The following is a 56959-nucleotide window of genomic DNA, read 5'->3' as shown; positions in this document are numbered from 1 at the left end:
AGCTCAAGGTGGTCCTGCAGGTTTTCACCCACGCCCGGCAGGTCGTGGACCACCGGAATGTCCAGCGTGTTCAGCAGTTCGGCAGGGCCGACACCGGAACGTTGCAGAATCTGCGGCGAAGCGATGGCGCCGGAGCACAGCAGCACTTCTTTGCGCGCCTTCACTTCAACGCGTTCTTCCGCGGCGCCGACCAGGTAACGCACGCCAACCGCGCGCTTGCCTTCGAACAGGATCTTGTCGGTCAGGGCGTGAGTGACAATGGTCAGGGTCGAACGCTTCTTGGCCACGTCGAGGTAACCACGGGCGGTGGAAGCACGACGGCCTTTAGGCGTCACGGTGCGGTCCATTGGGCCGAAGCCTTCCTGCTGGTAACCGTTGAGGTCTTCGGTGCGCGGGTAACCGGCCTGTACGCCGGCTTCAACCATGGCGTGGAACAGTGGGTTATTACCGGCTTTTGGCGTGGTCACGCTGACCGGGCCTTCGCCGCCGTGGTAGTCGTTGGGGCCGATGTCACGGGTTTCCGCCTTGCGGAAATAAGGCAGGCAATCGAGGTAGGACCAGTCTTCCAGGCCTGGCAACTTGGCCCAGCCGTCGTAGTCCATGGCGTTGCCGCGGATGTAGCACATGCCGTTGATCAGCGAGGAACCGCCCAGGCCCTTGCCGCGACCGCATTCCATCCGGCGACCGTCCATGTGCGGCTCCGGATCGGTTTCGTAGGCCCAGTTGTAGCGACGGCCTTGCAGCGGGAACGCCAGGGCGGCCGGCATTTGCGTGCGGAAGTCGAAACGGTAGTCCGGGCCGCCGGCTTCGAGCAGCAGGACGGTGACGCCCGCGTCTTCGGTCAGGCGGGTCGCCAGGGTGTTACCGGCCGAGCCGGCACCGATGATGATGTAATCGAATTCTTGGGACATGGAATGCACCCTCTTTGAAGTTGGTTCAGGTCAGGCCATGGCGAGTGCTGCGCACTCGATTCGCGAGCAATACAAGGCTCGGGTCGTTAGAACACCGAGGCGTAATCGCCCAGCTCGACCTGTACCGATTTGATGCGGGTGAAGTTGTTCAGCGAGCTGATCCCGTTCTCACGGCCAACACCCGACTGCTTGTAGCCGCCGACCGGCATCTTGGCGTCGGATTCGCCCCAGGCGTTGATCCAGCAGATACCGGCTTCGAGTTGATGAATCACGCGGTGGGCGCGGTTCAGGTCCTTGGTGACGATACCGGCCGCCAGGCCGAAGTCGGTGTCGTTGGCGCGGCGGATCACTTCTTCTTCGGTTTCGTAGGTGAGGATCGCCATCACCGGGCCAAAGATTTCTTCACGCACGATGGTCATGTCGTCAGTGCAGTCGGTGAACACGGTCGGTGCCACGAACGCGCCCTTGGCGAATTCGCCCTCGGTCAGGCGTTCGCCGCCGCACAGGACGCGTGCGCCTTCTTCCTTGCCCTTGGCGATGTAGCCCAACACGTTTTCCATGTGGGCGAAGCTGACCAGCGGGCCGAAGTTGGTGTTTTCGTCTTCCGGGTTGCCGATGCGGATGCGTGCGACACGCTCGACGATCTTGGCTTCGAAAGCGGCTTTCAGGTGCGCCGGTACGAACACGCGAGTGCCGTTGGTGCAGACCTGGCCGGAGCTGTAGAAGTTGGCCATCATCGCGGTGTCGGCAGCGCGATCCAGGTCGGCGTCGTCGCAGATGATCAGCGGGGACTTGCCGCCCAGTTCCATGGTCACGTCTTTCAGCGAGGACGCCGAGGCGCTGGCCATGACTTTCTTGCCGGTGTCGGTGCCGCCGGTGAACGAGATTTTCTCGATGCGCGGGTGCTCGGTCAGCCAGGTGCCGACTTCGCGGCCGCTGCCGGTCAGGACGTTGAACACGCCGTTTGGCAGGCCGGCTTCGGTGTAGATTTCGGCCAGTTTCAGGGTGGTCAGCGAGGTGACTTCGCTTGGCTTGAAGATCATCGCGTTACCGGCCGCCAGGGCCGGCGCGGATTTCCACAGGGCGATCTGGATCGGGTAGTTCCATGCGCCGATACCGGCCACGACGCCCAGCGGCTCGCGACGGGTGTAGACGAACGAGGTGGTGCGCAGCGGAATCTGCTCGCCTTCGATGGCCGGCACCAGGCCTGCGTAGTACTCCAGCACGTCGGCGCCGGTGACGATGTCGACGTAGCGGGTTTCGGAGTACGACTTGCCGGTGTCCAGGGTTTCCAGGGCGGCCAGTTCGTCGTTGCGCTCACGCAGGATGTCCACGGCGCGACGCAGGATGCGCGAACGCTCCATGGCGGTCATGGCGGCCCAGATTTTCTGGCCCTTTTCGGCGCTGACCACAGCGCGCTCGACGTCTTCCTTGGTCGCACGTTGTACTTTTGCGAGGACTTCACCGTTAGCCGGGTTGATGGCTTCGAAGGTGGCATCGCTGCCAGCGTCGGAGTAAGCGCCATCGATGTAGAGTTTTTGCAATTCGAAACGGGCCATAAAGTCCTCGCAAGTGCATCAGTGATTGGCGCGATCCGGGGGTTGAGCGTTCTAGGCGTGCTCTAACTCACCCGCTTGGCCAGTTGGATATCCATGTATTCGTAAGCGATCTGTTGCGCCTGCCCGGTGTCGAAAGCGTCTCCCGACAGCGCGCCGCGCAACCACAAACCGTCAATGAGCGCTGCCAGGCCACGGGCCGCGCTGCGCGCATCATCGAGCGGCAATACGCGGCGGAACTGGCAGCACAGGTTGGAATACAGGCGGTGATCGTTGATCCGCTGCAACCTGTGCAAAGACGGCTGGTGCATGCTGGTGGCCCAGAAGGCCAGCCAGGTTTTCATTGCCGGGCCATTGACCTGGCTGGCGTCGAAGTTGCCTTCGATAATCACCTGCAGATGAGCCCGTGGGCTGTCATCTTCCAGCGCCAGCCGGCGTGTGGTGACGTTCTCGCTGAGGACGCTCATCAGATACCGCATCGTGGCGGCGATCAGGCCATTCTTGTCCTGAAAATAGTGACTGATGATGCCATTCGAGACACCGGCCAGACGGGCGATCAGCGCAATGCTGGCGTCCCCCATTCCGACCTGATCAACCGCCAGAAGCGTGGCTTCGATCAATTGCTGGCGACGGATGGGTTGCATACCGACCTTGGGCATCTTGCACATCTCCTTAGGCCTTCCGGCAGACGCAAAACGTCCATCGGCTTGAGGGCCAGTCTATTTTGTTTTGATTGAACGTTCAATCAACAAAGAATAAGATCTGCGACAAATCGTCGCTGCTTACAGTTTTTTCCTACGTGTAAATGGCGGCAAACCGACATCCGAATCAGCTCGAAACCTGTACGCCACGGCGTCTGCAGGGCTTCGGGCTTTTTTCGGGGTGTCTTTATATCACCCACTGGTCGGCTGCCCACTAACCGATTAGTCGGGTAACCCATTGCCTTGCGTTCTTCTCCCGCACTGCCCGGAGCATCTGTGCCATGAGTTCTGCCTCGCTAATAAAGACCCCACCCGAGAAGGTGACGGTCAACGGTTGGGTGTTCTACACCTCTACCGCGTTGATTCTGTTGTTGACCGCCATTCTGATCATCGCCCCGCAAGAGGCCGGCAGACTGCTCGGAACGGCTCAGGCCTGGTTGTCCCGCAGTTTCGGCTGGTACTACATGGTGGTGATTGCCGCCTATCTGATCTTTGTCGTGGGCCTGGCGTTTTCGTCCTACGGCAAACTGAAACTGGGCAGCAAGGACGACACCCCGGACTTCAGCTACGGCGCCTGGGCGGGGATGCTGTTCTCGTCGGGTATCGGCATCTCGCTGCTGTACTTCGGTGCCTCCGAGCCCCTGGATCACTACTTCAATCCGCCCGAAGGCGTGGCCGGCAGCAACCTGGCCGCCCGTCAGGCAGTACAGCTGACGTTCCTGCACTGGGGCCTGCATGGCTGGGCGATCTACGCCCTGGTCGGCCTGGCCGTTGCTTACTTTGCCTACCGTCATAATCAGCCGCTGGCGTTGCGTTCGGCGCTGTACCCGCTGGTGGGCGAGCGTTGGGTCAAGGGCGCGGCCGGTCATGCGGTGGACGGCTTCGGCATGTTCGTGACCTTGCTGGGCCTGGTGACCAACCTGGGGATTGGTTCGCTGCAAGTGTCGTCGGGCCTGGAAAACCTGTTCGGCATGGAGCACAGCAACACCAACCTGCTGATCGTGATCATCGTGATGAGCACCGTGGCGACCATCGCGGCCGTGTCGGGCGTGGAGAACGGCATCCGTCGTCTGTCCAACCTCAACATCATCCTGTTCAGCGGCCTGCTGATTTTCGTGCTGCTGTTCGGCCCGACCCTGCACCTGCTCAACGGCTTCGTGCAGAACATCGGTGACTACCTCAACGGCGTGGTGCTCAAGACCTTCGACCTGTACGTGTACGAAGGCGACAGCGAGAAGTCTGACCGCTGGCTGGGCCTGTGGACTCTGTTCTACTGGGCCTGGTGGATTTCCTGGGCCCCATTTGTCGGCATGTTCATCGCGCGTATTTCCCGTGGTCGCACGGTGCGTGAGCTGGTGGCTGGCGTGCTGCTGATCCCGCTGGGTTTCACCCTGGCGTGGCTGTCGATCTTCGGTAACTCGGCCCTGGACCTGGTGATGAACCACGGTGCGGTGGAGCTTGGGAAGACTGCGCTGGAACAGCCGTCCATGGCGATCTACCAGTTGCTTGAGCATTACCCGGCGTCGAAGGTTGTCATCGGCGTGTCGATTTTTGTCGGTTTCGTGTTGTTCCTGACCCCGGCGGATTCCGGCGCGGTGATGATGGCGAACCTGTCGTGCAAGGGCGGTAACGTCGACGAAGACGCGCCGCACTGGCTGCGGATCTTCTGGTCGGCGGTGATCACCCTGGTGACCATCGGCCTGCTGTTCGCCGGTAACTTCGAAGCCATGCAAACCATGGTGGTGCTGGCCGGCCTGCCGTTCTCGGTGGTGCTGGTGTTCTTCATGTTCGGCCTGCACAAGGCCATGCGCCAGGACGTGCAGATCGAGCAGGAACAAGCGGAGCTGGCCGCACGCGGTCGCCGTGGTTTTACCGAGCGCCTGACTCAGCTGGACCTGCAACCGAGTCAGTCGGTGGTGCAGCGTTTCATGGACAAACACGTGACTCCGGCGCTGGAAGATGCGACGGCGCACATGCGTGCCCAGGGCCTGGAAGTCCAGACGTTGCTGGGCAAGTCCAAGCGTTGCATGGGCGTGCGTGTCGAGATGGAAGAGGGCAACCCGTTTGTCTACGAAGTCAGCCTGGACGGCTACCTGGCGACGCCAACTGAATCGGCTCAATCCGATGAAGCGCGCCAGCGTTACTACCGCGCCGAGGTGTACCTGCACAACGGCAGCCAGGACTACGACTTGATGGGTTTCACCCAGGATCAGATCACCCGTGACGTGCTCGATCAGTTTGAAAGCCATCGGCAGCTCCTTGGCCGGGTTTACAGCTGAGTTGTGAGTGACGCGGTGTTTCAGTGACACCGCGCCGTGCCTCAAAAGATCGCAGCCTTCGGCAGCTCCTACAGGGGGCCGCGATCTAATGTAGGAGCTGCCGAAGGCTGCGATCTTTTGATCTTTGTTCTTCAAACAAAAACGCCGCGATCCTCTCGCGGCGTTTTTGTGTCTGTTGCCTTACCCCAGGTTCTTGCCGAGCAGCGCGTGGTACAGCTCGCTGTCGCCGAGAATCCCCACCACATGGTTGTTGTCGTGCAGCACCAGCTTGTTGCCGGTCTGGTAGCGAATCTGCAGCGCGTCGCGCATGCCGATGTTCGAGTCCACCAGCGTGGGTCGACGACCCAGGCCTTCCACCGCCTGGCCCGGTACCCAGTTTTGCAGGTCCAGGGCCGAGCCGTTCTGGCGAGCGCCCTTGATGGTGTTGCCTTCGGCCAGGTCCAGCCACGAATCGCCGCCCGGGTCCAGGCACACCGAACCGTTGATGCGTTTGCAGTTGTCCAGGGTGCGCATCAGGCTGCGACCGCAGAGGACGTTGAGCGGGTTGGTATGGGCGACGAAGGTCCGCACGTAGTCGTCCGCCGGGTTGAGGACGATTTCTTCCGGCTTGCTGTACTGGATGATCCGGCCGTCTTTCATGATTGCGATACGGCTGCCGAGCTTCAGGGCTTCATCGAGGTCGTGGCTCACGAACACGATGGTCTTGCTGAGCTTGCGTTGCAGTTCCAGCAGTTCGTCCTGCAGGCCCTGGCGGATCAACGGGTCGAGGGCCGAGAACGGTTCGTCCATCAGCAGGATGTCGGCGTCCATCGCCAGTGCGCGGGCCAGGCCCACGCGTTGCTGCATACCGCCGGACAGCTCATCGGGTTTCTTGTTGCGCCATTGGGTCAGGCCCACCAGTTCGAGTTTTTCATCGACCAGCTTCTTGCGTTCCTTCTCCGGACGGCCCTGCATTTCCAGGCCGAAGCTGATGTTCTCGCGCACCGTCAGCCAAGGCATCAGGGCGAACTTCTGGAACACCATCGCGATGCGCTTGGTGCGCATCATTTTCAGTTCGGCGGCGGTGCAGGACGCAATGTTGATCTGCTTGCCTTCGTGCTCGACGAACAGCTTGCCGCGGCTGACGGTGTTGAGGCCGTTGATGCAGCGCAGCAGGCTGGACTTGCCGGAGCCGGACAGGCCCATCAGCACGCAGATCTCGCCTTTTTCGATATCCAGGCTGGCCTTTTCGACGCCCACGATCTGCCCGGTCTTTTTCAGGATCTCGCTGCGCGTCAGGCCCTGGTCGAGAAGTTTCAATGCCTCGCGCGGATCTTTGGTGAAGATCACGTCGACGTCTTCGAAGCGAATTATGCTCATGCGTCACCCCCTACTTTGGCGTCGGGTTGTTTGCAGATACGGTCGAGCATGATCGCCAGCAGTACGATCGCCAGGCCCGCTTCGAAGCCCAGGGCGATATCAGCAGTGTTCAGTGCGTTGACCACCGGTTTACCCAGTCCGTCGGCGCCCACCAGTGCCGCGATCACCACCATCGACAGCGACAGCATGATGCACTGGGTGATGCCGGCCGCGATGCTCGGCATGGCGTGGGGCAGTTCAATCCGTGTCAGTAGTTGGCGGCGCGAGCAGCCAAAGGCCTTGCCGGCGTCCATCAGTTCTTGCGGGACATCGCGGATGCCCAGATAGGTCAGGCGGATCGGCGCGGCAATCGCGAACACCACCGTGGAGATCAGGCCCGGGACCACACCCAGCCCGAAGAGGGTCAGGGTAGGAATGAGGTAAACGAAGGTCGGTACGGTCTGCATCAGATCGAGTACCGGTCGCATTACAGTGTAGAACACTGGCTTGTGCGCGGCGACGATGCCCAGCGGCACGCCGATGACCACGCAGACCAGGGTGGCGAACAACACCTGGGCGAGGGTCTCCATGGTTTCCTGCCAGTACCCCAGGTTGAGGATCAGCAGGAAGGAGGCAATGACGAAGGCGGTCAGGCCCCATTTGCGCTGGATGAAGTGGGCAAGTATTGCGATTAGGCCGATCAAGACCAGCGGGTTGAACCAGGTCAGCGCAAACGTCACGCCGTGGATCATCGTTTCCAGTGACACGGCAATGGCGTCGAAGGTGTTGGCGCCGTGTTGCGTCAACCATTCGACGAAGCCTGCGATGTACTGGCCTAGAGGTATTTTCTGATCAATCAGCATGGTAGTGAACGTCCGCATGCAAGGAAATAAACAGCCCGGGCGACCTGGGTCGCCCGGCATAAGCGATTACTGTGCGAGCTTGGCTTTCACGGCCTCCAGGCCTGGTTTACCGTCAGTGGTGGTCACGCCAGCGAGCCAGGTATCGAGCACCTGTGGATTCTTTTTCAGCCAGGCCTTGGCGGCCGCGTCAGGCTTCATCTTGTCGTCCAGGATGTTGCCCATGAGTTCGCTTTCCATGTCGACGGTGAACTCCAGGTTTTTCAGCAGCTGGCCCACGTTGCTGCATTCCTCGGCGTAACCCTTGCGGGTGTTGGTCGCCACGGTGGCAGCACCGAAATCCGGACCAAAGAAATCGTCGCCGCCGGTCAGGTATTGAATCTTGAAGCGCTTGTTCATCGGGTGCGGCGCCCAGCCGAGGAAGACCACGGCGGTGTCGCGTTTTTGCGCACGGTCGACTTGCGACAGCATGCCCGCTTCGCTGGATTCGACGACCTTGAAGCCGGCGTCCTTGAGGCCGAAAGCGTTCTTGTCGATCATGCTCTGGATCAGGCGGTTGCCGTCGTTGCCGGGCTCGATCCCGTAGATCTTGCCGTCGAGTTCTTTCTTGAATTTGGCGATGTCGGCGAAGTCATGCAAACCCTTGTCGTAAAGGGCTTGAGGGACGGCGAGGGTGTACTTGGCGCCCTTGAGGTTGGTGCGTACGGTGTCCACGGTGCCGGCGTCGCGGTAGGCCTTGATGTCGTTTTCCATGGTCGGCATCCAGTTACCGAGAAACACGTCCATGTTCTTGCCGTCGGCCAGGGACTTGTAGGTCACCGGCACGGAAATCATGGTGGTCTTGGTCTTGTAGCCGAGGGCGTTGAGGACGACGCTGGTGGTCGCGGTTGTCGCGGTGATATCGGTCCAGCCGACATCGGAGAAGTTTACGGTGTTGCATTGGGCCGGTTCGGCGGCTTGCGCCAGAACCGGCAGACTAAGCATGGCGGCCAACAACAACGACGGGGAACCTTTCATGGATGGACTCCTTGGTGTTTTTTTTGGCAGTGTTCCGACTGGACCACCGCACTTATAGGTTGCGGTTGGATGGCGTTCTGGAGACAGCTCTACCGCAGCGCCTTGCAATCGAGTCGATACGATCATGTACCAGTGAAAATCTGACGCCTACAGGGTGCGTCGTAACCAGTACAGGGAGGGTCGCTTCCAGTGTCAGTGACGTCGCTTACAGATTTTTTCAGCCCCTTTTCCCCTTCTGCTTCGCAAAAAAACGGCGAAAACATGGCGTAAAACGCACACGGCGTTAGTGGACAAGAGTGCGTCGGTTAGAGACGTCGAGCGACACGGTAAAAGCCTGATGATGCAGTCATCTCGGCGGATTGCAGCTTGAGCGTAGCAGCTCCGCCACCGGGCGCTTTTGCGTCCGGAACAGGCTCATCCAGGAGTTCGGCAGTAATGGCTATCAGTGTTTTCGACTTGTTCAAAATCGGCATCGGCCCTTCCAGTTCGCACACCGTGGGACCTATGCGGGCAGCGGCGCTGTTCGTGCAGGGTTTGCGTGAGCAAGGGTTGCTCGAACATGTGCGGCGGGTCGAAGTCCGGCTCTATGGCTCGTTGTCGGCCACCGGCATCGGTCACGGCAGCGACAACGCGGTGATCATGGGCCTGATGGGCGAGTGGCCGGATGCGATCGATCCGTCGCAAATCGGCATCCGCATCGCCACCCTGCGCGAAACCGACACGCTGTTGCTCGATGGCCGCTTGCCGGTGTCATTTATCTGGGCGCGGGACATGCGCCTGATCGACGAAAACCTGCCGTTCCACCCCAACGCCATGACCCTGATTGCCGAAGGCGATGACGGCGAGCTGCATCGCGACACCTACTATTCGGTGGGCGGCGGTTTTGTCGTCGATGAGGCCCAGGCTTCAAGCGGTGTGGTGGACCTTGATCGCACGGTGTTGCCGTACGATTTTTCCAGTGCCGCCGAGCTGCTGACGCTGTGCAAGACGCACAACCTGCGCGTGGCTGAATTGATGATGGCCAACGAGAAGGTGTGGCGCAGCGAGGATGAAATCCGCAGTGGCCTGATGACGCTCTGGCGCGCCATGCAGGATTGCGTGGAACACGGCCTGAAGCACGAAGGCATCCTGCCTGGCGGCCTGAACGTGCGCCGGCGTGCAGCCAAACTGCATCGCAGCTTGCAGGAATTGAACAAACCCAACGTGATCGGCTCGACCCTCAGCGCCATGGAGTGGGTCAACCTGTTCGCCCTGGCGGTCAACGAAGAAAACGCCGCCGGCGGGCGCATGGTCACGGCGCCGACCAATGGCGCGGCGGGGATCATCCCTGCGGTGTTGCACTACTTTATGAAGTTCAGCGAGGCCGTGACCGACGCCAACGTGGTCGACTACTTCCTCGGAGCGGCCGCCGTCGGGATTTTGTGCAAAAAGAACGCCTCGATCTCCGGTGCCGAAGTCGGATGCCAGGGCGAGGTCGGTTCGGCCTGTGCCATGGCAGCGGCGGGGCTGGCGGAAATCCTCGGCGCCACCCCGGAGCAGTTGTGCAACGCGGCGGAAATCGGCCTGGAGCATAACCTGGGGCTGACGTGCGACCCGGTTGGCGGCCTGGTGCAGGTGCCGTGCATCGAGCGCAATGCGATTGCGGCCGTGAAAGCGATCAACGCGGCGCAGATGGCCTTGCGCGGCGATGGCCAGCACTTTATCTCGCTGGATCGGGTGATTCGCACCATGCGTGATACCGGTGCGGATATGCATGACAAATACAAGGAGACGTCGCGCGGTGGATTGGCGGTCAGCGCGGTGGAGTGCTGAGTCAGTAAGATCCGGTCGCCTGCTTCGCGAGCAAGCCCGCTCCCACATCTGGAATGCATTTTCCTGTGGGAGCGGGCTTGCTCGCGAAGGGGCCAGACCAGTCAAAACTGCGCGTAAAGTGAACACCTGTAACAAATCGCGCCACCTTTTGGCGCGTCGCTTACAGATAAATGGCCTAACCGGCAGTCGGGTACAATCGGTACTTCGACCACCCGTCACCCCGTGCCTGCGGTGACACTCTTCCCGGGCTCGTCGCAGCCCTGTTCCCACAAGTGCTACCGATTTGCTCACACGCATCGGGGCAGGGCACTTGTCGCCGTTGATGGCACTTATAACCCCTACTCGCCGCGCGTCATATATAGACACATTCCGACGTCGTTTTCAGGAGTTATTGAACGCGTATTCAAATTTAGGCATGGCAATTGCTCTGTCATTACAAAGCCCGTCTCCTGCGCGAGAACGATGGCAATAACAAGAGCCTCCGCCTGAGGCCATCACCCGCTTTGTGTGAGGAGATACCGCGATGACGTCGTTCAACTCCGGGGCCCAACCCCAGAACCGTGCGCCTCAATCCATCGGCTTTCTGCTGCTGGACAATTTCACGCTGATTTCCCTGGCTTCCGCAGTGGAACCCCTGCGCATGGCCAATCAGTTGTCCGGCCGCGAGCTGTATCGTTGGACCACCCTCACTGTCGACGGCGGTCAAGTCTGGGCCAGTGACGGTCTGCAAATCACGCCCGACGCCTCCATGCACAAAGCGCCTGCCCTGGACACCGTGATCGTCTGCGGCGGCATCGGTATCCAGCGCACCGTCACTCGCGAACACGTGTCATGGCTGCAAAGCCAGGCGCGCCAGTCCCGTCGCCTCGGCGCAGTCTGCACCGGCAGCTGGGCCCTGGCGTGCGCCGGCCTGCTGGACGGTTTCGATTGCAGCGTGCACTGGGAATGCCTGGCGGCGATGCAGGAAGCGTTTCCACGGGTGGCCATGAGCACTCGCCTGTTCACCCTCGACCGTAACCGTTTCACCAGCTCCGGCGGCACCGCGCCATTGGACATGATGCTGCACCTGATCAGCCGCGATCACGGTCGTGAACTGTCGGCCGCGATCTCGGAAATGTTCGTCTACGAGCGTATCCGCAACGAACAGGATCACCAGCGCGTGCCGCTCAAGCACATGCTCGGCACCAACCAGCCGAAGTTGCAGGAAATCGTCGCGCTGATGGAAGCCAACCTCGAAGAGCCGATCGACCTCGACGAACTGGCGGTGTATGTCGCCGTGTCCCGTCGCCAGCTGGAGCGCCTCTTCCAGAAATACCTGCACTGCTCGCCGTCGCGCTACTACTTGAAGCTGCGCCTGATCCGTGCGCGGCAGCTGCTCAAGCAAACGCCGATGTCGATCATCGAAGTGGCGTCGGTGTGTGGCTTCGTGTCCACGCCGCACTTCTCCAAGTGCTACCGCGAATATTTCGGCATTCCGCCGCGTGACGAGCGCGTAGGTTCCAACACCACGCAGCAGGTCGCGATGATGCCGCTGCCGCAAGCCCTGGTGCTGTCGCCGTTGTCCGGGCCGTTGTCGGCGCTGAGCCAGGCGCGCAATGAGTCGACGTTCGCCAGCGTAAGGCTCTAAACCGAGGCGCTCCATTCGCGAGCAAGCCCGCTCCCACATTTGGAATGCATTCCAATGTGGGAGCGGGCTTGCTCGCGAAGGCGTTTTATCGGGCGGTGTGGCTTTGTTGGTACTCCGCCAGGGCGGGCAGCAACTGCCTGTCGATGGCCTGGCGCACGGCCGGCAGAATCGTCGCGCTACTGGTGTACATCTGCTTGACCATGGTGCGCAGCACGATGGCCCGTTCGTTGTTCAATCCTCGCACCGCAAACTCGCAAGCCTGCTCGGCGGTGGCGCCGCTGGGCACTTGAAAGCCCAATGACTTGAGCTGGCCCAACAGGTCTTCCTGGTCAATCAAATCGGCGTGCATCATGACGCAAATCCTTCTTCTGGGAACGGTGTCGTGGCTCGATTCTGGTAGTGGCCCGCAGTGGCGGCAAGGGCGATTTGTCGCAATGGCAACATTGACTATGAAAAGGTCGTTTTCGGGCTATTTAGCCGCGAGGGGAGTCGGCACACTGGACTCAGCTCGCTTCACGAAGGTTTGGTCACCCTCGCACGGCAGCTCCTCAACAGTACCTTCTGCCTCGATCCTGTCACGGCTTGATCGGGGCTTTTTTTGTCTGGTCAAAAAACAAAAAGATCGCAGCCTTCGGCAGCTCCTACAGGGGAGCGAAGTACAACTGTAGGAGCTGCCGAAGGCTGCGATCTTTTGAAAGGTTTAACGCTGCAACACGAGGATGCGCGACAACAACTCATCCCGATCCACATAACACCCCTGGAAATGCCGCGCCCCGGTGGCGGGGTCGAAGGCGTTGCGGGCATGCAGGGTACGGCGGTTGTCGAAGCACCAGAGTTCGCCCGGATTGAGCCTTTGCATCAGGCGGAAGCGGTCCTCGCGAGTCATCGCAATGAAGCGGCGATAGGCGCGGTAGAGCTTGGGCATATCGTCCACCGACGCATCGAACGGACCGCGCAGAAAATTCGCCATGCGGATTTCCGACACCTGCCCCAAGGCGTCCAGGGCGATGATCGGCGCCAGGCAGCGGTAGTCGCTGTGGCGGTCCTTGTTGCGGAACTCCACGGGGATCTCGCACAGGCTTTTGAAGGAGTCCGGATCCTCCCGGCGCAAGGCATCGGCGATGGCAAAGCCATCGACAAAAATACTCTCGCCCCCTTCGGCATCGTTGACCAGGCAATGCAGGAATTGCAGGCCCGGTTGCAGCTCCCGGGTGGGCAAATCGCTGTGTAATGGCAGGTTGAAGGCGGTGTAGGCGTTGCTGTCGGCATCGGCCTTGGATTGCACGTTGAACAGCACGCCGAAATTGCTCTCGCGGATGAAGGAAATCCGCTGGGCGATCAGCTTCAGCGAGCCGGGCTCGGTGGGCACGCCACGGACCTGCGTCAGGCCGATGTCCCGCACGGCCAGCAGCCATTGCAGCAGCGCCGCGTTGTCCTCCATCAGCGCCTCATACTCGAACACCGGCAGCGCCAGATCACTGTGCCAGAGCCGGGCTCTCGGCTTGCCTGCCTGGCGTTCGGCGCGGGATTCGTCGTCATAGGCGTGGGCACGCAACCAGCCAGGGTCGAAGCGGCTCTGGTGGCCGTCCTGCCATTGGACGCTCAGGCAACCGTCGGCCTCGACGCTGGTTTGGGAAGGGAGCAGGTCTTGCGCAACGTCGACGATTTCCAGCACCTGCTCACGGGTCACGGTGTAGACGCATTGCGGGCACGGGCAGTTGTCCCGTAGCCATTGATGATGGAAGGGGCTGACACGGTGATCGGCCCACTTCACCAGGACACGATCCGCCATGGCCTGCACGCCTGCCAGCGCGCTGATCAACGGATAAGTACGGAAGTCGGCAAAGGCGGCGGTGTTCATGGGATCTCCTTGTTATTTTTGGGGGGGTAGTGCGATCACTCGGCCAATGTACTCGGGGATAGGCAGGTCGACCTGTTCGGCGACGATGGCGTGCAGTTTGCCCAGGGTTTGTTCGCTGAACGGCGTGGAACGCGGGCCGGCGAGGTCGACATGCAGCAGCATTTGCTCGTTGCCGGCCAGCTCCCTGGCGTCACCTACCACGTGCAGGCTGTGGTAGAGGTGCAGGCGTTTGCTGTCGTGGCCGATGATCTGCGTGTGCACTTCGACCTCGGCGCCGAGCTTCACTTCGTGCAGGTAGTTGAGGTGCAATTCCAGGGTGAACAGCGAATGACCGCTGGCTTCGCGGTGGTTGCTGTCCATGCCCAGACGGTCCATCAGGGCGTCGGTGGCGTAGCTGAAGATCAGCAGGTAGAAGGCGTCGCGCAGGTGGCCGTTGTAGTCGACCCAGTCGGGGATGATTGTGGTTTGGTAGGTGGTCAGTGCGGGCATATTTCAGATTCCAAAAATGTGGTGACTGGGCTGCCGTATTCGCGAGCAGGCTCGCTCCCACAAGGACCGCGCAAAACCTGTGGGAGCGGGCTTGCTCGCGAAGGGGCCAGGCCTGCTGACTGATTACTCGCTAAAGGCCATCCCATGTTTCTCTTTGGTGGTCTTCACCGCCTCCAGCACCGCCAGCAGGCAGTCATCACGATAGCGTTCCAGCGCCGAAATGCTGTGTTTGCCCAATTGATCGCTGGTGCCGTCCACCACGTCGTCAATCAGTTTGTCGGTCAGCTCGGGCGCCGGCAGATAGGTCCACGGCAACTGCAGGGCCGGGCCGAACTGTGCCATGAAGTGACGCATGCCCGCATCACCACCGGCCAGGGTGTAAGTCAGGAACGTGCCCATGAATGACCAGCGCAGGCCGGCGCCAAAGCGGATGGCGTCATCGATCTCGCCGGTGGTCGCCACGCCGTCGTTGACCAGGTGCAGGGCCTCGCGCCACAGCGCTTCGAGCAGGCGGTCGGCGATGAAGCCCGGCACTTCCTTGCGCACATGCAGCGGGCGCATGCCCAAGGATTCGTAGACTTTCATCGCCGCCTGCACCGCTTCGGGAGCGGTGTTTTTGCCACCGACCACTTCCACCAATGGCAGCAGGTAAACCGGGTTGAACGGGTGACCGACCACGCAACGTTCCGGGTGCGTGGCGCTCTCGTAGAACTCGCTCGGCAGCAGGCCCGAGGTGCTGGAACCGATCAGGGCGTTGGGCTTGGCCGCGGCGCTGATTTTGCTGTGCAGTTCCAGTTTCAGTTCAAGGCGTTCGGGGGCGCTTTCCTGAATGAAATCGGCGTCGCGCACGCATTCCTCGATGGTGGCGACAAAGCGCAGGCGGTCCTGCGAGGCGCCGGGTGCCAGGCCTTGTTTCTCCAGCGCACCCCAGGCGTTGGCGACGCGCTTGCGCAGCGCGGCTTCGGCACCGGGCGCCGGGTCCCAGGCCACTACGTCGAGGCCGTGGGCGAGGGCGCGGGACACCCAGCCGCTGCCGATGACACCGCTGCCCAGGGCGGCGAAGGTTTTGATTTCGGTGATGAAGGTCATGGCAACTTCCTAAAGAATCGATGATCCCTGTAGGAGCTGCCGAAGGCTGCGATCTTTTGATCTTGTTTTTAAGAGCAACATCAAAAGATCGCAGCCTTCGGCAGCTCCTACAGGGGGAGGTGTGGGTAGGGTTAACCGCGCTTGGTCAGGCCCATTTTCTTGCGGCCTTCAGCCGGGGTAAGGACCCGCGCACCGAGGCGGCTGAGGATTTCGCCGGCGCGTTCGACCAATTGGCCGTTGGTCGCCAGGACGCCCTTGTCCAGCCACAGGTTGTCTTCCAGCCCGACCCGCACGTTGCCGCCCAGCAGCACCGCTTGCGCGGCCATCGGCATCTGCATGCGGCCGATGCCGAAACCGGCCCAGACCGCATCGGCCGGGAGGTTGTCGACCATGGCTTTCATGGTGGTGGTGTCGGCCGGGGCGCCCCACGGAATGCCCAGGCACAGCTGGAACAGCGGGTTGTCGAGCAGGCCTTCCTTGATCATCTGCTTGGCGAACCACAGGTGACCGGTGTCGAAAATTTCCAGCTCGGCCTTCACGCCCAGCTCCTGGATGCGTTTGGCGCCAGCACGCAGCTGGGCAGGGGTGGAGACGTAAATGGTGTCGCCATCGCCAAAGTTCAGGGTGCCGCAGTCGAGGGTGCAGATTTCCGGCAGCAGTTCTTCGACGTGGGCCAGACGGGTCAACGGGCCGACCAGGTCGGTGTTCGGGCCGAACTCCATCGGGTTCTCGCCCGCGCCGATTTCCAGGTCGCCGCCCATGCCGGCGGTGAGGTTGACGATGATGTCGACGTCGGCTTCGCGGATGCGCTCCATCACTTCGCGGTACAGCGCCACGTCACGGCTGAACTTGCCGGTTTGCGGGTCGCGGACGTGGCAGTGGACCACGGTGGCGCCAGCCTTGGCGGCCTCTACGGCGGCCGCGGCGATTTGTTTCGGGGTGACCGGCACGTGCGGGCTCTTGGCGGTCGTGTCGCCAGCACCGGTGAGTGCGCAGGTGATGATGACGTCGTGGTTCATTTTTTGGTTCCTTCAGGCATGATTTTTGGGCGTGGCGATCCCGTCCGCAGCCCTGTCGGGCTGCGAATCGGTGGTTCAATTCAGGTCTGTTTCGGGACGGGTTATTTGCTGGTCAGCTTCAGGTTTTCAGCCGCCGGCTTGCCATCGAAGGTGGTCACGCCTTCGAGCCAGCGCTTTTTGTCTTGCGGGTGGTCTTTCAGCCATTGTTTGGCCGATTCGAAGGCGTCCTTGTGATCCAGCAGCGGCTGCATCATCCGGCTCTCGTCTTCGGCGGTGAAGGTCAGGTTGCTCAGCAGTTTTCCAATATTCGGGCACTGTTCGGCGTAGGTCGGCGCGGTGACAGTCCAGACGGTGGCCATGCCTTCGTTCGGGCCGAGGGCGTCGTCGCTGCCGGTCAGGTAGGTCATTTTGATGTTGACGTTCATCGGGTGCGGCGCCCAGCCGAAGAACACCACGGCTTCGTTGCGACGCACGGCGCGATCCACCGCCGCGAGCATGCCGGCCTCGCTGGATTCGACCAGCTGGAACTTGCCCAGGCCGAACTGGTTCTTGGTGATCATTGCCTTGATCTGGGTGTTGGCGCCCGAGCCTGGCTCGATGCCGTAGATCTTGCCGCCCAGCTCTTTTTCGAACTTGGCGATGTCGGCGAAGGTTTTCAGGCCCTTGTCGTAGAGGTAGGTCGGCACGGCGAGGGTGGCGCGGGCGTCTTTCAGGCTGGGCGCCTGCAGCACCTTGACCTGGTTGGCGTCGACGAACGGGGTGATGGTCTGGGTCATCAGCGGGTTCCAGTAACCCAGGAACAGGTCCAGGCGCTGATCGCGAATCCCGGCGAAGATGATTTGCTGGGAGGCGCTGGTTTGTTTGGTGTTGTAGCCGAGGCCGTCGAGCAAAACCTGGGTCATTGCGCTGGTGGCGATAACGTCGGTCCAGTTCACTACGCCCATGCGCACGTTCTGGCACGACGCAGGTTCGGCGGCCATGACACTGGCGCTCAGCAAAGCGGTACCGCTGAGCGCAAGAACACAGCTGCTGATCAGTCGTTTCATCTCGGGATTCCTCGGCAGTTTCATTATTGTGGGTCCGGTCGTCTGTGCGCCGGTGATGTCACGTTACGCAGCTAATGTGGCACGAAAGCGCACTGCGGCGACCGACTCTTGCACTGCAGCGACCTGTGCTCTTGAATGCCGCTGGCAAGTGGCGTATCAACAGCCTCACGCTACCCGCCCGTCTATCGAGTGCGCCATGTCCCAGGATTTCTATTTCTTGTTGATGCCGGGTTTCTCGGCGATTGGATTTATCTCGGCCATCGAGCCGTTGCGGGTCGCCAATCGTTTTCGTGGCGAGCTCTATCGCTGGCATGTGTTGAGCGCCGACGGCGGGGCGGTGCTGGCCAGCAACGGCATGTCGGTCAACGCCGATGCGGCGCTGGAGCCACTGAAAAAGGGCGCGACGTTATTAGTGGTCGCAGGCTTCGAGCCGCTGAAGTTTGCCACCCCGGCGCTCGAGCACTGGCTACGGCGGCTGGACAACGAAGGCGTGACCCTCGGCGCTATCGACACCGGCAGTTTTATCCTCGCTGAAGCCGGCCTGCTCGATGGTCACCGCCTGACCCTGCACTGGGAAGCCATCGACGCCTTCAAGGAATCCTATCCGCAGCTCAGCGTCACCCAGGAGCTGTTCGAGATCGACCGTCGACGCATCACCAGTGCCGGCGGTACGGCGTCCATCGATTTGATGCTGGATTTGATCGCCCAGGCGCACGGCCCGGAACTGGCGATCCAGGTCAGCGAGCAATTCGTACTGGGCCGCATCCGCCCGCGTAAAGACCACCAGCGCATGGAAGTCGCCACGCGCTACGGCATCAGCAACAAGAAACTGGTGCAGGTGATCGGCGAGATGGAACAACACAGCGAACCGCCGCTGAGCACGCTGGAACTGGCGGAGTCGATCAAAGTCACGCGCCGGCAACTGGAGCGCCTGTTTCGCCTGCATCTGAACGATACGCCGAGCAATTTCTACCTGCGCTTGAGGCTGGAGAAAGCGCGGCAGTTGCTGCGCCAGACCGATATGAGTGTGCTGGAAGTGAGCATTGCCTGCGGGTTTGAATCACCGTCGTATTTCACCCGCAGTTATCGGGCGAAGTACGAGAGGTGTCCACGAGAAGATCGGCGGACAGCCAAGGCATAAACACTACAAAACCCTGTGGGAGCGGGCTTGCTCGCGAAAGCGGTGCTTCAGTCGAAATATTTATCGAATGACACACCGCTTTCGCGAGCAAGCCCGCTCCCACATTTGATCTTCATCGTCTGGAGGATCGGATTACTTTTTCAGTAGCGCCGAGCAAGCAGCCTTGTACGCCTCATGCTGATACTTGTTCAGCGTCTCCGGCAGCTCAAAGTTGTGCTTTTTGGCCTGCGCATTGATGGTCTGCGGCGACAGCAATGTCACCTCGCAACTGTCCAGCAACTGGAAAACGCCCTCGATTTTGAATGTGGTCGGCCCACCCGCAAATTCGCCCTTCTTGCTGCGCTTCTTGATCGCAATCCGATCTATCGAGTTCTCGCGAACAAACGACGCCACCTGAGCGGCAAACACTTTGACGTTGGCCGCTTCGTCGTCATCGTCCAGGGCGATTTTCTTGGTGGCGAGCGCGACGTGGTTCAACGTGGCTCCATCCAGGGCGGCCACGGCGATGATCGCTTCGCTGCCTTTGATTTCGATGCCGCAGATTTTCATGTCGATCCCTTTCACAGCCTAAAGCTCAAGTTGATTAGCGGTAATACCAAACGCCGCTGCTATTTTTTCGCGAGTCGCCTTCCGGGGCTTTGAAACGGTTTCCTGCTGGGCGAAGGCCGGTTGAGTGATACCCATGCGTTTGGCCACTTCATCCTGTGTAAGGTTCAAGTGTTCGCGCCATGCGCGGATCGGTGTTGCGCCATCGACAATGCGACTGACCACCTCGTGGGGAATCAGATCGGGCTCAATCTTCTGTGCCAAATACTGGGCATAGGGAATGACCACAAAGGCAGGTTTTCCATCTGCGTCATTGATGATTTGAACGTCAGTAGGTGCGTTCATCGCGTTTTTTGACCTCTTGAATACTGACCACTTTTATTGCGCCATCCCAGTCGAACATGATCCGATAATTGCCGACTCTCAGGCGGTAGGCGTAATCGTGGGCAACCAGTGCTTTGACATTCCCCACATCAGGCATGTTGGCCAGAATCGTGACGGCATCACGGACCTGGACCTGATGGGCAGAATGCAATTTCAGAAGTTGCTTAACGGCTTTTCGAGTCCAGTGGATACTGTTCATGGAAGAATATAAGTCTTTTATAAGATTTGCTAATCTTTACTTATATTTTTCCACCGGCCAATTAACGAACCATGTCGGGATATTGCGCGGCTAGCAGGGTCAGCTCCAAGGTGTTGCCAGGGCTGTAGGCTGGATCAGCGAGCTGTGTAGGAAACAGTATTTTTTAAGGAGGGAAGCGGGCTAGTGTGCCCGCATCCTGCAGGGGAGAAATGCTACTCCTGCCCAATCGACTCCAAAAACTCCGACCGCTCATCACTCACCCGCGCCACACAATCATTCAGCGCAATGGTGAACGCCTTGCTGCCAGCGGTGGCCGGGAAGGCTTCGACGGCGCAGTCGGCGTCGCGGGTTTTCAGCCATTGCTGTTGGGAGGCTTTGATTTTGGCGGTGATGTCGTCCAATTGCGCCTTGTTCTTGCCGTAGAGCGACTGCATGCGCTCGGTCAGGCTTTTGTAGTTTTCGCTCAGCAGGTCTTCGGCGGTGGTTTTGCTGAAGGCGGAGCACTCCAGGGTCTGGACGTCGTTTTCGACCTTGTCGCAGGGGTTGTCGTCCGCTTCTTCCGCTGCGTGTACGCCGGTTGCAATCAGTGCCAGTGCCAGAATGATCGATTTCATTGATGTCGCCGCCTTCTTTTCCCGTAAAGACCAGTGGGTATTCTCGTGATGCGGCGAATTCTGGCCCAAGCGCGCGGCCTTGAACAGGTCGCCAATTGTGCCCGGCGACGACCCTTTGTCGCGGATTGACGCTTTCGGCAATTCCCCTGTCGTTTTTGCACCCGGTCGCCAAGGCACCGAGGCATATGCTGGCCCCAAAGCGCCGGCACACGATTCGGCGCATGAATCGCTAATAGGGGACAGCCTGATGAGCCCAGCCGAATTGCACGCCGACAGCATCGTTATCGACGGGCTGATTATTGCCAAGTGGAACCGCGAGCTGTTTGAAGACATGCGCAAGGGCGGTCTGACCGCGGCCAACTGCACCGTGTCGGTGTGGGAAGGCTTCCAGGCCACCGTCAACAACATTGCCGCCAGCCAGAAACTGATCCGCGAGAACAGCGACCTGGTGATTCCGGTGCGCACCACCGCCGACATCCGCAAGGCCAAGGAGCAGGGCAAGACCGGCATCCTCTTCGGCTTCCAGAATGCCCACGCCTTTGAAGACCAGATCGGCTATGTCGAGGTGTTCAAGCAGCTCGGCGTCGGTATCGTGCAGATGTGCTACAACACCCAGAACCTGGTGGGCACCGGCTGCTACGAGCGCGATGGCGGCCTGTCGGGCTTCGGTCGCGAGATCGTCGCCGAGATGAACCGCGTTGGCGTGATGTGCGACCTGTCCCACGTCGGTTCCAAGACCTCCGAAGAAGTCATTCTCGAATCGAAAAAGCCGGTGTGCTACTCCCACTGCCTGCCATCGGGCCTCAAAGAGCACCCGCGCAACAAGTCCGATGAAGAGTTGAAGTTCATCGCCGACCACGGCGGTTTCGTCGGTGTGACCATGTTCGCGCCGTTCCTGGCCAAGGGCATCGATTCGACCATCGACGACTACGCCGAAGCTATTGAATACACCCTCAACATCGTCGGCGAAGACTCCATCGGTATCGGCACCGACTTCACCCAGGGTCACGGCCAGGACTTCTTCGAATACCTGACCCACGACAAGGGCTACGCCCGCCGCCTGACCAGCTTCGGCAAGATCATCAACCCGCTGGGCATCCGCACCGTCGGCGAGTTCCCGAACCTGACCGAAACCCTGCTCAAGCGCGGCCACTCCGAGCGCGTGGTGCGCAAGATCATGGGCGAGAACTGGGTGAGCGTCCTCAAGGACGTCTGGGGCGAATGAATAACTCTGGAGCCTACTCCGCTCGCCGATAGCTGCGTCAGGTCCTCGCGCCAAACTCGCCGTACGTCCCGTACTGTCTCGCTTGTCGCTCCGGTCCTTCCTTGCTCTCGACGTGCTCGCTACGGCTCCAAAGTCATTCATACAGCTTTTTTATAAGAGCAAAGCAAAAGCTTTGCTAAGCATCGACCACGAATTTTTCTGGAGTTAAGTTTCCATGGCCAAGATCGCCCCGCAATTGCCTATCGAAGTCGACAGCGAAACCGGTGTCTGGACCTCCGACGCCCTGCCGATGCTGTACGTGCCGCGCCATTTCTTCGTCAACAACCACATGGGCATCGAGGAAGTGCTGGGCACCGACGCCTATGCCGAGATTCTCTACAAGGCTGGCTACAAGTCCGCCTGGCACTGGTGTGAAAAAGAAGCCGAATGCCACGGCCTGGAAGGCGTCGCGGTGTTCGAGCACTACATGAAGCGCCTGTCGCAGCGCGGCTGGGGCCTGTTCAAGATCCAGGACATCGACCTCGACAAAGGCACTTGCAGCGTCAAGCTCGAACACTCCGCGTTCGTCTACGTGTACGGCAAGGTCGGGCGCAAGGTCGACTACATGTTCACTGGCTGGTTCGCCGGCGCGATGGACCAGATCCTCGCCGCTCGCGGCAGCAAGATCCGCACCGTGGCAGAGCAAGTCTACGGTGGCTCCGAAGAGGGCCACGAAGACGGCTTGTTCACCGTCAAGCCGTTGTAAGTCGAGGAACCCGCCATGGCTTTCGAAGCAATGTTCCAGCCGATCCAGATCGGCAAACTGACCATCCGTAACCGCGTGCTCAGCACCGCGCACGCCGAGGTCTACGCGACCGACGGCGGCATGACCACCGACCGGTACGTCAAGTATTACGAAGAGAAGGCCAAGGGCGGGATCGGCCTGGCGATCTGCGGCGGTTCGTCCGTGGTGGCGATCGACAGCCCGCAGGAATGGTGGAGTTCGGTGAACCTGTCCACCGACCGCATCATTCCGCATTTCCAGAATCTGGCCGACGCCATGCACAAGCACGGCGCCAAGATCATGATCCAGATTACCCACATGGGCCGTCGCTCGCGCTGGGACGGCTTCAACTGGCCGACGCTGATGTCGCCGTCCGGCGTACGCGAGCCGGTGCATCGCGCCACCTGCAAGACCATCGAGCCGGAAGAAATCTGGCGGGTGATCGGCAACTACGCGCAAGCGGCACGCCGCGCCAAGGCCGGTGGCCTGGACGGTGTCGAACTGTCCGCCGTGCACCAGCACATGATCGACCAGTTCTGGAGCCCGCGGGTCAACAAGCGTACCGACGAATGGGGCGGTACCTTTGAAGGCCGCATGAAGTTTGGCCTGGAAGTCTTGAAAGCCGTGCGCGCCGAGGTCGGTGACGATTTCTGCGTGGGCATGCGTATCTGCGGTGACGAGTTCCACCCGGATGGTCTGTCCCACGAAGACATGAAACAGATCGCCAAATATTACGACGACACCGGCATGCTCGATTTCCTCGGCGTCGTGGGCTCGGGTTGCGACACCCACAACACCCTGGCCAACGTGATCCCGAACATGAGTTATCCGCCGGAGCCGTTCCTGCACCTGGCCGCCGGTATCAAGGAAGTGGTCAAGGTTCCGGTGCTGCACGCGCAGAACATCAAGGACCCGAACCAGGCGACCCGTATTCTGGAAGGCGGTTACGTCGACATGGTCGGCATGACCCGCGCGCACATCGCCGACCCGCACCTGATCGCCAAGATCAAGATGGGGCAGATCGACCAGATCAAGCAGTGCGTCGGCGCCAACTACTGCATCGACCGTCAGTACCAGGGCCTGGATGTGTTGTGCATCCAGAACGCGGCGACTTCCCGTGAATACATGGGCCTGCCGCACATCATCGAAAAAACCACCGGAGTAAAACGCAAAGTGGTGGTGGTCGGTGCCGGTCCTGCGGGGATGGAAGCCGCCCGCGTTGCCGCCGAGCGTGGTCACGACGTGACGCTGTTCGAGAAGAAGGAATTCATCGGCGGGCAGATCACCACGGCGTCCAAAGCGCCGCAGCGTGACCAGATCGCCGGTATCACCCGCTGGTATCAGCTGGAGCTGGCTCGGTTGAAAGTCGACCTGCGCCTGGGCACGGCGGCGGATGCGCCGACCATCATGGACCTGCGTCCGGATGTGGTGGTGCTGGCGGTGGGCGGGCACCCGTTCATCGAGCAGAACGAACACTGGGGCGCGGCTGAAGGCCTGGTCGTCAGCAGCTGGGACATCCTCGATGGCAAGGTGGCACCGGGCAAGAACGTGCTGGTCTACGACACCATTTGCGAATTCACCGGCATGTCGACCGCTGACTTCATTGCCGACAAGGGCAGCCAGGTCGAGATCGTCACCGACGACATCAAGCCCGGCGTGGCGATCGGCGGTACGTCGTTCCCGACTTACTACCGCAGCATGTACCCGAAAGAAGTGATCATGACCGGCGACATGATGCTGGAGAAGGTCTACCGCGAAGGCGACAAGCTGGTGGCGGTGCTGGAAAACGAATACACCGGCGCCAAAGAGGAGCGGGTGGTGGACCAGGTGGTCATCGAAAACGGCGTGCGCCCGGACGAAGAAATCTACTACGCGATGAAGGAAGGCTCGCGCAACAAAGGCCAGATCGACGTCGAAGCCCTGTTCGCGATCAAGCCGCAACCTTGCCTGGAACAGAGCGGTGACGGCTACCTGCTGTTCCGCATCGGCGACTGCGTGGCCCAGCGCAACGTACACGCGGCGATCTACGACGCGCTGCGGCTGTGCAAGGATTTCTAAAATCACACCGAACCAATGTGGGAGCGGGCTTGCTCGCGAAGAACGATAACGCGGTACACCTGATACACCGCGTCGCCTGATTCGCGAGCAAGCCCGCTCCCACATGAGACCCCGCGGTCTTTGGGAGCTTCACCATGCTCAACACCCTTCTTCCCATTCTGATCTTTGCTGCCCTGGGCCTCGCGGCTCTCGGCGCATTGCGACGGATAAACATGTGGCGCCGGGGCCGGGCCTCGAAGGTCGACCTGATTGGCGGCCTGTTCGCCATGCCCAAGCGCTACATGGTCGATCTGCACCACGTGGTGGCGCGGGACAAATACATTGCCAACACCCACGTCGCCACGGCGGGTGGCGCGGTGGCGTCCATCGTGCTGGCGATCCTGGTGCATGGTTTCGGCCTGCATAACCGCTTGCTCGGTTATGCACTGTTGCTGATGACGGCGGTGATGTTCGTCGGCGCGATCTTCGTGTACCTGCGTCGTCGCAACCCGCCTTCGCGCCTGTCGAAAGGCCCGTGGATGCGCCTGCCGAAAAGCCTGCTGGCGTTCTCGGCATCGTTCTTCCTGCTGACCCTGCCAGTGGCGGGCATCCTGCCGGAAAACTTCGGTGGCTGGCTGTTGGCGGTGATCCTCGGGGTTGGCGTGCTGTGGGGCGTGTCCGAGCTGTTCTTCGGCATGACCTGGGGCGGGCCGATGAAGCACGCCTTTGCCGGTGCCCTGCACCTGGCCTGGCACCGTCGCGCCGAGCGCTTTGGCGGCGGACGTTCCACCGGTTTGAAACCGCTGGATCTGCAAGACCCGACCGCGCCGCTGGGCGTGGAAAAACCCAAGGATTTCACCTGGAACCAGTTGCTCGGCTTCGATGCCTGCGTGCAGTGCGGTAAATGCGAGGCCGCGTGCCCGGCGTTCGCCGCCGGCCAGCCGCTGAACCCGAAAAAACTGATTCAGGACATGGTCGTCGGCCTGGCCGGCGGCACCGATGCCAAATTCGCCGGTAGCCCTTATCCAGGCAAGGCCATTGGCGAGCACGCCGGCAATCCGCATCAACCGATCGTCAACGGTCTGGTGGATGCCGAGACCCTGTGGTCGTGCACCACCTGCCGCGCGTGCGTCGAGGAATGCCCGATGATGATCGAGCACGTCGATGCCATCGTCGACATGCGTCGCCACCTGACCCTGGAAAAAGGCGCGACCCCGAACAAGGGCGCCGAAGTCCTGGAAAACCTGATCGCCACCGACAACCCGGGCGGTTTCGCACCGGGCGGGCGGATGAACTGGGCGGCGGACTTGAACCTGAATCTGATGAGCGAGAAGAAGTCGGTCGACGTGCTGTTCTGGGTCGGCGACGGTGCCTTTGACATGCGCAACCAGCGCACCTTGCGCGCCTTCGTCAAAGTGCTGAAAGCGGCGAAAATCGACTTCGCGGTGCTGGGCCTGGAAGAGCGCGACAGCGGTGACGTGGCCCGACGCCTGGGTGACGAAGCGACCTTCCAGTTGCTGGCCAAGCGCAACATCCAGACCCTGGCCAAGTACAGCTTCAACCGCATCGTCACCTGCGACCCGCACAGCTTCCACGTGCTGAAAAACGAATACGGCGCCTTCGACGGCAACTACCTGGTGCAACACCACAGCACCTACATGGCCGAAATCATCGGCGCCGGCGCGCTCAATCTCGGCCAGCACAAAGGCAACAGCGTGACCTATCACGACCCGTGCTACCTCGGTCGCTACAACGGCGAGTACGAGGCGCCGCGCGAGGTGCTGCGCGCGCTCGGGATCGAGGTCAAGGAAATGCAACGCTCAGGCTTCCGTTCGCGCTGCTGCGGCGGTGGCGGCGGGGCGCCGATCACCGACATTCCGGGCAAGCAACGGATTCCCGACATGCGCATGGAAGACATCCGCGAGACGGGCGCCGAACTGGTGGCCGTGGGCTGCCCGCAGTGCACCGCGATGCTCGAAGGCGTGGTTGAACCACGACCGCTGATCAAGGACATCGCCGAGCTGGTGGCCGATGCGCTGCTGGAAGACGAAGCACCGAGCAAAACCACACCGGTCAAACGCGAACCTGCGGAGGTGCACTGATGAGCGACATTATCCGCCGCGACCCACGCGCCGAATGGATCGCCCGTAACCGTTTGCACCCGCTGCACGCGGCGATGCAACCGGTGCAACACAGCTGGATGGGGCCCAATGGCGTCATCCGCAAAAATCCCCATGGCATCGGTTTTATCGGCCCCAATGGCATCAAGCGCATCGACCGCAGCGGCGCTCAGCAGGGCGGATCGAGCAAGCGCTCGGCCGCCGTTGAAGTGCAATTGCCGCTGCATCAAGTGCCTGCACCAGCGTTTTACATCTGCGTGGTGCCGGACATGGTCGGCGGCCGCCTGAGCAGCCACGACAAGGATTTGCTGGGCCTGGCCCATCAACTGGCCGGCGCGGACGGCGCGGTACTGGCCGTGGTCTTTGGTGAACACAAGGAAAGCGCGTTTGCCAGCGCCGGCGTCGATCGCCTGCTGGTGCTGGAAGGCGAAGCGTTCAGCGGTTATGCACCGGAGCAGCGTGTACAGGGGCTGCGGGCTGTGGATAACCAGTTCAGCCCGCGTCACTGGTTGCTGCCGGACAGTCGCAGCGGAGGCGGCGAACTCGGACGACGCTTTGCCGCGGCCCTCGGCGAACGCCCGGCCACGCGGGTCTGGCAGGTCAAGGACCAGGAATGCATCGGCCGCGCCGGTGCTGGCTTGCAAGACCTGGCACGCCCGCTTGCACGCTTGATCCTGGCCGCCGTCGAATGCGCAGAACCAGTCAGCGAAACCCGTCACGAAGCCCTGCCGGTGGAGTTATCCACAAGCGTGGCACGCAGCCTCTCGCGCATCGAGGACCTGGGTGCGGTGGCGGTGGACCCGGCGGCGATTCCCATGGCCGAGGCCGAGTTCATCTTCTCCGGTGGCAACGGGGTCAAGGATTGGGCACTGTTCCACCAGACCGCTGCCGCGCTCGGCGCGACCGAGGGCGCATCGCGGGTGGCGGTGGACGATGGCTTCATGGCCCGCGACCGTCAGGTCGGCGCGTCCGGCACCTGGGTCACCGCGCGGGTCTACGTGGCGGTGGGGATTTCCGGGGCGATCCAGCACCTGCAAGGCATCGGTGCCTGCGACAAGGTGGTGGCGATCAACCTCGACCCTGGTTGCGACATGATCAAACGGGCCGACCTGTCGGTGATCGGCGAGAGCGCCGGGATTCTTCAAGCCTTGATCGATGCGGTAGCGGCTTACCGCAACGACGCCAAGCGCGATGCGGCTTAAGGGAAGGAAAGGGTTATGAGCACGAAAATCATCAGCCTGGTGTCCATCGGCGCCCACCCGACCTCCGGCCGGCCACGTCGTGCGGAACAGGATGCGCGGGCGGTGGAACTGGGTCTGCAACTGGCTGGGGATAACTTGCAAGTGCTGCATGCCGGCGATGTCGCCGAGCCGGCGTTGCGGGCGTACCTGGGCATGGGCCTTGAGCAGCTGCACGTGCTGGAGCAACCGGAGGGGGCCGACGCCTTGCCGGCCCTGACCGCCTACTTGCGCGATGCCGGCGCGCAGTTGGTGCTGACTGGCAGCCAGGCGGAAACCGGCGAAGGTTCGGGCATGTTGCCGTTCCTGCTGGCCGAAAGCCTGGGCTGGCCGCTGGTGGTGGGGCTGGCGCAGGTCGAATCCATCGACGGTGGTTCGGCGCTGGTGCTGCAAGCGTTGCCCCGTGGCCAGCGTCGTCGTTTGAAAGTACGGCTGCCGTTCCTGGCGACTGTGGATAACGCCGCACCCAAGCCACGGCAGAGCGCCTACGGCCCGGCCCGGCGCGGGGTGTTGCAGGCCGATGAGGTGGAGGTGGTCGACGATGAATTGCTGGCGGTCGCCACCCTGCAACCGGCCAAGCCGCGGCCAAAACGCCTGAAGGTGATCAAGGCCAAGAGCGGCGCCGATCGTATGAAAGCCGCAACGGCGAAAGCCAGTGGCGGAGGCGGACAAGTGCTCAAGGGCGTTACCGCGCAAGCTGGGGCTGAGGCGATCCTCAAACTTCTGATCGAAGAAGGCGTGGTTCGCTGACGCTCTTTGTAGGGGCTGTATTCGCGAGCAGGTTCTCACAGGGAAAAATAATGCCAGTTGAGTTTCGTTCGGCGGTCCGCGCGGATGCGCGCGAGATTGCCCGGTTGTTCCAGATTTCATCCGAAGGCGCTGCAGATTACATCTGGAGCCAGCTGGCAGAGCCCGGCCAGGACCTGCTGGAGGTCGGCGCCCTGCGCTACGCCCGTGACGATGTGGATTTCTCCTGGCAGAACTGCCTGATCGCCGAGGCGGATGGCCAGGTCATCGGCATGATGCACAGCTATGTCATGCGTCACGACCCGTTCGCCGTGCCGGTGACCGACCCGGTGCTGGCGCCCTACGCCACGATGGAAATTCCCGACACCCTCTACATTTCCAGCCTGGCGCTGCACGAGGACTGGCGCAACCAGGGCCTGGGCAAGGTCTTCCTCGCGTACGCCTACGACCGCGCCAATCAGCTGGGGCTCAATGGCCTGAGCCTGATCGACTACGCCGCCAACAGCGGCGCCCGGCGTTTCTACGAACGCCATGGCTTTCGCATCGTCGATACCTGCCAGGTCACGCCACATCCGATGATTCGGGTGACGGGTGAGGCTTACCTGATGTATCGGCCGTAGCTGACTATCAGAACTGATAGTGTCGGCTTTAACGGCGGTTTGTTAGGGTATTGATCTATCAATACCTGCGCTCGCCAGCCGGGTCCGTCAGTGGTTCAAGCGCTGAATCGGGCATGCCGCAGCGGGTCGTTCAGGTTTCATCCAGGAGACCGCCAATGCCCAATTCGCGCGCGAATCAACGAGCGAAGCAGCCTTCTTCGGCGCAGCAGCGACTTTCCCGAACCGTGTTGCTGGCGCCCGACTTTCAGCAAAGCATTCTCGCCGAACTGGACGGCAGTCGACTCGACCCGTTCGCCTATTCCCCTTACGGCTTGCAAAGCGGCCCACGGCAGGCCATGACGCATCCGGGCTTCAATGGGCAACTCAAGGAACGCTCAACCGGGTGGTATCACCTGGGCCAGGGGCATCGGGTCTATAACCCAATGCTCATGCGGTTTCACAGCCCGGATCGGTTGAGCCCGTTTGGCAAGGGGGGGCTGAATGCCTATGCGTATTGCTCGGGCTGCCCTGTGGGCCGCGTCGATCCATCGGGACGGTTTTGGGTTGCACTAGTTGGAAGTGTTGTTGCCTTTGCGAATAACTTCAGTTTTGCCGCAGCGGCAGTCAATAGATCTGCGGCGGCAATCGTGGCAGGCACACCTCAGGCGACGCTCACCCGGGTGGGTAATACATTGAGTTTTTGGGCAAGCACATTAGGTATCCCGGCCCGTGCCGCTGGGCTGCCTGCGGCTGTGGTTGCGCCAATGCCGGTTGCACTGCCACTTGGCTCGAACCTGGCAACGGTTGGCACTCAAGTGGCGTCGACGGCGGGTGCCGTCTTGCAGGGTATCGCTCCGGCTCAGACATGGATGAAGGCAGCAGCTGAGGCTGGGCAGTCGAGAGGACGCGTGCTTTGGGAAGCAACCAAAGAGGCCAGTGGGTGGAACCTGCTACGCGGGCAAGCACCCGGTCAAGTGCCTGGCAGGGCAGCTCCTGAAATGCCATTGGAGGACATTGTCGTAGAATCACGGTTGTCGACTTCCAGCGTTGGCGCAGCTCTTCCAGATCAAGCTCGGGAGATCAGGAATGGGCAAGAAACTACAAGACTCTGAGCTATAGTTTTCCTGTGCGCTGCTTGAAGGTTAAGGGACTGTCGGGGAGCTTTTTGACGTTCAGCGCTTACTCATAAAACTCGTTTTTATGAATGGGTTGACTATGAAAGCGTTCACGCTGGCCTTGGCCCTCGCTGCGCTCGTGTCCACGAGCTTGACGGCAGCCACCCGATCGAACTCCCCGGAGATCGATTTCTATCGTTGGGTCGAATCCGGGCCGGGGCAAACAGCGTCCATTGCACAGTTACGACAGCAGTGTGACAAGGTGCTGGATGCCGGGAAAAACCTCAATTGCTCCGTGTCGGTTCTCGCCCGAATGTTCGAGACCAAGGCCGCCAACCAACTGCCTGATTATTATCTGTCGATCAAGCGCAAACACGCCCGGGCCATCGAGGCCGATCCAGAACTCAACGTCCTGTTTTCCATGTTCGGCGACCAGTCTCTCTCGACGCTGCGGGCGACCGGGGATTTCACGGTGAAAAGAACCTCGCGCCGCGAAGTGCTGAGGATCCATCCGTATGCCAGCGATTTTTTCATTGCCCAAGAGGTCCTGCCCTTCGTCGACATTGAGGCGGGCAATGGTCATGCGGCACGCTTCGTCCTCGACACCGGTGCCCCGCAGACCCGGGTCAATCAAGACACCGCGAAGCTGATGGGGATCAGGTTGCTGACCGACTCCCACTACACCTACAGCACGTTTTATGGCGAGAGCGACCTGTCCGCGCGGCTTGGGGTTCTTGAGTCGATCAAGATCGGTGGCAGTGAACTGCGCAACGTGCTGGTATTTGTCAGCGATCGGGACAACCTGCTGGGGCTGGACCTGATCAGCAAGCTGGGGCGGCTGAAAATCACCCGCAAAACCCTGGAGTTCAACCCACCGCCCGCCCCACGATGCGAATCACCGATCGTCTACACCCGCATGGACCTCAACCAACGCCTGACCGTCGCCGCCCGCCTGGATAACCGGGCGACGCAGGCGATTGTCGATACCGGCAATGTCGACTACCTGACCTCGGCGTTGCCGGGCGAGCAGGTCAATGTCGTCCAGGTGTTGACCCCTGGCCACTCTCCCCCGAACACCGCCGATACACAGCGTTATCAATCCTTCAAAGGGAAGCTGACCCTGCCGGGCCATAGCCTGTCGATCACCTACAAGTTCTATCCAGGCTTCACCATTCCGCCGTCGTGGGTGTCAGGGCGATACGTGCCGTCCATTTTGCTGGGGTGGCGTGCGTTTGATGATTTTGAGTTGACGCTGGATATCGAGGCGGGGCGGTCGTGTTTGAACAAGACGGGATAAGTCTGGCCCTTTTGACGTGTTTACCCACAATCCCTGTTAGCGCCTCTGTGGATAACGTGTTCGTCCCTTGCTGCAGCCCATGCAAACTGGCGTCTGTAGCCCCCAGTTCAAAAAACAACCAGCCTAAGCTGCGGTTTTTCCTGGGTTTTTTCAGAGGATAAGTACAGGACTTGCCCCCAATCTCTGTTGGCGCTTCTGTGGATAAGATGTTCGCTTAAAGCTACAGCCCTTATGAACCGTGGCTTTCGAAGCATTGATCAGAAAATGATCAATCAGGCGCTTTCCGGCGCTGAGCAGTACCTTAACCCGCATTTTTCGCGGCTTTCAGCGGTTTTCCACAGCGGTGGAAAAGTTGCCCCCAAACTCTGTTGGCGCTTCTGTGGATAAGGTGTTTGCCATCCGCTGTACGCCACGGACTGTCTGATGTTCAGCGGTTTGATCAATAAATGACCACGCCTCGTCCAGATCTGTACTTATGAATAAGTCACGGATTTTCTTCAGTTTCTGTGGAGAAAGTTGGCAGGCTTTCCACAGTTGTCCCCATTTGCTGTGGGTGGAGGTGTGGATAACTTGTTTGCGGAAGGCTGGGAGCCTTGCGGGGCATAGCGCTGAACGGAATAGATCATATTTCGTACAGTGCTAAAGGGGAGGGCGCGAACACAGCACTGTAGGAGCGAGCATGCTCGCGATGGACGTCAACGATAACGTTGGCAACCTGGCACCCAGCGGTGTTCTCAGGTTCATCGCGAGCATGCTCGCTCCTACAGGTGGGCGGTGGCGTTAGCCCTGAACCGGAACGCCCTTGAGATACGGCGCAGGTTCGGCGCCCAGGTTGCTCAGCAGACGCTCGCTGTACCAATCCACAAAGTTCACCACACCAAACTCATAGGTCTTGGAGTAAGGCCCCGGCTGGTACGCGGTGGAGTTGATCCCGCGCTGGTTTTCTTCGGCCAGGCGACGATCCTGGTCGTTGGTGGCGTCCCACACCTGGCGCATGCGGTCCACGTCGTAGTCCACGCCTTCGACGGCGTCCTTGTGGACGATCCACTTGGTGGTGACCATGGTTTCCTTGGCGCTGATCGGCCACACGGTGAACACGATGATGTGGTCGCCCATGCAGTGGTTCCAGGAGTGCGGCAGGTGCAGGATGCGCATCGAGCCCAGGTCCGGGTTCTTGATGCGGCCCATGAGCTTGGCGCAGCCCTGTTTGCCGTCGATGGTCATGGAAACGGTGCCCTTGAGCAGCGGCATGCGCACGATGCGGTTGCGCAGGCCGAAGCTGGCGTGGGCGTAAGGGATCTTCTCGGCTTCCCAGGACGCGGCGGAGGCGGCGACGTGGTCCTTGAACGCCTGATCGGCGCGCGGGTCGGTGACGTCGTCCCATTCCAGCAGGGTTTTCAGCAGTTCCGGGTGCGACGCGTTGCAGTGGTAGCACTCGCGGTTGTTTTCCAGCACCAGCTTCCAGTTGGCCTTTTCCATCAAGGTGGTGGTGATCGCCACCTTGGTGTTCTCCATGTCGTACGGTTCCATGTAATGGTTGAGCGTCGACAGGAAGTCATCGATGGCCGGCGGGTTTTCCGCCAGGCTGATGAAGATGTAGCCACCAGCGGTCTTCACGTTCACCGGTTTCAGGCCGTACTGCTTCATGTCGAAGTCGTCGCCCATCTCGGTGCCGGCGAACAGCAGGCGACCGTCCAGCTCGTAGGTCCACTGGTGATAGTGGCAGACCAGTTTGGCGACCTTGCCCTTGTCGCTGGTGCACAGGCGCGAGCCGCGGTGACGGCAGACGTTATGGAACGCGTGCACTACGCCTTCGGCGCCACGGATCACGATGATCGGGTTCTTGCCGATCTGCAGCGTCAGGTAGTTGCCCTTGGCGGGGATCTCGCAAGTCATGCCGGCGATCAACCACTCTTTCTGGAAAATCTCCTGCATGTCGATATCAAACAGCCGCTCGTCAGAGTAAAACGGCTGCGGCAGCGAGAAGGTACGCTCGCGCTCTTGCAGCATCTGGGCGGTGGCCTTGCGTGCGGGTTCCAGCGGATCGCCCAGGCTCAGGGTAGTAGTGACGTCCATCGTTTAATCCTCAAGGCCATCTGCGTGGCCGGCGAAAGTGGCTAATCAGGTGTACTGCTTTGGGTAGCTACGCAAGGTGTAAAGAATGTGTCCAGGTATGGAGCGAGTGTGGGGCCGGCGCTGGCCAGAACCTTATCCATGGGCGACATGGTGCAATCTGTTCCCGACGCGCAAGCCCCGGTCGTTGGGGGCTGGTCGCGATAAGCATGTCAATGTCGCAGATAGGTAAATGGGTGATCCGCGCTATACGCAGAATCGCCAACATGAAGGCCGACAGTCGGCCGTGGAGATCAGCATGTCCAACAGCTTCCTGAACCCGGTAACCACCCAGACCTGGGCCAATGGTCGGCACATCGTCCGTTGCGTCAAAGTCATCCAGGAAACCTGGGATGTGCGCACCTTCTGCTTCATGGCCGACCAGCCGATCATGTTCTTCTTTAAGCCGGGGCAATTCGTCACCCTGGAGCTGGAGATCGAAGGCCAGCCGATCATGCGTTCGTACACCATTTCCAGCTCGCCGTCGGTGCCGTACAGCTTTTCGGTGACGATCAAGCGTGTGCCGGGCGGCAAGGTCTCGAACTGGTTGCACGACACCCTGCACGAAGGCCAGGAACTGGCGGTGCACGGGCCGGTCGGGCTGTTCAATGCCATGGACTTCACCGCGCCCAAGGTGCTTTACCTCAGCGGCGGCGTCGGTATCACGCCGGTCATGTCCATGGCGCGCTGGTTCTACGACACCAACGGCAATGTCGACATGGCGTTTATCCACAGCGCCCGTTCGCCCAAGGACATCATCTATCACCGCGAACTGGAGCACATGGCCTCGCGGATCGAGAACTTCAGCCTGCACCTGATTTGCGAGAAGCACGGGATGGGCGAGCCCTGGGCCGGTTATCGCGGCTACCTCAACCACAAGATGCTGGAACTGATGGTGCCGGACTTCCTTGAGCGGGAAGTGTTCTGCTGCGGTCCGACCCCGTACATGACCGCCGTCAAGCGCCTGCTGGAAAATGCCGGCTTCGATATGAAGCGTTATCACGAGGAATCGTTCGGCGCGACTCCGCCAGAGGCCCGCGCCGACGCGGTGGAACACGCCGAACAAGCGGCCGAGGCGCCGGAAGTGGACGCGGCGGACCTGCATCAGGTGGAGTTCACTGCATCTGGCAAGAGCATTCGGGTGGCACCGGGCGAGACGGTCCACGCCGCAGCGGCCAAGGCCGGTTTGCTGATCCCCAAGGCCTGCGGCATGGGCATCTGCGGCACCTGCAAGGTGTTGAAACTGGGCGGCGAAGTGGAGATGGAGCACAACGGCGGAATCACCGAGGAAGACGAAGCCGAAGGCTACATCCTGTCGTGCTGCAGCGTGCCGAAGGGGGACGTGCGGATCGAGTTCTGATAGACGCTGTAGAAACCTGTGGGAGCGAGCCTGCTCGCGATTGCGGTGGATCAGCCAACATTGATGTTGGATATGATTCCGTCATCGCGAGCAGGCTCACTCCCACAGGGGTTGTGTGAGCCCGTGTTTTAGTGGGACATCACTTCCCGAATATCCCGCGCCAATTCCCGCACACGCTCTTCCTCGGTGTCCCACGAGCACATGAAGCGTGCGCCGCCGTTGCCGATGAAGGTGTAGAAGCGCCAGCCCTTGGCGGTCAGTGCGGCGATGGCCGGTTCCGACAGTTGCAGGAACACGCCATTGGCCTGCACCGGAAACATCAGTTCCACGCCCGGAATGTCGCTGACCAGCTCGGCCAGCAGCTGCGCGCAGTGGTTGGCGTGGCGGGCGTATTTGAGCCAGGCGTCGTTTTCCAGGATCCCGACCCAGGGTGCGGACAGGAAGCGCATCTTCGATGCCAGCTGTCCGGCCTGTTTGCAGCGGTAGTCGAAGTCTTCAGCCAGCTTGTGGTTGAAGAACAGGATCGCTTCGCCCACGGCCATGCCGTTTTTCGTCCCGCCAAAACACAGCACATCGACGCCGGCCTTCCAGGTCAGGTCGGCGGGCGAGCAGCCGAGAAACGCGCACGCGTTGGAGAATCGTGCGCCGTCCATGTGCAGGTTCAGGCCAAGCTCTTTGCAGGTGGCGCTGATGGCGCGGATTTCGTCCGGGGTGTAGACGCTGCCGACTTCGGTGGCCTGGGTCAGGGTCACCACGCGGGGTTTCGGATAGTGAATGTCCTGGCGCTTGAGGGCGATTTCGCGGATCGATTCCGGCGTCAGCTTGCCGTTTTCAGTGCGGGCGATCAGCAGTTTGGAACCGTTGGAGAAGAACTCCGGCGCGCCGCATTCGTCGGTTTCGACGTGGGCGGTTTCCGAGCAGATCACGCTGTGGTAACTCTGGCACAGCGACGACAGGGCCAGGGAGTTGGCGGCGGTGCCGTTGAACGCAAAGAACACTTCGCAGTCGGTTTCGAACAGCTTGCGGAAATCGTCGGACGCGCGTGCGGTCCATTCGTCGTCACCGTAGGCGCGCTGGTGGCCATGATTGGCCTGTTCCATGGCGGCCCAGGCTTCAGGGCAAATGCCGGAATAGTTGTCGCTGGCGAATTGTTGGCTCTTGTCGGTCATGGCCTGCTTCCGTGGTCGGGACGCTTATGGTGAAGCGTCACGTGGTCAATGAGGGTGCGCACTGTACCGAAGATCATCCGGGACGCGCACGGGATGTCACTGTCAGAAAACTACTGGGATGCCGGGCAATTATGCACGTGTCTATGAACGTGACACAGCCGCACTTGAAACAGCGCGATGGAGCGCTGGACCTGCTCAAGTGGCTGGCGCTGCTGTGCATGGTGCTCGATCACCTGCGCTATGTCGGTTACACCGCCGATTGGCTGTACGTGCCGGGGCGCCTGGCGTTCCCGTGGTTTTGCCTGGCGATGGCGGCCAACCTGGCGCGGGCGCAGAGGGTCACGGCCGGCGGCCAATGGCGCTACCTGGGCTGGTTGCTGTTGTTTAGCGCGGTGAGTGAAATTCCCTACCGAATGTTCATTCCTCATCCCGACACGTTGAATGTGATGCCCACGCTGGCACTCGGTCTGCTGGTGGTGCGCGGCTGGCAGGACCGGACCCTGCCGGCGCGTCTGCTGGCGGTCGGTGCCGTGGTGCTCGCGGCCGTATTTGCGCAGCAGCTGATGTTCGGGTTCTTCGGGGTGATGTTGCCGCTGGCGATGCTGCTGGTGATCCGGCGTCCGTGGTATTTCGCGCTGTTTGCGGGGCTGGCCTGTCTGGCGGCCAATCAATGGCAGGTGCTGTACTACTCCGTTCGATTGGGTAATCACGTGGCGATGGCGGCCGTTGCCACTTGTCTGATTGCGCCATGGCTGGGGCTGTTCCTGTTGCGACATGCCCAGGGCGTAAAACCACCGCCGATGCAGCGCTGGGCGTATGCCCTGTACCCCGTGCATTTCCTGGTGCTGCTCGCTGTTCGCCAGGCAATCGCCTGACCCTGTGGGAGCGGGCTTGCTCGCGAAGGGGGCGTGTCAGGCGACATTCATGTTGCTGACCCACCGCTTTCGCGAGCAAGCCCGCTCCCACAGGGGATCGTGGCGATCTTGCGGGCGTGCTCGGCCTGTCCATTTCCCGCCATGTCGTAAACGCACCTTTACGTGGCGCCCATAGGCATTTGACCTGTCTGCCTCGGTCATACCATCGCTATCAAAGGGCACTGCCGTAACGCCAGTGCCTGACCGAGACGAATGGCGCATAGATGCCGCTGGGAGAGACGCGATGTTCAGCAAGCAAGACCAGATCCAGGGTTACGACGATGCACTGCTGGCGGCGATGAATGCCGAAGAGCAACGTCAGGAAGATCACATCGAGCTGATCGCGTCCGAGAACTACACCAGCAAGCGCGTGATGGAAGCGCAAGGCAGCGGCCTGACCAACAAATACGCCGAAGGCTACCCGGGCAAGCGCTACTACGGTGGCTGCGAGCACGTCGACAAGGTTGAAGCCCTGGCCATCGAACGCGCCAAGCAGCTGTTCGGCGCCGATTACGCCAACGTGCAGCCGCACTCCGGCTCCTCGGCCAACAGCGCCGTGTACCTGGCCCTGCTGAACGCCGGCGACACCATCCTCGGCATGAGCCTGGCCCACGGCGGTCACCTGACCCACGGCGCCAAGGTGTCGTCCTCGGGCAAGCTGTACAACGCCGTGCAGTACGGCATCGACACCGACACCGGCCTGATCAACTACGACGAAGTCGAGCGCCTGGCCGTCGAATGCAAGCCGAAGATGATCGTTGCCGGTTTCTCGGCCTACTCCAAGACCCTCGACTTCCCGCGCTTCCGTCAGATCGCTGACAAAGTCGGTGCGTTGCTGTTCGTCGACATGGCCCACGTGGCCGGTCTGGTCGCCGCCGGCCTCTACCCGAACCCGCTGCCGTACGCCGACGTTGTGACCACCACCACCCACAAGACCCTGCGCGGTCCGCGTGGCGGCCTGATCCTGGCCAAGTCCAACGAAGAAATCGAGAAGAAGCTCAACGCCGCGGTATTCCCCGGTGCCCAGGGCGGCCCGCTGATGCACGTGATCGCCGGTAAGGCGGTGTGCTTCAAGGAAGCGCTGGAGCCTGGCTTCAAGGCCTACCAGCAGCAAGTGATCGACAACGCCCAGGCCATGGCCGGCGTATTTATCAAACGCGGCTACGATGTAGTGTCCGGCGGTACCGATAACCACCTGTTCCTGGTCAGCCTGATCCGTCAGGGCCTCACCGGCAAAGAAGCAGACGCAGCCCTCGGCCGCGCCCACATCACTGTGAACAAGAACGCTGTCCCGAACGATCCACAGTCGCCGTTCGTGACCTCCGGCCTGCGCATCGGCACCCCGGCGGTGACCACTCGCGGCTTCAAGGTGACCCAGTGCGTCACACTGGCCGGCTGGATCTGCGACATCCTCGACAACCTCGGCGACGCCGATGTCGAAGCCAACGTTGCGCAGCAAGTCTCGGCACTGTGCGCAGACTTCCCGGTTTATCGCTGAGTGCGGTTTTGGAGTAAATGACTATGCAACGCTACTCAGGCTTCGGCCTCTTCAAACACTCCCTCAGCCACCATGAAAACTGGCAGCGCATGTGGCGCACGCCGACCCCGAAAAAGGTCTACGACGTGGTCATCGTCGGCGGTGGCGGGCACGGTCTGGCGACCGCCTACTACCTGGCCAAGGAACACGGCATCACTAACGTGGCCGTGGTCGAAAAGGGCTGGCTGGGCGGCGGTAACACCGCGCGCAACACCACCATCGTTCGCTCCAACTACCTGTGGGACGAGTCGGCGCACCTGTACGAACACGCGATGAAACTGTGGGAAGGCCTGTCCCAGGACTTGAACTACAACGTGATGTTCTCCCAGCGTGGCGTCTACAACCTGTGCCACACCCTGCAGGACATCCGTGATTCCGAGCGTCGGGTCAGCGCCAACCGCCTCAACGGCGTCGATGGCGAGCTGCTCGATGCCAAGCAAGTGGCCGACGAGATTCCGTACCTGGACTGCTCGAAGAACACCCGCTACCCGGTGATGGGCGCCACCGTCCAGCGTCGCGGCGGCGTGGCCCGTCACGATGCCGTGGCCTGGGGCTTTGCCCGTGCCGCCGACGCACTGGGCGTGGACCTGATCCAGCAGACCGAAGTGATCGGTTTCCGCAAGGAAAACGGCGTGTGCATCGGTGTCGAAACCAACAAGGGCTTCATCGGCGCCAAGCGCGTCGGCGTGGTGACTGCCGGTAACTCCGGGCACATGGCCAAGCTGGCCGGTTTCCGCCTGCCGATCGAATCGCACCCGCTGCAAGCGCTGGTGTCCGAGCCGATCAAACCGATTATCGACAGCGTGATCATGTCTAACGCCGTGCACGGTTACATCAGCCAGTCCGACAAGGGCGACCTGGTGATCGGCGCCGGTATCGACGGCTACAACGGCTACGGCCAGCGTGGTTCGTACCCGGTGATCGAGCACACCATCCAGGCCATCGTCGAGATGTTCCCGGTGCTGTCGCGCGTACGCATGAACCGTCAGTGGGGCGGCATCGTCGACACCACGCCGGATGCCTGCCCGATCATTTCGAAAACCCCGGTGCCGAACATGTTCTTCAACTGCGGTTGGGGCACCGGCGGCTTCAAGGCAACACCTGGTTCGGGCAACGTGTTTGCCGCGAGCCTGGCCAAGGGCGAAATGCACCCGCTGGCCGCCCCTTTCTCCATCGACCGTTTCCACAACGGTGCGTTGATCGATGAACACGGCGCTGCTGCGGTTGCCCACTAACAGGAGAAATCCACCATGTTGCATATCTTCTGTCCTCACTGCGGCGAACTGCGCTCCGAAGAGGAATTCCACGCCTCCGGCCAGGCGCACATCCCGCGTCCACTGGACCCGAACAGCTGCACCGACGAGGAGTGGGGCGACTACATGTTCTTCCGCGACAACCCGCGCGGTCTGCACCACGAGCTGTGGGATCACGTTGCCGGCTGCCGCCAGTACTTCAACGTCACCCGCGACACCGTGACCTACGAGATTCTCGAAACCTACAAGATCGGCACCAAGCCACAATTCACCGACAAGACCGATAGCTCGAAAGCGGCTACGACGGCTCTGGGAGAGAAGGTATGAGCCAGATCAATCGCCTGTCCAACGGCGGACGGATCGACCGCAACAAAGTCCTGAGCTTCACCTTCAACGGCCAGAGCTACAAAGGCTTCGAAGGCGACTCCCTGGCCGCTGCACTGCTGGCCAACGGCGTCGACATTATCGGTCGCAGCTTCAAGTACTCCCGTCCGCGAGGCATCTTCGCCGCCGGTGCCGAAGAGCCGAACGCAGTGCTGCAGATCGGCGCCACCGAAGCCACGCAAATCCCGAACGTACGCGCCACGCAACAAGCGCTGTATCAAGGTTTGGTCGCCACCAGCACCAACGGCTGGCCGAGCGTGAACAACGACATGATGGGGATTCTCGGCAAGGTCGGCGGCAAGCTGATGCCGCCGGGCTTCTACTACAAAACCTTCATGTACCCGCAATCGTTCTGGATGACTTACGAGAAGTACATTCGCAAGGCTGCCGGTCTTGGCCGCTCGCCGACCGAGAACGATCCGGACACCTACGACTACATGAACCAGCACTGCGACGTGCTGATCGTCGGCGCTGGCCCTGCGGGTCTGGCGGCTGCACTGGCGGCTGCGCGCAGCGGCGCCCGGGTGATCCTCGCCGATGAACAGGAAGAGTTCGGCGGCAGCCTGCTCGACTCCCGCGAAAGCCTCGACGGCAAGCCTGCGACCGAGTGGGTCGCCAGCGTCATCGCCGAGCTGAAGAACACCCCGGACGTGCTGCTGTTGCCGCGCGCCACGGTCAACGGCTACCACGACCATAACTTCCTGACCATTCACGAGCGCCTCACCGATCACCTCGGCGACCGCGCACCGATTGGCCAGGTGCGTCAGCGCATCCACCGTGTCCGCGCCAAGCGCGTGGTCCTGGCGACCGGCGCCCACGAGCGTCCGCTGGTGTACGGCAACAACGACGTGCCGGGCAACATGCTCGCTGGCGCGGTCTCGACTTACGTTCGCCGCTACGGCGTGGCACCGGGCAAGAAGCTGGTGCTGAGCACCAACAACGACCACGCCTACCGCGTGGCCCTGGATTGGCTGGATGCCAGCCTGCAAGTGGTGGCCATCGCCGACGCCCGCAGCAACCCGCGCGGTGCGCTGGTGGAAGAAGCACGCGCCAAGGGCATCCGCATCCTCACCGGCAGCGCCGTGATCGAGGCCCGTGGCAGCAAGCACGTCACCGCTGCCCGCGTTGCAGCCATTGATGTGAAAGGGCACAAAGTCACCAGCCCGGGCGAATGGCTGGAGTGTGACCTGGTGGCCAGCTCCGGCGGCTACAGCCCGGTGGTTCACCTGGCTTCGCACCTGGGCGGCAAGCCGACCTGGCGTGAAGACATCCTCGGTTTCGTTCCGGGCGAAGCACCGCAGAAACGCGTGTGCGTCGGTGGCATCAACGGCGTCTACGGTCTGGCCGATTCCTTGGCCGATGGTTTTGAAGGGGGCGTGCGCGCCGCCAGCGAAGCCGGTTTCGGTGTGGTCGAAGCGACTCTGCCCAAAGCCCTGTCGCGTCTGGAAGAGCCGACCCTGGCGCTGTTCCAGGTGCCACACGAAAAGAACACCGCACGGGCACCGAAGCAATTCGTCGACCTGCAAAACGACGTCACCGCCGCCGCCATCGAACTGGCGACCCGCGAAGGCTTCGAGTCGGTCGAGCACGTCAAGCGCTACACCGCGCTAGGCTTCGGCACCGACCAGGGCAAGCTCGGCAACGTCAACGGCCTGGCCATCGCCGCCCGTTCGCTGAACGTGACCATCCCGCAGATGGGCACCACCATGTTCCGTCCGAACTACACGCCGGTGACGTTCGGCGCCGTGGCCGGTCGTCACTGTGGGCACATCTTCGAGCCGGTGCGCTACACCGCGCTGCATCAGTGGCACCTGAAAAACGGCGCCGAGTTCGAAGACGTCGGCCAGTGGAAGCGCCCTTGGTACTTCCCGAAATCCGGTGAAGACATGCATGCCGCCGTGAAACGCGAATGCAAAGCCGTGCGCGACAGCGTCGGCCTGCTGGACGCCTCGACCCTGGGCAAGATCGACATCCAGGGCCCGGATGCACGCGAATTCCTCAACCGCATCTACACCAACGCCTGGACCAAGCTCGACGTGGGCAAGGCGCGCTACGGCCTGATGTGTAAAGAAGACGGCATGGTGTTCGACGACGGCGTGACCGCCTGTCTCGCCGACAACCATTTCGTGATGACCACCACCACCGGCGGCGCTGCACGCGTGCTGCAATGGCTGGAAATCTACTCGCAGACTGAATGGCCAGAGCTGAAGGTGTACTTCACTTCCGTGACGGATCACTGGGCAACCATGACCCTGTCCGGGCCGAACAGCCGCAAGCTGCTCAGCGAAGTCACCGACGCCGACCTGAGCAACGAAGCCTTCCCGTTCATGACCTGGAAAGAAGCCCTGGTCGGTGGCGTGCCGGCGCGGATTTTCCGGATTTCGTTTACCGGTGAGCTGTCGTACGAAGTCAACGTGCAAGCCGACTACGCGATGGGCGTGCTCGAGAAAATCGTCGACGCCGGCAAGAAATACAACCTGACCCCGTACGGCACCGAAACCATGCACGTGCTGCGGGCCGAGAAGGGCTTCATCATCGTCGGCCAGGACACTGACAGCTCGATGACCCCGGACGACCTGAACATGGGCTGGTGTGTCGGTCGCACCAAACCGTTCTCGTGGATCGGCTGGCGCGGGATGAACCGTGAAGACTGCGTGCGTGATCAGCGTAAACAGCTGGTCGGCCTCAAGCCGATCGACCCGAACAAGTGGCTGCCGGAAGGTGCGCAACTGGTGTTCAACACCAAACAGGCGATCCCGATGACCATGGTTGGTCACGTGACTTCCAGCTACCTGCACAACTCCCTGGGCTATTCGTTTGCCATGGGCGTGGTCAAGGGCGGCCTCAACCGCATGGGTGAGCGTGTGTTCGCGCCACTGGCGGACGGCAGCGTGATCGAGGCGGAAATCGTTTCTTCGGTGTTCTTCGATCCGAAGGGTGAGCGCCAGAACGTTTAGTGGCTTCAGTGCTTGTGGATGGGCATGACACCGAGTCGGCCCATTCGCGAGCAAGCCCGCTCCCACAGGGGAATGCGGTCGAATGTGGGAGCGGGCTTGCTCGCGAAGGCGGCGGTACAGCCACCACAAGGGCCGGAACCAACAGAATTCAGGAAAGGTGCTTTATGACCGCAGCCAATGTTTACCAACAACGCCCAACCTCCGGGGCCAAGGCCGAGTCGTCGCTGCATCACGCCGACCTCGCCAGCCTGGTGGGCAAGGGTCGCAAGAGCGCCGGCGTGACCGTGCGCGAGAAAAAACTCCTGGGCCACCTGACGATCCGTGGCGATGGCCACGATGCCGCGTTCGCCGCCGGCGTGCACAAGGCCCTGGGCATCGAATTGCCCAGTGCGTTGACCGTCATCGTCAAGGGTGAAACCAGCCTGCAATGGATGGGCCCGGACGAGTGGCTGCTGATTGTCCCGACCGGCGAAGAGTTCGCCGCGGAGAAAAAGCTGCGTGAAGCGCTGGGCGACCTGCACATCCAGATCGTCAACGTCAGCGGCGGCCAGCAGATCCTCGAACTGAGCGGCCCGAACGTGCGCCAGGTGCTGATGAAATCCACCAGCTACGACGTGCACCCCAACAACTTCCCGGTGGGCAAGGCGGTCGGTACGGTGTTCGCCAAGTCGCAACTGGTGATCCGCCACACCGCCGAAGACACCTGGGAACTGCTGATCCGCCGCAGCTTCTCGGATTACTGGTGGTTGTGGTTGCAGGATGCTTCCGCCGAGTTCGGCCTGAGCGTCCAGGACTGACACTCCTCCTTGTGGGAGCGGGCTTGCTCGCGAATACGGTGGGTCAGTTGGCATCAAGGTGACTGACACGCCGCATTCGCGAGCAAGCCCGCTCCCACAAGGTGTTGCATCGACTATCAATGTTTCAGGAGTCACCGCACTATGAGCCGCGCCCCAGACACATGGATTCTGACCGCCGACTGCCCCAGCGTGCTCGGCACGGTGGACGCGGTGACCCGCTTTCTGTTCGAGCAGGGCTGCTACGTCACCGAACACCACTCCTTCGACGATCGGCTCTCGGGCCGTTTCTTCATTCGCGTGGAATTTCGCCAGCCTGACGGCTTCGACGAGCAGTCATTTCGCGCGGGCCTGGCCGAGCGCGGTGAAGCCTTCGGCATGATCTTCGAGCTGACCCCGCCGCACTATCGGCCCAAAGTGGTGATCATGGTCTCCAAGGCCGATCACTGCCTTAACGACTTGCTCTACCGCCAGCGTATCGGCCAGTTGTCGATGGACGTGGCCGCCGTGGTTTCCAACCATCCGGACCTCAAGCCGCTGGCCGACTGGCATCAGATTCCGTACTACCATTTCCCCCTGGACCCGAACGACAAACCGTCGCAGGAGCGTCAGGTGTTGCAGGTGATCGAAGAGGCCGGTGCCGAACTGGTGATCCTTGCGCGCTATATGCAGGTCCTGTCGCCGGAGCTGTGCCGCAAGCTCGATGGCAAGGCGATCAACATTCACCACTCCCTGCTGCCGGGTTTCAAAGGCGCCAAGCCCTATCACCAGGCCTACAACAAGGGCGTGAAACTGGTCGGCGCCACGGCGCATTACATCAACAACGACCTGGATGAAGGGCCGATCATTGCCCAGGGCGTCGAGGTGGTGGATCACAGCCATTACCCCGAAGACCTGATTGCCAAGGGGCGGGATATCGAAGGCCTGACCCTGGCGCGGGCGGTGGGTTATCACATTGAGAGAAGGGTGTTCTTGAACGCCAATCGCACGGTCGTTCTTTAGATCGCTTTCGCGAGCAAGCCCGCTCCCACAGGAGGACGCGGTCAAATGTGGGAGCGGGCTTGCTCGCGAAGAGGCCCTGACAAGCAACACAAGAAACAGCATCTGTACCCGAGCACTTAACGCGCTGCCTGCCTGGGCAACGCGGATCCATAAAAACAACAGCGAGGTGAAAGCATGTCTGGCAATCGTGGTGTGGTGTATCTCGGCGCTGGCAAGGTCGAAGTACAGAAAATCGACTATCCGAAAATGCAGGACCCGCGCGGCAGGAAGATCGAGCACGCCGTCATCCTGCGCGTGGTGTCCACCAACATTTGTGGTTCCGACCAGCACATGGTGCGTGGTCGTACCACCGCTCAAACCGGTCTGGTCCTGGGTCACGAAATCACCGGTGAAGTGATCGAGAAGGGCCGCGACGTCGAAAACCTGCAAATTGGCGACCTAGTGTCCGTACCGTTCAACGTGGCGTGCGGGCGCTGCCGCTCCTGCAAGGAAATGCACACCGGCGTGTGCCTGAGCGTTAACCCGGCTCGCCCGGGCGGTGCCTATGGTTACGTCGACATGGGCGACTGGACCGGCGGCCAGGCTGAATACGCGCTGGTGCCGTACGCCGACTTCAACCTGCTGAAACTGCCGGACCGTGATCGCGCGATGGAAAAAATCCGCGACCTGACCTGCCTCTCCGACATCCTGCCCACCGGTTACCACGGCGCCGTGACCGCGGGCGTTGGTCCTGGCAGTACCGTGTACATCGCCGGTGCCGGCCCGGTCGGCCTGGCGGCTGCTGCTTCCGCTCGCCTGCTGGGTGCGGCGGTGGTGATCGTCGGTGACGTCAACACCGTGCGCCTGGCCCACGCCAAGGCCCAGGGCTTCGAAATCGCCGACCTTTCCCTCGACACTCCGCTGCACGAACAGATCGCCGCGTTGCTGGGCGAACCGGAAGTGGATTGCGCCATCGACGCCGTCGGCTTCGAAGCCCGTGGTCACGGCCACGACGGCGTGAAACACGAAGCCCCGGCCACCGTCCTCAACTCGCTGATGGGCGTGGTACGGGTGGCCGGAAAAATCGGCATCCCCGGCCTGTACGTCACCGAAGATCCGGGTGCCGTGGACGCCGCCGCGAAAATGGGCAGCCTGAGCATCCGCTTCGGCCTCGGCTGGGCCAAATCCCACAGCTTCCACACCGGCCAGACCCCGGTGATGAAATACAACCGCCAGCTGATGCAGGCGATCATGTGGGACCGCATCAACATTGCCGAAGTGGTGGGCGTGCAGGTGATCAGCCTGGATCAGGCGCCTGAGGGGTATGGCGAGTTTGATGCGGGCGTGCCGAAGAAGTTTGTGATTGATCCGCATAAGTTGTTTAGTGCGGCGTAAGGGTATTAGCAAAGCAGAAGGGCGGCGGAAGCCGCCTTTTTGTTTAAGGCTTTCAACGTATTGATCGGTTTATGTTGGCAGGGATCGCATCGACATCGCCGAAGCCGGTGGCAATCATTTCAATGTTTTGATGATTTGTTTGCCATGCACTCATGGGATAATTTTTCCGGATTTCGTAAATTTTACAGGCTGGAAGTTCCCGGTTTTATCAATAATTGAACCAATTCGTTCTACGTTGCGTTTTGCCTCTCCCAGACGAATTATTCCGAGAATATCTCTTAGATCCCTGTTTTTTAAAGGTGTTACGGTGCCAATATATCCCTTGGTGGGCTTGCTGGTTATTTTGGCAAAAGAAGCTGCGAATGACTTAGTTCCGTAAGTGGTGCTATCGCAGACTAATAGACGGAGACTGTTATAACTGTCCAGCTTGATCCCGTTTGAGAGCAATTTTGCGTGAAGCTGTTTTGGATTTAAAAGGTTTCCCCCGTTATGCACCATGAATGCTTTTGACCCCGGTGCTTTTACGCCGTGAGCATCGATCGTGAGCCTTAGATTGCCGCTAGAGGAAGTATCCTCGTAAGTGAGTATGTCGGTCGCTAGTTTATTTATTTTTTTTGGCATTCCTCCCCTTGCTCTCGATGGATTTACAGTAGGAAGTGATTGGGGCGCTTGTTTTGCATCGAAAAGTGCCACTAGCTGCTTCACGGACATATGACCTTCGGGGTCTTTTTGGTTTACCGGGTCACCTTCACAATACGCATACGTATTTAATCCTCCCTCCTTGAAAGGACTCCAGCTATCCGTGCAGATAAACCGCATCAGCACAGGATTGAACGGTCGATGATACCCGGTCCCCAACAAATACCACCCCGTCACAGCATCCGGGAATTCACCATTGAAGCCGAGCAGGCTGAGCAAATCATTGGCGGGCGAACGGTGACCGTAAGGTGTGTAGGCGAGGGGATGAAGTTGAGTGGCGGTTTGTACGCTCAGCACCGAGCCCTGTTGATCAGTGGCGAGCAGGCCTTTCTGCGCAGCCGTGCTACACCGGTGTTGTTGCTGCGCCAGCACCAGATTTTCGTGCCGCAGGATACCGCGCTTGACTGTGCCCTGAACCTCGGTGACCAGGCGATCTTTGCGGTAAAAGCGCAGGGCGGTGTCTTGTGCCGAAGGTGTACTGGCGGCCAGCCGATTCAGTGCGTCGTATTGATGTTGAACCAGAGTGAGAGTGCGCGGCATGGCTGGGCTCCGGGTCGATTCAGGGTTTCACTGTCGCGCAATCCCTGGGCGATGCCTACTATCAGATGTGATAGTTATTGATGATCGCGGCGCTTGCGCTGATGGACTGCAACCGCCAATCGGTGCAAGCGTGACGAATAGGTTTTGATTGAGCCGCATAAGGTGCTTAGTGTGGCTTAGATACTTTCTGAAGTAGATTGGGCGGCATCAGCCGTATTATTTACTCCTGATGTTTGAGTTTTGAGTGCTGGCGGAATAGGGGGCTAGCTCGGATTCCAGGCGTTTGATTTTATTTGTCAGGTGCTGTTTTCGAGCAAGAGCTCGAGTCTCTGCATTATCTAAGATATTTTGTACTTCGAAACTTGGTTTGTAGCTGGCGTTGAGTTTGTATGTCAACGAATTTCGCACTGTGCTTAATTGGGTGTTCGTTTTTTCTAATTTGGATTTTGCTCGGTCTAATTTAGATTGTTTGTCTCGTATTTTTTTCGGGATTTTTGACGCCGGCTGGTGCTGAAGAGACCCGTCACCGAGCCCCGCCCGCGGCGTTGAAATGGCTCCCGTTGCGTCCTCCGCGCCTTCGAATCCAAGGTCGATTAAACCGGTCGCGCTATTTGGGCGCGCGAGTTGTGTAACGCTCGAACGGGTCGTGCTGGTAGAAAGGCGTTTAAATCCATTGCCAGGCTTAATCCCCAGAAAGTTCATCAACGTACTAATGAATGTAGGCGCATGACCTGACTTATCTATCTGATTGGTAGGGTCCCCGAGGCCATATGCATAGGCATTCACCCCGCCTTCCCCAAACGGACTCCAACTGTCCGGGCTGTTAAACCGCATCAACACCGGATTGAACGGACGATGGTATCCAGTCCCCAACAGATACCACCCTGTCACCGGATCCGGCCGTTCACCATTGAAGCCGAGCAGACTGAGCAAACCGTTGCCGAGCGGGCGATGACCGTAAGGTGTGTAGGCGAGAGGATGAAGTTGGGTGGCGGTCTGAACGCCCAACACCGAGCCCTGTTGATCAGTGGTTGGCAGAGCTGTCTCCACCGCCGTGTTGCCCTGGCGCTGCTGCTGCGCCAGCAGCTGATCTTCGTGTCGCAGGATCCCACGCTTCACTGGGCCCTGAACCTCGGTGACCAGACGATCTTTGCGGTAAACACGCAGGTCGGCGTCTTGCGCCGAAGCTGTGCTGGCGACCAGTCGATTCAGAGCGTCGTACTGATGTTTAACCAAGATGAGGTTACGCGGCATGGTGGCGCCCCAGATCGATCCTCGCTTCACTGTCGCGCAATCCTCGGGCTTTGCCCACTAGCAGATCTGATAGTCAAATACGCTCACAGCAGTCAAGTTCCACTGTTCCGCAGAGCAGTCGCGTTATAAATCAAGTAATTGCTGATTAAGTGTGTTCATCATGTTGTCGTGATAGACCTCATGTTTATTGCGCAAGTCGTACGGCATGTCTGGATTATGTTCCAGGGTTAACCTGTAGCGCCGCAACTCAAAACGCCTAACGTCTATCAGTGTTTGCACTGTTACTGGCGCTCTATTCGGTGTAGTACTGGTGGGGGTTGAATTTCCTCTCGGGACCGGTGGTGTAGAAGGAGGGGGCTGTTGGGGAATGTTTTCATTCAGCCTTGCAACAGCATTTCCTGGGAGTTGAGGCCGTTGCGTGGCAGCGACCTGAGGTCCTTCAGGTGGGACGACTTTTACGGGAGTTTTATCGGCAACACCCTTGGACGGGTTCACTCGAATTCGGCTTTGCCGGCGTGTCAGTCGATTAGCAAATCGCCTGAACCACTTTCCAAAGTGGCCCGTCGGGTCGCTCCTGTTCACCGGATCTCCCACGCAATATGCATAGGCATTCAACCCACCCTTGCCAAACGGACTGAAATTCGCACTGTCCGGACAGATAAACCGCATCAACACCGGGCTATAGGCCCGGAATCCATTGCCCAACAAATACCACCCCGTCACCGGATCCGGCCGTTCGCCGTTGAAGCCGAGCAGGCTGAGCAAACCATTGCCTAATACGCGATGCCCGTAGGGTGTGTAGGCCAGAGGATTGGGTCGGTTCATATCCCGCACGTTCAACACCGAGCGCTGTTGATCCGTAGCGAACATACCTGTTTCCAAGGTGCCGTTCTGACGCTGTTGCTGCGCCAGCAGTTGATCTTCGTGCTGCAGGATCGAACGCTTGACCGTGCCCTGAACTTCAGTAACCAGGCGATCTTTCAGGTAGAAACGCTGGGTGCTTGCCTGCGCCGAAGTTGCGCATGCAACCAGTCGATCCAGTGGGTCATACCGATAGCTGCAGAGCGATTTCATGTTTTGACGTGGCATTGGCCGGGCTCCCGGAAAACTCCGTCGATTCAAGAGTTACTTTGGCGCAATCAGCCGGAACTGCCTACTAGCAGAGTTGATAGGGTCACAGCGCCGCCAACGTACCTTGATAGAGAACCGGCCCCGTTGGTTGTCTGGTTGGCGAGGCTGATGCAGGTGATCATGTGGGACCGCATAAACATTGCCGAAGTGGGGGGCGTGCAGGTGATCAGCCTGTCTGATGCGGGTGTGCCGAAGAGGTTTGTGATTGATCCGCATAGGTTGTTTAGTGCGGCGTAAAGCCAGTTAGCCCTGAAAGGGCGACCTAATGTCGCCCTTTTTTAGTCTTTAGGTTATTGCAGGTATATTTTTAGCGATTTCAACTTGGGTGATTCAAGTGTGTCCTCCCACTTGTCTTACCTTTACGTTCAGGTCATTAATTTCAAACAGAACTCTGTTTTTTTGACTAAGACGGATTTGATAGATGTTGAATCGGTTGTCGAGTTGTTTGTAATTGCTGTCGCCCGCCATTTTTGCAGCATCTGCCGGTGATAGACCCTGGTTTTTTATAAGGTTCTGGAAGGTGTCAAACGTTGTCTGTTCGGACTCTGTCAGGCCATTTTTGAATGTGGCTCCTTTTTTTGAGTAGGTCCATGAAGGCGATTGTTGCGGCGTAATAGCTTTTTGATTGGCAGGGTTCCGAGCTTCGGTTTTTTTAGATGTGAAGTGGTTCGAGCTTTTGGTTTTCCTGATGGAGGGAGATTTGTATGTCGCAGAGGGGGGCGCCTCGACTATTTTGGAAGTACCAGCTTTCAATGCACTTCTTTTATCCAAAGTGTTGGGTAGCACACTTTTTCTATCAGCGATGGCTACGACGTGAGGAAAATGTTTACGCATCAAGCTGAGCCAGCTGACATGACCTGTCGGATCTTCACGATTCACCGGGTCGCCAACGCAATATGCATACGCATTCAACCCACCCTCCCCAAACGGACTCAAACTGTCCGGGCAGTTAAACCGCATCAACACCGGATTAAACGCCCGATATCCATTTCCCAGCCAATACCAACCCGTCACCGGATCTGGTTGTTCGCCGTTAAAACCAAGCAGACTTGGCTGACCGCTGAGCGAGTCGCGATGGCCGTAAGGTGTGTATGTGCAAGGATGGTGGCCAATGTTATCAAGTGCACTCAATACCGAACGTTGTTGGTCGGAGGCAATCAAACTGGCTTCGACTGTATAGTTCTTGCTGTTGAGCTGCGCCAGCAGTTGATCCCCATGTTGGTAAATTGAGTGTTGTTCAGTACCTTGAATTTGGGTAGCCAAGCGATCTTTCAAATAGAAGTATTCAGTGCTCGCTTGTTTCCAATTAGTAGAAGCGATTAGTCGATCAAGTGGATCGTAATAATAGTGGCTTATCATTGTTTTGCGGTTGTAATGCATTGATTGAGCTTCCCGATGTGTCCTTTGGTCCAACGGGGAACTCTGTGCTAGTCAGATGGAATTAGTAACGATCAGAAGTGATAGGTTTCAGTTGGATTCGAGTAGTTATCTAGTGTTTTTTTAGCCCATACAATTTTTTGTAGATGGCTCTCTGTTTCTTTAAAGTTTAGCCAGTGCCCCTTGATACAACACCGGTCCTGTCGGTTGCCCGGTCGGCGAACCATCCTTCGGTTCCAGACTGCGCCCCGGATCAATCGCCGCCAACGTCAGCGGCTCAACTTGCAGGTAGTTCTCATGCGCCTGAACCTTCAGCGCAGGCTGAGCGTCGGCGCTGACGAGGGTGGCGCTGTAGCGGGCATCGTCGCGGTTGTAGAGCACGCATCGCCCACAGCTTGCCGCCCGCGACGGTGGTGAGTTCGGCCTTGCCGCCACCAACCTTGATCTTCCCGGCCAGGGTTGCCATGTCGAGTTTGCCGGCGGCGACCAGCATGGTGTGATCGGAGGAATTGACCGCGTTATCGACGATGTCCTTGCTCGGCAGCATGGTTTGGCCACCGACCATCACGTTATCCGGGCTCATGGTTGCCGCTCACACGCTGCTCAGTGCGAAAGCGCCGCCAAGGGCCAGGGTCAGCAGGCTGGCAATCAACGGAGTTTTGATCGAGGTGCGTTTCATGGGGGTGATCCTTTTGGGGAGAATCGGCCAGGGCTGTCTGTCCGTGATTGATATACGCAGCAGGGCCTCGACTGGATGCAGCGCAGGACGATTGTTTTTTGTGGGAGCGGGCTTGCTCGCGAATGCGATGTGTCAGATACGTTGATTTCCACTGATACACCGCATTCGCGAGCAAGCCCGCTCCCACAAGGGGTACGGAACAATCCATCGGCTTGCCAGTCCAACGGACAGTTTTTCGCCGCCCATTTCCGGGCGGTTTTCATTGAGGGTGTCTGGATGAAGGTTTCACGCGGTTTTGCACTGGCATCGCTCATGACCCTGGCGGCCAGCCCGGTTTTTGCTCAGTTCAGCTTGAGCGATGCGGCCAATGCCATTTCCGGCATGAAAGGCGACAACGCAGCCACGCAAGCGGCGCCGACTGCCGAGACAGCCGACTTGCTGGGCGCCCTGAGCCAGTTGAACGTGACCCCTCAACAAGCCGTCGGCGGTGCCGGGGCGATGCTCGGGCTGGCCAAGAACCAGTTGAGTTCGACCGACTACTCGGAACTGGCCAAGAGCGTGCAGGGGATCGACATGCTCTCCGGCGGCGGGGAGTTGGGCGCGCTCGCCGGTTTGCTCGGTTCGAGCGGCAAGGCAGCGGGGCTGGATAACGCCCTGGGCAACGTCAAGGACACCAATGACCTCAACAACGCCTTCGGCGCCCTGGGCATGGACACCGGCATGATCGGCCTGTTCACCCCGGTGATTTTGCAATACCTCGGTCAGCAGGGCGTCGGCGGGGCGTTGCTGCAAAGCCTGGGCGGGATCTGGGGCGCCGGTATCGGCAGCTGATCAGGGGCGTTCGGCGCGCAAGGCGTCGATGCGCTCGTCCTTCTCGGTCCAGAGCTGGTTGACCCAGTTCTGGACCTTCTCACGAAACAGCGGATCGTTTTCGTAATCGCCCTGCCAAAGCGCCGGGTCGAGTTCGCGGGTCTGGATATCGATGATGATTCTCGGCACCTTGCCGCTGAGCAAATCCCAGAACCCCGGAATGTCCTGCTGTGGATACACCACCGTCACGTCGAGGATGGCATCGAGCTGTTCGCCCATGGCCGCCAGCACGAACGCCACGCCACCGGCCTTGGGCTTGAGCAGGTGGGTGAAGGAAGACTGTTGCTGAGAGCGCTTGGCCTCGGTGAAGCGAGTGCCTTCCAGGTAATTCACCACAGTCACCGGTTGGCGCTTGAACAGTTCGCAGGCCTGGCGGGTGATTTCCAGGTCCTTGCCCGCCAGTTCCGGGTGTTTGTCCAGAAAAGCCTTGGAGTAGCGCTTCATGAACGGGAAATCCAGCGCCCACCAGGCCAGGCCGAGAAAGGGCACCCAGATCAGCTCTTTCTTGAGGAAGAACTTGAAGAAGGGCGTACGCCGGTTCAGCGTCTGGATCAGTGCGGGAATATCGACCCAGGATTGATGGTTGCTGACCACCAGGTACGAGGTATCGCGCCGCAAGCCATCTCCCCCGCGAATGTCCCATTGCGTGGGAATGCACAGGCGGAAGATCAGCTTGTCGATTTCCGACCAGGTCTCGGCGATCCACATCACCGCCCATGAAGCGTAATCGCGAAAGCGGCCGGGCAGGACCAGTTTGAGCAGGGCAAACACCATCAAGGGCCCGATCAGGACCAGGGTGTTGAGTAAAAGCAGCAGGGTCACGAAACTGCCGGTGAGCAGGCGGCGCATAGGTCACTCGTGGAAACGGATGGGCGCGCCATGATAAGCAGCTTCGGGCGGCAGGCCAAATCGGGGGTGACGAATGTTTCACGTTGTTGGCGGTAGGCTGGAGTAAAGCTACCGGGTTCAGATACCCGGGTGACGGTACTGGCCTCTTCGCGAGCAGGCTCGCTCCCACAGGTTTTACGCAGAACCTGTAGGAGCGAGCCTGCTCGCGAAAGCGATCTGAAGAACGAACGAATAGCTGGCGGACTGTCTAAAATCTCGCTGCCCCTCTCTCAAGGACAACCCTCACGTGAAATCCCTGCTCGCACTGCTGTCCCTCGTCGCCCTGCCCATCATGGCCGCCGAACCGACCCTCTACGGGCGCTACGAATACATCGCCCTGCCGGAAATCGGCGGCGAAGTGCTCAAGGCCAAGATGGACACCGGCGCCCTGACCGCGTCGCTGTCGGCCAAAGACATCGAAACCTTCACCCGCGATGGCGAGGACTGGGTGCGTTTCCGCCTGGCCACCAAGGATGCGAGCAACAAGGTGTACGAGCACAAGGTGGCGCGGATCAGCAAGATCAAGACCCGCTCCGAGGAGGACGAGGACGAAGACGTGGCAGCGCCGACCAAGCGGCCGGTGGTGGATCTGGAGTTGTGCCTGGGAAATGTGAAGCGCACGGTTGAGGTGAACCTCACCGACCGCAGCAGCTTCAATTATCCGCTGCTGATCGGTGCGAAGGCGTTGCGTGAGTTTGGGGCGGCGGTGAATCCGGCGCGGCGGTTTACGGCGGATAAGCCGAACTGCTGAATAAATACAGCTTCTCAGGGTATGAATCAGCGACGATTACTTCTGATGTCTGATACTTTTTCCCATCCACCAAGAGGCTCATGTTCCGCATAGTCGAATTCATGTACCTCTTGAGATTCTGCGAAAGTTACTTTTCGGGTGTGTCCAGTAGGGCTAGGTGTTGGGTTTTTTCTGTGGTGTTTTATGACCTTCTTGGCATAGTTTTTTCTTTGTTCACGTAGTTGTTCTCTGGTAAGAATTTTGAAATGGTTTTCCTTTTTTCTGTGAGGTGTGTAAACAACATCGTAGTAAGAGTTTTGCTGGTTTGCGTCTAGAAGGTACTGTGTCTTCAAAGTGTTCGCTGGTTTTCCATTCTCTGGAAGTGCTAGGTCAATGTTGTTTCGGGTGTTTTTCTGAAGCAAGTTTCCAGTTTTTGTTGTCAGGGCTGGTGTCTTGTATGAATCGCCCATCAATCCAAACGCTCTTAAAAGATTTTTCAATAATTTAGGTGTGTGTCCAGACGAATCAAACTTATTCACTGGATCACTCTCACAGTAACCATACGCATTCAATCCCCCCTCCCCAAACGGACTCCAACTGTCCGGACTGTTGAACCGCATCAACACCGGATTGAACTGCCGATACCCCTTCCCCAAATGATAATGCCCGGTCAGCGGGTCACACAGTTCACCATTGAACCCGAGCAGGCTCAGTAAACCGTTCTCGATCGGGCGATGGCCATAGGGTGTGTAGGCGATGGGATGAGGCCGATTCGTGGCCAGGGCATTCAACACCGAACTTTGTTGGTCGATGGCCAGGAGAAGGGTCTTGCGTGACTGCGTAGGCATCAGCTTTTTCCTATGCCGGAACCCGTGAAAAGAAAGTCCAGCATCGTTCCTTTGTCAGCCTTTGCCTACTATCAGAACTACTAGTTCCTACAGACCACACCACCGATTTACCCTTGCCGATTGACGCGCAATCCCCCTTGGTTCACCGTTCGCCCACTTACCTGACGGGCTCGGACGCCATGCCTCATATCCTGATTGTCGAAGACGAAGCGGCGATTGCCGACACCCTGGTTTTTGCCTTGCAGGGCGAAGGCTTCACCACCACCTGGCTGAGCCTGGGGGCGGCGGCGCTGGAGCATCAGCGCCAGGCGCCGGCTGACCTGATCATCCTCGACATCGGCCTGCCGGACATCAGCGGTTTCGAAACCTGCAAGCAATTGCGGCGCTTCAGTGAAGTGCCGGTGATGTTCCTCAGTGCTCGCGACGGGGAGATTGATCGTGTGGTGGGCCTGGAAATCGGCGCCGACGATTACGTGGTCAAGCCATTCAGCCCCCGCGAAGTGGCGGCGCGGGTCCGGGCGATTCTCAAGCGCATGGCGCCGCGCGCGGTGGCCGGGCCCTCATCGTCGACGCTGTTTCGCATCGACAACGAGCGGGTGCAGATCAGCTATCGCGGTGAGTGGCTGACCCTCACCCGTCACGAATTCCGCCTGCTGCAATGCCTGCTCGAACAACCCGAACGGGTTTTCAGCCGCGAGCAATTGCTCGATGCGCTGGGCATTGCCGCCGATGCCGGTTACGAGCGCAGCATCGACAGCCATATCAAGAGCGTGCGCGCCAAACTGCGGCTGGTGAAGGCCGATGCCGAGCCGATCCAGACCCATCGTGGCCTCGGCTACAGCTACAACCCGGGGCACAGCTGATGCCCCTGGGGATACGGATTTTCCTGGTCTATGTGCTGTTCATCGGCCTGACCGGTTACTTCGTGCTCAACACCGTGATGGAGGAAATCCGTCCCGGCGTGCGCCAGTCCACCGAAGAAACCCTGGTCGACACCGCCAACCTGATGGCCGAGATCCTGCGCGACGACTTCAAGGCCGGCACCCTCAATCAGAACCGCTGGCCGGAGCTGCTCAGGGCTTACGGCGAACGCCAGCCGGCCGCGACGATCTGGGGCCTGCCGAAGAACCAGGTCAACCACCGCATCTATGTCACCGACGCCAAGGGCATCGTGGTGCTTGATTCCAGCGGCACGGCGGTCGGCCAGGATTACTCGCGCTGGAATGACGTTTACCTGACGCTGCGCGGCGAGTACGGCGCCCGCTCCAGCCGCAGCGATCCTGAGGATGCGAGTTCCTCGGTGATGCACGTCGGCGCGCCGATACGCGATAACGGGCAGATCATCGGCGTGGTCACCGTGGCCAAACCCAACAGCTCGTTGCAGCCCTACGTCGACCGCACGGAGCGGCGGTTGTTGGCCTATGGCGCCGGCCTGATCGGTCTCGGCCTGCTGTTCG

51 protein-coding genes and 2 pseudogenes (2 of these 53 cut by a window edge) are annotated in these 56959 nt (G+C 60.1%); 27 read left to right on the top strand and 26 right to left on the bottom strand.

Features of this window, described 5'->3' with window-relative positions:
• The 3 genes from betA to betI form a co-directional block, all read right to left on the bottom strand.
• On the bottom strand, positions 1 to 911 hold the 5' portion of the coding sequence (gene betA, locus F8N66_RS30440) for a choline dehydrogenase (RefSeq protein ID WP_150773590.1). It extends 790 nt beyond the left edge of the window; 911 of the gene's 1701 nt are visible here — the first part of the coding sequence; the start codon lies at positions 909 to 911; its stop codon lies off the left edge, out of view.
• Between the two features lie 86 nt (positions 912 to 997).
• Positions 998 to 2470 carry a betaine-aldehyde dehydrogenase gene (gene betB, locus F8N66_RS30435; protein WP_150773589.1) on the bottom strand — a complete coding sequence of 491 codons (1473 nt, stop codon included), beginning with the start codon at positions 2468 to 2470 and terminating at the stop codon, positions 998 to 1000.
• Between the two features lie 62 nt (positions 2471 to 2532).
• Positions 2533 to 3126, bottom strand: coding sequence for a transcriptional regulator BetI (gene betI, locus F8N66_RS30430; protein ID WP_150773588.1), 594 nt, complete (start codon positions 3124 to 3126; stop codon positions 2533 to 2535).
• Between the two features lie 380 nt (positions 3127 to 3506).
• Between betI and F8N66_RS30425 the strand changes: the two genes are divergently transcribed.
• Positions 3507 to 5447 carry a BCCT family transporter gene (locus tag F8N66_RS30425; protein ID WP_224790533.1) on the top strand — a complete coding sequence of 647 codons (1941 nt, stop codon included), beginning with the start codon at positions 3507 to 3509 and terminating at the stop codon, positions 5445 to 5447.
• A 180-nt stretch (positions 5448 to 5627) separates the two neighbouring features.
• Here F8N66_RS30425 and choV read toward each other — a convergent pair whose 3' ends face one another.
• The 3 genes from choV to F8N66_RS30410 all read right to left on the bottom strand — a co-directional run bounded on the left by choV (position 5628) and on the right by F8N66_RS30410 (position 8662).
• Positions 5628 to 6806: a choline ABC transporter ATP-binding protein gene (gene choV, locus F8N66_RS30420; RefSeq protein ID WP_150773586.1), complete on the bottom strand. Its 1179-nt coding sequence runs from the start codon at positions 6804 to 6806 to the stop codon at positions 5628 to 5630.
• On the bottom strand, positions 6803 to 7648 hold the full coding sequence (gene choW, locus F8N66_RS30415; protein WP_150773585.1) for a choline ABC transporter permease subunit: 846 nt from the start codon (positions 7646 to 7648) through the stop codon (positions 6803 to 6805). Before choW ends, choV begins: the two co-directional genes overlap by 4 nt.
• 66 nt (positions 7649 to 7714) lie before the next feature.
• Positions 7715 to 8662: a choline ABC transporter substrate-binding protein gene (locus F8N66_RS30410; RefSeq protein WP_104450083.1), complete on the bottom strand. Its 948-nt coding sequence runs from the start codon at positions 8660 to 8662 to the stop codon at positions 7715 to 7717.
• Positions 8663 to 9097: 435 nt separating this feature from the next.
• Between F8N66_RS30410 and F8N66_RS30405 the strand changes: the two genes are divergently transcribed.
• Together F8N66_RS30405 and F8N66_RS30400 are read left to right on the top strand one after the other, a co-directional pair.
• Positions 9098 to 10474: an L-serine ammonia-lyase gene (locus tag F8N66_RS30405; protein WP_150773584.1), complete on the top strand. Its 1377-nt coding sequence runs from the start codon at positions 9098 to 9100 to the stop codon at positions 10472 to 10474.
• A gap of 523 nt (positions 10475 to 10997) precedes the next feature.
• Positions 10998 to 12101: a GlxA family transcriptional regulator gene (locus F8N66_RS30400; RefSeq protein WP_150773583.1), complete on the top strand. Its 1104-nt coding sequence runs from the start codon at positions 10998 to 11000 to the stop codon at positions 12099 to 12101.
• Positions 12102 to 12186: 85 nt separating this feature from the next.
• Here the strand turns inward: F8N66_RS30400 and F8N66_RS30395 are convergent, their stop codons facing one another.
• The 6 genes from F8N66_RS30395 to F8N66_RS30365 all read right to left on the bottom strand — a co-directional run bounded on the left by F8N66_RS30395 (position 12187) and on the right by F8N66_RS30365 (position 17605).
• Positions 12187 to 12453, bottom strand: a complete 267-nt coding sequence (locus tag F8N66_RS30395; protein ID WP_150773582.1) for a hypothetical protein — start codon at positions 12451 to 12453, stop codon at positions 12187 to 12189.
• Between the two features lie 348 nt (positions 12454 to 12801).
• Entirely contained in the window at positions 12802 to 13962 is a 1161-nt protein-coding gene (locus F8N66_RS30385) for a gamma-butyrobetaine dioxygenase (RefSeq protein WP_150773581.1), read from the bottom strand.
• A 12-nt stretch (positions 13963 to 13974) separates the two neighbouring features.
• Entirely contained in the window at positions 13975 to 14451 is a 477-nt protein-coding gene (locus F8N66_RS30380; protein WP_150773580.1) for a thioesterase family protein, read from the bottom strand.
• Between the two features lie 123 nt (positions 14452 to 14574).
• Positions 14575 to 15540, bottom strand: coding sequence for an L-carnitine dehydrogenase (locus tag F8N66_RS30375; protein WP_046029851.1), 966 nt, complete (start codon positions 15538 to 15540; stop codon positions 14575 to 14577).
• A gap of 131 nt (positions 15541 to 15671) precedes the next feature.
• On the bottom strand, positions 15672 to 16559 hold the full coding sequence (locus tag F8N66_RS30370; RefSeq protein WP_150773579.1) for a 3-keto-5-aminohexanoate cleavage protein: 888 nt from the start codon (positions 16557 to 16559) through the stop codon (positions 15672 to 15674).
• A gap of 101 nt (positions 16560 to 16660) precedes the next feature.
• Positions 16661 to 17605: a choline ABC transporter substrate-binding protein gene (locus tag F8N66_RS30365; protein WP_150773578.1), complete on the bottom strand. Its 945-nt coding sequence runs from the start codon at positions 17603 to 17605 to the stop codon at positions 16661 to 16663.
• Positions 17606 to 17801: 196 nt separating this feature from the next.
• Here F8N66_RS30365 and F8N66_RS30360 point away from each other — a divergent pair, with 196 nt between their 5' ends.
• Positions 17802 to 18746, top strand: a complete 945-nt coding sequence (locus F8N66_RS30360; RefSeq protein WP_102700689.1) for a GlxA family transcriptional regulator — start codon at positions 17802 to 17804, stop codon at positions 18744 to 18746.
• Between the two features lie 132 nt (positions 18747 to 18878).
• Here F8N66_RS30360 and F8N66_RS30355 read toward each other — a convergent pair whose 3' ends face one another.
• The 4 genes from F8N66_RS30355 to F8N66_RS30340 form a co-directional block, all read right to left on the bottom strand.
• Complete coding sequence (locus F8N66_RS30355; protein ID WP_150773577.1) at positions 18879 to 19295, bottom strand: DUF3010 family protein; 417 nt, start codon at positions 19293 to 19295, stop codon at positions 18879 to 18881.
• Between the two features lie 18 nt (positions 19296 to 19313).
• Positions 19314 to 19637: a helix-turn-helix domain-containing protein gene (locus F8N66_RS30350; RefSeq protein ID WP_150773576.1), complete on the bottom strand. Its 324-nt coding sequence runs from the start codon at positions 19635 to 19637 to the stop codon at positions 19314 to 19316.
• Entirely contained in the window at positions 19621 to 19875 is a 255-nt protein-coding gene (locus F8N66_RS30345) for a type II toxin-antitoxin system RelE family toxin (protein WP_150773575.1), read from the bottom strand. Before F8N66_RS30345 ends, F8N66_RS30350 begins: the two co-directional genes overlap by 17 nt.
• A gap of 212 nt (positions 19876 to 20087) precedes the next feature.
• Positions 20088 to 20489 (bottom strand): lysozyme inhibitor LprI family protein, encoded by a 402-nt coding sequence (locus F8N66_RS30340; protein WP_150773574.1) that lies wholly within the window; start codon positions 20487 to 20489, stop codon positions 20088 to 20090.
• 247 nt (positions 20490 to 20736) lie between these two features.
• On the opposite strand from F8N66_RS30340, the gene F8N66_RS30335 reads away from it, so the two are divergent.
• The 9 genes from F8N66_RS30335 (at position 20737) to F8N66_RS30295 (ending at position 31630) form a co-directional block, all read left to right on the top strand.
• Positions 20737 to 21714 (top strand): dipeptidase, encoded by a 978-nt coding sequence (locus F8N66_RS30335; RefSeq protein WP_150773573.1) that lies wholly within the window; start codon positions 20737 to 20739, stop codon positions 21712 to 21714.
• 214 nt (positions 21715 to 21928) lie between these two features.
• Positions 21929 to 22459, top strand: coding sequence for a DUF5943 domain-containing protein (locus tag F8N66_RS30330; protein ID WP_150773572.1), 531 nt, complete (start codon positions 21929 to 21931; stop codon positions 22457 to 22459).
• Positions 22460 to 22474: 15 nt separating this feature from the next.
• Complete coding sequence (gene dgcA / locus F8N66_RS30325) at positions 22475 to 24535, top strand: dimethylglycine demethylation protein DgcA (RefSeq protein WP_150773571.1); 2061 nt, start codon at positions 22475 to 22477, stop codon at positions 24533 to 24535.
• Between the two features lie 134 nt (positions 24536 to 24669).
• Positions 24670 to 26616 (top strand): dimethylglycine demethylation protein DgcB, encoded by a 1947-nt coding sequence (dgcB, locus tag F8N66_RS30320; RefSeq protein ID WP_150773570.1) that lies wholly within the window; start codon positions 24670 to 24672, stop codon positions 26614 to 26616.
• Positions 26616 to 27836, top strand: coding sequence for an electron transfer flavoprotein subunit alpha/FixB family protein (locus tag F8N66_RS30315; RefSeq protein ID WP_150773569.1), 1221 nt, complete (start codon positions 26616 to 26618; stop codon positions 27834 to 27836). The genes dgcB and F8N66_RS30315 overlap by 1 nt, the downstream gene beginning before the upstream one ends.
• A gap of 15 nt (positions 27837 to 27851) precedes the next feature.
• Positions 27852 to 28622, top strand: coding sequence for an electron transfer flavoprotein subunit beta (locus tag F8N66_RS30310; RefSeq protein ID WP_150773568.1), 771 nt, complete (start codon positions 27852 to 27854; stop codon positions 28620 to 28622).
• Positions 28623 to 28672: 50 nt separating this feature from the next.
• A complete protein-coding gene (locus tag F8N66_RS30305) occupies positions 28673 to 29239 on the top strand; it encodes a GNAT family N-acetyltransferase (RefSeq protein WP_150773567.1) in 567 nt (188 codons plus the stop codon).
• Between the two features lie 155 nt (positions 29240 to 29394).
• Positions 29395 to 30330, top strand: a complete 936-nt coding sequence (locus tag F8N66_RS30300) for an RHS repeat-associated core domain-containing protein (protein ID WP_224790532.1) — start codon at positions 29395 to 29397, stop codon at positions 30328 to 30330.
• A 103-nt stretch (positions 30331 to 30433) separates the two neighbouring features.
• Positions 30434 to 31630: a retropepsin-like aspartic protease gene (locus tag F8N66_RS30295; protein WP_412070760.1), complete on the top strand. Its 1197-nt coding sequence runs from the start codon at positions 30434 to 30436 to the stop codon at positions 31628 to 31630.
• A gap of 780 nt (positions 31631 to 32410) precedes the next feature.
• Here F8N66_RS30295 and gbcA read toward each other — a convergent pair.
• Positions 32411 to 33706: a glycine-betaine demethylase subunit GbcA gene (gene gbcA, locus F8N66_RS30290; protein ID WP_150773564.1), complete on the bottom strand. Its 1296-nt coding sequence runs from the start codon at positions 33704 to 33706 to the stop codon at positions 32411 to 32413.
• Between the two features lie 295 nt (positions 33707 to 34001).
• On the opposite strand from gbcA, the gene gbcB reads away from it, so the two are divergent.
• Positions 34002 to 35102 carry a glycine-betaine demethylase subunit GbcB gene (gene gbcB, locus F8N66_RS30280; RefSeq protein WP_150773562.1) on the top strand — a complete coding sequence of 367 codons (1101 nt, stop codon included), beginning with the start codon at positions 34002 to 34004 and terminating at the stop codon, positions 35100 to 35102.
• A gap of 128 nt (positions 35103 to 35230) precedes the next feature.
• Here the strand turns inward: gbcB and F8N66_RS30275 are convergent, their stop codons facing one another.
• On the bottom strand, positions 35231 to 36271 hold the full coding sequence (locus F8N66_RS30275; RefSeq protein ID WP_150773561.1) for a low specificity L-threonine aldolase: 1041 nt from the start codon (positions 36269 to 36271) through the stop codon (positions 35231 to 35233).
• A gap of 131 nt (positions 36272 to 36402) precedes the next feature.
• Between F8N66_RS30275 and F8N66_RS30270 the strand changes: the two genes are divergently transcribed.
• The 8 genes from F8N66_RS30270 to fdhA all read left to right on the top strand — a co-directional run bounded on the left by F8N66_RS30270 (position 36403) and on the right by fdhA (position 46486).
• A complete protein-coding gene (locus F8N66_RS30270; RefSeq protein WP_150773560.1) occupies positions 36403 to 37146 on the top strand; it encodes a TraX family protein in 744 nt (247 codons plus the stop codon).
• Between the two features lie 283 nt (positions 37147 to 37429).
• Positions 37430 to 38683 (top strand): serine hydroxymethyltransferase, encoded by a 1254-nt coding sequence (glyA, locus tag F8N66_RS30265; protein ID WP_150773559.1) that lies wholly within the window; start codon positions 37430 to 37432, stop codon positions 38681 to 38683.
• Between the two features lie 23 nt (positions 38684 to 38706).
• Entirely contained in the window at positions 38707 to 39957 is a 1251-nt protein-coding gene (locus F8N66_RS30260; protein ID WP_007980419.1) for a sarcosine oxidase subunit beta, read from the top strand.
• A gap of 15 nt (positions 39958 to 39972) precedes the next feature.
• A complete protein-coding gene (locus F8N66_RS30255; protein WP_150634432.1) occupies positions 39973 to 40302 on the top strand; it encodes a sarcosine oxidase subunit delta in 330 nt (109 codons plus the stop codon).
• The gene (locus F8N66_RS30250) at positions 40299 to 43316 is read left to right on the top strand and encodes a sarcosine oxidase subunit alpha (RefSeq protein ID WP_150773558.1); all 3018 of its coding nucleotides are present in this window, start codon (positions 40299 to 40301) and stop codon (positions 43314 to 43316) included. The genes F8N66_RS30255 and F8N66_RS30250 overlap by 4 nt, the downstream gene beginning before the upstream one ends.
• Before the next feature lie 164 nt (positions 43317 to 43480).
• The gene (locus F8N66_RS30245) at positions 43481 to 44113 is read left to right on the top strand and encodes a sarcosine oxidase subunit gamma (RefSeq protein ID WP_150773557.1); all 633 of its coding nucleotides are present in this window, start codon (positions 43481 to 43483) and stop codon (positions 44111 to 44113) included.
• A 141-nt stretch (positions 44114 to 44254) separates the two neighbouring features.
• Positions 44255 to 45112 carry a formyltetrahydrofolate deformylase gene (gene purU, locus F8N66_RS30240; RefSeq protein WP_150773556.1) on the top strand — a complete coding sequence of 286 codons (858 nt, stop codon included), beginning with the start codon at positions 44255 to 44257 and terminating at the stop codon, positions 45110 to 45112.
• Positions 45113 to 45286: 174 nt separating this feature from the next.
• Entirely contained in the window at positions 45287 to 46486 is a 1200-nt protein-coding gene (gene fdhA / locus F8N66_RS30235; RefSeq protein WP_150705250.1) for a formaldehyde dehydrogenase, glutathione-independent, read from the top strand.
• A gap of 150 nt (positions 46487 to 46636) precedes the next feature.
• Here fdhA and F8N66_RS30230 read toward each other — a convergent pair whose 3' ends face one another.
• The 3 genes from F8N66_RS30230 to F8N66_RS30220 form a co-directional block, all read right to left on the bottom strand.
• Positions 46637 to 47725: an RHS repeat-associated core domain-containing protein gene (locus F8N66_RS30230; protein WP_150773555.1), complete on the bottom strand. Its 1089-nt coding sequence runs from the start codon at positions 47723 to 47725 to the stop codon at positions 46637 to 46639.
• 216 nt (positions 47726 to 47941) lie between these two features.
• A complete protein-coding gene (locus tag F8N66_RS30225; protein WP_150773554.1) occupies positions 47942 to 48979 on the bottom strand; it encodes an RHS repeat-associated core domain-containing protein in 1038 nt (345 codons plus the stop codon).
• A gap of 123 nt (positions 48980 to 49102) precedes the next feature.
• The gene (locus tag F8N66_RS30220; protein WP_150773553.1) at positions 49103 to 50068 is read right to left on the bottom strand and encodes an RHS repeat-associated core domain-containing protein; all 966 of its coding nucleotides are present in this window, start codon (positions 50066 to 50068) and stop codon (positions 49103 to 49105) included.
• Positions 50069 to 50212: 144 nt separating this feature from the next.
• Here F8N66_RS30220 and F8N66_RS31925 point away from each other — a divergent pair.
• Positions 50213 to 50347: pseudogene (locus F8N66_RS31925) on the top strand (formaldehyde dehydrogenase, glutathione-independent); the annotation flags it as partial.
• Positions 50348 to 50440: 93 nt separating this feature from the next.
• On the opposite strand, the gene F8N66_RS30210 reads toward F8N66_RS31925, so the two are convergent.
• From F8N66_RS30210 to F8N66_RS30200, 3 genes and pseudogenes are all read right to left on the bottom strand, one after another.
• Positions 50441 to 51490 carry an RHS repeat-associated core domain-containing protein gene (locus F8N66_RS30210; RefSeq protein WP_150773552.1) on the bottom strand — a complete coding sequence of 350 codons (1050 nt, stop codon included), beginning with the start codon at positions 51488 to 51490 and terminating at the stop codon, positions 50441 to 50443.
• Positions 51491 to 51649: 159 nt separating this feature from the next.
• Positions 51650 to 51868: pseudogene (locus tag F8N66_RS31920) on the bottom strand (anti-sigma factor); the annotation flags it as partial.
• Positions 51783 to 52070 carry a hypothetical protein gene (locus F8N66_RS30200; protein WP_224790535.1) on the bottom strand — a complete coding sequence of 96 codons (288 nt, stop codon included), beginning with the start codon at positions 52068 to 52070 and terminating at the stop codon, positions 51783 to 51785. The pseudogene F8N66_RS31920 and the gene F8N66_RS30200, both read right to left, overlap by 86 nt.
• Before the next feature lie 372 nt (positions 52071 to 52442).
• Between F8N66_RS30200 and F8N66_RS30190 the strand changes: the two genes are divergently transcribed.
• Complete coding sequence (locus F8N66_RS30190) at positions 52443 to 52997, top strand: DUF2780 domain-containing protein (RefSeq protein WP_150773550.1); 555 nt, start codon at positions 52443 to 52445, stop codon at positions 52995 to 52997.
• On the opposite strand, the gene F8N66_RS30185 is transcribed toward F8N66_RS30190, so the two are convergent.
• Complete coding sequence (locus F8N66_RS30185) at positions 52998 to 53885, bottom strand: acyltransferase (RefSeq protein WP_150773549.1); 888 nt, start codon at positions 53883 to 53885, stop codon at positions 52998 to 53000. It abuts the gene before it with no gap.
• 286 nt (positions 53886 to 54171) lie between these two features.
• Between F8N66_RS30185 and F8N66_RS30180 the strand changes: the two genes are divergently transcribed.
• Positions 54172 to 54675: an ATP-dependent zinc protease gene (locus tag F8N66_RS30180; RefSeq protein ID WP_150773548.1), complete on the top strand. Its 504-nt coding sequence runs from the start codon at positions 54172 to 54174 to the stop codon at positions 54673 to 54675.
• Positions 54676 to 54701: 26 nt separating this feature from the next.
• On the opposite strand, the gene F8N66_RS32285 is transcribed toward F8N66_RS30180, so the two are convergent.
• Positions 54702 to 55502, bottom strand: a complete 801-nt coding sequence (locus F8N66_RS32285; RefSeq protein WP_150773547.1) for an RHS repeat-associated core domain-containing protein — start codon at positions 55500 to 55502, stop codon at positions 54702 to 54704.
• A 179-nt stretch (positions 55503 to 55681) separates the two neighbouring features.
• On the opposite strand from F8N66_RS32285, the gene creB reads away from it, so the two are divergent.
• Both creB and creC read left to right on the top strand, forming a co-directional pair.
• Complete coding sequence (gene creB, locus F8N66_RS30170) at positions 55682 to 56365, top strand: two-component system response regulator CreB (protein ID WP_150773546.1); 684 nt, start codon at positions 55682 to 55684, stop codon at positions 56363 to 56365.
• Positions 56365 to 56959: the 5' end (the start) of a two-component system sensor histidine kinase CreC gene (gene creC / locus F8N66_RS30165; protein ID WP_150773545.1), read on the top strand. Its footprint extends 824 nt past the window's final position; 595 of the gene's 1419 nt are visible here — the first part of the coding sequence; it begins with the start codon at positions 56365 to 56367; its stop codon lies off the right edge, out of view. The genes creB and creC overlap by 1 nt, the downstream gene beginning before the upstream one ends.

Origin of the sequence: Pseudomonas fluorescens, from assembly GCF_902498195.1 — a bacterium.
Classification (GTDB): Bacteria; Pseudomonadota; Gammaproteobacteria; order Pseudomonadales; family Pseudomonadaceae; genus Aquipseudomonas; species Aquipseudomonas fluorescens_BU.
This window is presented reverse-complemented; position numbering and strand designations above follow the sequence as displayed.

Bases quoted from the DNA above. Each gene is read 5' to 3' on its own strand.
- F8N66_RS30410 (WP_104450083.1), bottom strand. From the start codon at position 8,662: ATGAAAGGTTCCCCGTCGTTGTTGTTGGCCGCCATGCTTAGTCTGCCG.
- F8N66_RS30385 (WP_150773581.1), bottom strand. From the start codon at position 13,962: ATGAACACCGCCGCCTTTGCCGACTTCCGTACTTATCCGTTGATCAGC.
- dgcA (WP_150773571.1), top strand. From the start codon at position 22,475: ATGGCTTTCGAAGCAATGTTCCAGCCGATCCAGATCGGCAAACTGACC.
- F8N66_RS30185 (WP_150773549.1), bottom strand. From the start codon at position 53,885: ATGCGCCGCCTGCTCACCGGCAGTTTCGTGACCCTGCTGCTTTTACTC.
- F8N66_RS30360 (WP_102700689.1), top strand. From the start codon at position 17,802: ATGTCCCAGGATTTCTATTTCTTGTTGATGCCGGGTTTCTCGGCGATT.
- F8N66_RS30225 (WP_150773554.1), bottom strand. From the start codon at position 48,979: ATGCCGCGTAACCTCATCTTGGTTAAACATCAGTACGACGCTCTGAAT.
- F8N66_RS30295 (WP_412070760.1), top strand. From the start codon at position 30,434: ATGAAAGCGTTCACGCTGGCCTTGGCCCTCGCTGCGCTCGTGTCCACG.
- choW (WP_150773585.1), bottom strand. From the start codon at position 7,648: ATGCTGATTGATCAGAAAATACCTCTAGGCCAGTACATCGCAGGCTTC.
- F8N66_RS30335 (WP_150773573.1), top strand. From the start codon at position 20,737: ATGAGCCCAGCCGAATTGCACGCCGACAGCATCGTTATCGACGGGCTG.
- F8N66_RS30370 (WP_150773579.1), bottom strand. From the start codon at position 16,559: ATGAACCACGACGTCATCATCACCTGCGCACTCACCGGTGCTGGCGAC.
- F8N66_RS30375 (WP_046029851.1), bottom strand. From the start codon at position 15,540: ATGACCTTCATCACCGAAATCAAAACCTTCGCCGCCCTGGGCAGCGGT.
- choV (WP_150773586.1), bottom strand. From the start codon at position 6,806: ATGAGCATAATTCGCTTCGAAGACGTCGACGTGATCTTCACCAAAGAT.
- gbcB (WP_150773562.1), top strand. From the start codon at position 34,002: ATGTCCAACAGCTTCCTGAACCCGGTAACCACCCAGACCTGGGCCAAT.
- F8N66_RS30315 (WP_150773569.1), top strand. From the start codon at position 26,616: ATGAGCGACATTATCCGCCGCGACCCACGCGCCGAATGGATCGCCCGT.
- F8N66_RS30220 (WP_150773553.1), bottom strand. From the start codon at position 50,068: ATGCCACGTCAAAACATGAAATCGCTCTGCAGCTATCGGTATGACCCA.
- F8N66_RS30275 (WP_150773561.1), bottom strand. From the start codon at position 36,271: ATGACCGACAAGAGCCAACAATTCGCCAGCGACAACTATTCCGGCATT.
- F8N66_RS32285 (WP_150773547.1), bottom strand. From the start codon at position 55,502: ATGCCTACGCAGTCACGCAAGACCCTTCTCCTGGCCATCGACCAACAA.
- F8N66_RS30400 (WP_150773583.1), top strand. From the start codon at position 10,998: ATGACGTCGTTCAACTCCGGGGCCCAACCCCAGAACCGTGCGCCTCAA.
- betI (WP_150773588.1), bottom strand. From the start codon at position 3,126: ATGCCCAAGGTCGGTATGCAACCCATCCGTCGCCAGCAATTGATCGAA.
- F8N66_RS30230 (WP_150773555.1), bottom strand. From the start codon at position 47,725: ATGCCGCGCACTCTCACTCTGGTTCAACATCAATACGACGCACTGAAT.
- F8N66_RS30190 (WP_150773550.1), top strand. From the start codon at position 52,443: ATGAAGGTTTCACGCGGTTTTGCACTGGCATCGCTCATGACCCTGGCG.
- F8N66_RS30250 (WP_150773558.1), top strand. From the start codon at position 40,299: ATGAGCCAGATCAATCGCCTGTCCAACGGCGGACGGATCGACCGCAAC.
- F8N66_RS30350 (WP_150773576.1), bottom strand. From the start codon at position 19,637: ATGAACGCACCTACTGACGTTCAAATCATCAATGACGCAGATGGAAAA.
- F8N66_RS30245 (WP_150773557.1), top strand. From the start codon at position 43,481: ATGACCGCAGCCAATGTTTACCAACAACGCCCAACCTCCGGGGCCAAG.
- F8N66_RS30340 (WP_150773574.1), bottom strand. From the start codon at position 20,489: ATGAAATCGATCATTCTGGCACTGGCACTGATTGCAACCGGCGTACAC.
- glyA (WP_150773559.1), top strand. From the start codon at position 37,430: ATGTTCAGCAAGCAAGACCAGATCCAGGGTTACGACGATGCACTGCTG.
- F8N66_RS30380 (WP_150773580.1), bottom strand. From the start codon at position 14,451: ATGCCCGCACTGACCACCTACCAAACCACAATCATCCCCGACTGGGTC.
- F8N66_RS30330 (WP_150773572.1), top strand. From the start codon at position 21,929: ATGGCCAAGATCGCCCCGCAATTGCCTATCGAAGTCGACAGCGAAACC.
- F8N66_RS30300 (WP_224790532.1), top strand. From the start codon at position 29,395: ATGCCCAATTCGCGCGCGAATCAACGAGCGAAGCAGCCTTCTTCGGCG.
- creB (WP_150773546.1), top strand. From the start codon at position 55,682: ATGCCTCATATCCTGATTGTCGAAGACGAAGCGGCGATTGCCGACACC.
- F8N66_RS30365 (WP_150773578.1), bottom strand. From the start codon at position 17,605: ATGAAACGACTGATCAGCAGCTGTGTTCTTGCGCTCAGCGGTACCGCT.
- purU (WP_150773556.1), top strand. From the start codon at position 44,255: ATGAGCCGCGCCCCAGACACATGGATTCTGACCGCCGACTGCCCCAGC.
- F8N66_RS30305 (WP_150773567.1), top strand. From the start codon at position 28,673: ATGCCAGTTGAGTTTCGTTCGGCGGTCCGCGCGGATGCGCGCGAGATT.
- dgcB (WP_150773570.1), top strand. From the start codon at position 24,670: ATGCTCAACACCCTTCTTCCCATTCTGATCTTTGCTGCCCTGGGCCTC.
- F8N66_RS30355 (WP_150773577.1), bottom strand. From the start codon at position 19,295: ATGAAAATCTGCGGCATCGAAATCAAAGGCAGCGAAGCGATCATCGCC.
- fdhA (WP_150705250.1), top strand. From the start codon at position 45,287: ATGTCTGGCAATCGTGGTGTGGTGTATCTCGGCGCTGGCAAGGTCGAA.
- F8N66_RS30310 (WP_150773568.1), top strand. From the start codon at position 27,852: ATGAGCACGAAAATCATCAGCCTGGTGTCCATCGGCGCCCACCCGACC.
- F8N66_RS30200 (WP_224790535.1), bottom strand. From the start codon at position 52,070: ATGAGCCCGGATAACGTGATGGTCGGTGGCCAAACCATGCTGCCGAGC.
- gbcA (WP_150773564.1), bottom strand. From the start codon at position 33,706: ATGGACGTCACTACTACCCTGAGCCTGGGCGATCCGCTGGAACCCGCA.
- F8N66_RS30260 (WP_007980419.1), top strand. From the start codon at position 38,707: ATGCAACGCTACTCAGGCTTCGGCCTCTTCAAACACTCCCTCAGCCAC.
- F8N66_RS30270 (WP_150773560.1), top strand. From the start codon at position 36,403: ATGCACGTGTCTATGAACGTGACACAGCCGCACTTGAAACAGCGCGAT.
- F8N66_RS30395 (WP_150773582.1), bottom strand. From the start codon at position 12,453: ATGATGCACGCCGATTTGATTGACCAGGAAGACCTGTTGGGCCAGCTC.
- F8N66_RS30405 (WP_150773584.1), top strand. From the start codon at position 9,098: ATGGCTATCAGTGTTTTCGACTTGTTCAAAATCGGCATCGGCCCTTCC.
- F8N66_RS30210 (WP_150773552.1), bottom strand. From the start codon at position 51,490: ATGCATTACAACCGCAAAACAATGATAAGCCACTATTATTACGATCCA.
- F8N66_RS30255 (WP_150634432.1), top strand. From the start codon at position 39,973: ATGTTGCATATCTTCTGTCCTCACTGCGGCGAACTGCGCTCCGAAGAG.
- F8N66_RS30345 (WP_150773575.1), bottom strand. From the start codon at position 19,875: ATGAACAGTATCCACTGGACTCGAAAAGCCGTTAAGCAACTTCTGAAA.
- betB (WP_150773589.1), bottom strand. From the start codon at position 2,470: ATGGCCCGTTTCGAATTGCAAAAACTCTACATCGATGGCGCTTACTCC.